The sequence below is a fragment of the Neobacillus sp. MER 74 genome (genome assembly GCF_023714155.1).
Window position 1 is genome coordinate 1 of sequence record NZ_JAMAUV010000001.1, and the last position, 57,671, is coordinate 57,671.

Annotated in this window: 54 protein-coding genes and 6 pseudogenes (1 of these 60 running past the window's edge); 13 read left to right on the top strand and 47 right to left on the bottom strand. The window is 38.0% G+C overall.

The features are described 5' to 3' along the window. A partial coding sequence (locus M3610_RS00005; RefSeq protein WP_251455815.1) for an IS110 family transposase occupies positions 1 to 337 on the bottom strand: 337 nt, incomplete at its 3' end. A 291-nt stretch (positions 338 to 628) separates the two neighbouring features. After that, positions 629 to 799 (bottom strand): YuzK family famiily protein, encoded by a 171-nt coding sequence (locus M3610_RS28570; protein ID WP_483870105.1) that lies wholly within the window; start codon positions 797 to 799, stop codon positions 629 to 631. Positions 800 to 1,173: 374 nt separating this feature from the next. On the opposite strand from M3610_RS28570, the gene M3610_RS00010 reads away from it, so the two are divergent. Then, on the top strand, positions 1,174 to 1,749 hold the full coding sequence (locus tag M3610_RS00010) for a MerR family transcriptional regulator (RefSeq protein ID WP_251455817.1): 576 nt from the start codon (positions 1,174 to 1,176) through the stop codon (positions 1,747 to 1,749). Positions 1,750 to 2,337: 588 nt separating this feature from the next. Here M3610_RS00010 and hxlR read toward each other — a convergent pair. Then, positions 2,338 to 2,703, bottom strand: coding sequence for a transcriptional activator HxlR (gene hxlR / locus M3610_RS00015; protein WP_098575191.1), 366 nt, complete (start codon positions 2,701 to 2,703; stop codon positions 2,338 to 2,340). 150 nt (positions 2,704 to 2,853) lie between these two features. Between hxlR and M3610_RS00020 the strand changes: the two genes are divergently transcribed. Further along, on the top strand, positions 2,854 to 3,843 hold the full coding sequence (locus M3610_RS00020) for an NADPH:quinone oxidoreductase family protein (protein WP_251455819.1): 990 nt from the start codon (positions 2,854 to 2,856) through the stop codon (positions 3,841 to 3,843). 54 nt (positions 3,844 to 3,897) lie between these two features. Here the strand turns inward: M3610_RS00020 and M3610_RS00025 are convergent. The 3 genes and pseudogenes from M3610_RS00025 to M3610_RS00035 all read right to left on the bottom strand — a co-directional run. Further along, positions 3,898 to 4,050, bottom strand: a pseudogene (locus M3610_RS00025) (ribose-5-phosphate isomerase A); the annotation flags it as partial. Positions 4,051 to 4,061: 11 nt separating this feature from the next. After that, on the bottom strand, positions 4,062 to 4,265 hold the full coding sequence (locus M3610_RS00030; RefSeq protein WP_251455824.1) for a DUF3231 family protein: 204 nt from the start codon (positions 4,263 to 4,265) through the stop codon (positions 4,062 to 4,064). A 241-nt stretch (positions 4,266 to 4,506) separates the two neighbouring features. Beyond that, positions 4,507 to 4,683, bottom strand: a pseudogene (locus M3610_RS00035) (phosphogluconate dehydrogenase (NAD(+)-dependent, decarboxylating)); the annotation flags it as partial. A gap of 45 nt (positions 4,684 to 4,728) precedes the next feature. On the opposite strand from M3610_RS00035, the gene ligD reads away from it, so the two are divergent. Next, complete coding sequence (ligD, locus tag M3610_RS28465) at positions 4,729 to 4,929, top strand: non-homologous end-joining DNA ligase LigD (RefSeq protein ID WP_375376187.1); 201 nt, start codon at positions 4,729 to 4,731, stop codon at positions 4,927 to 4,929. A gap of 370 nt (positions 4,930 to 5,299) precedes the next feature. On the opposite strand, the gene M3610_RS00040 is transcribed toward ligD, so the two are convergent. The 12 genes and pseudogenes from M3610_RS00040 to M3610_RS00095 form a co-directional block, all read right to left on the bottom strand. Continuing rightward, on the bottom strand, positions 5,300 to 6,709 hold the full coding sequence (locus tag M3610_RS00040) for an NAD-dependent succinate-semialdehyde dehydrogenase (RefSeq protein WP_251456709.1): 1,410 nt from the start codon (positions 6,707 to 6,709) through the stop codon (positions 5,300 to 5,302). A gap of 130 nt (positions 6,710 to 6,839) precedes the next feature. Continuing rightward, the gene (locus M3610_RS00045; protein ID WP_251455826.1) at positions 6,840 to 7,709 is read right to left on the bottom strand and encodes an alpha/beta fold hydrolase; all 870 of its coding nucleotides are present in this window, start codon (positions 7,707 to 7,709) and stop codon (positions 6,840 to 6,842) included. Positions 7,710 to 7,724: 15 nt separating this feature from the next. Then, on the bottom strand, positions 7,725 to 8,117 hold the full coding sequence (locus M3610_RS00050) for a hypothetical protein (protein ID WP_251455828.1): 393 nt from the start codon (positions 8,115 to 8,117) through the stop codon (positions 7,725 to 7,727). A gap of 209 nt (positions 8,118 to 8,326) precedes the next feature. After that, positions 8,327 to 10,192, bottom strand: coding sequence for a sigma-54-dependent Fis family transcriptional regulator (locus tag M3610_RS00055; RefSeq protein WP_251455830.1), 1,866 nt, complete (start codon positions 10,190 to 10,192; stop codon positions 8,327 to 8,329). Between the two features lie 1,419 nt (positions 10,193 to 11,611). After that, positions 11,612 to 12,511, bottom strand: a complete 900-nt coding sequence (locus M3610_RS00060; protein WP_251455832.1) for an aldo/keto reductase — start codon at positions 12,509 to 12,511, stop codon at positions 11,612 to 11,614. Between the two features lie 175 nt (positions 12,512 to 12,686). Beyond that, positions 12,687 to 13,403: an SDR family oxidoreductase gene (locus M3610_RS00065; RefSeq protein ID WP_251455834.1), complete on the bottom strand. Its 717-nt coding sequence runs from the start codon at positions 13,401 to 13,403 to the stop codon at positions 12,687 to 12,689. 92 nt (positions 13,404 to 13,495) lie between these two features. Then, positions 13,496 to 14,008, bottom strand: a complete 513-nt coding sequence (locus tag M3610_RS00070) for a type 1 glutamine amidotransferase domain-containing protein (protein ID WP_251455836.1) — start codon at positions 14,006 to 14,008, stop codon at positions 13,496 to 13,498. A 145-nt stretch (positions 14,009 to 14,153) separates the two neighbouring features. Further along, positions 14,154 to 14,453: pseudogene (locus M3610_RS00075) on the bottom strand (iron-sulfur cluster assembly accessory protein). Between the two features lie 140 nt (positions 14,454 to 14,593). Next, positions 14,594 to 15,616, bottom strand: coding sequence for an LLM class flavin-dependent oxidoreductase (locus M3610_RS00080; protein ID WP_251455838.1), 1,023 nt, complete (start codon positions 15,614 to 15,616; stop codon positions 14,594 to 14,596). A 37-nt stretch (positions 15,617 to 15,653) separates the two neighbouring features. Continuing rightward, positions 15,654 to 16,619, bottom strand: a complete 966-nt coding sequence (locus M3610_RS00085) for a TIGR03571 family LLM class oxidoreductase (RefSeq protein WP_251455840.1) — start codon at positions 16,617 to 16,619, stop codon at positions 15,654 to 15,656. A gap of 11 nt (positions 16,620 to 16,630) precedes the next feature. Next, positions 16,631 to 16,972, bottom strand: coding sequence for an ArsR/SmtB family transcription factor (locus M3610_RS00090; protein WP_396953628.1), 342 nt, complete (start codon positions 16,970 to 16,972; stop codon positions 16,631 to 16,633). 240 nt (positions 16,973 to 17,212) lie between these two features. Continuing rightward, on the bottom strand, positions 17,213 to 17,497 hold the full coding sequence (locus M3610_RS00095) for a putative quinol monooxygenase (protein ID WP_098575183.1): 285 nt from the start codon (positions 17,495 to 17,497) through the stop codon (positions 17,213 to 17,215). Between the two features lie 271 nt (positions 17,498 to 17,768). On the opposite strand from M3610_RS00095, the gene M3610_RS00100 reads away from it, so the two are divergent. Beyond that, positions 17,769 to 18,866, top strand: a complete 1,098-nt coding sequence (locus tag M3610_RS00100; protein ID WP_251455844.1) for a zinc-binding alcohol dehydrogenase family protein — start codon at positions 17,769 to 17,771, stop codon at positions 18,864 to 18,866. Between the two features lie 463 nt (positions 18,867 to 19,329). On the opposite strand, the gene M3610_RS27930 is transcribed toward M3610_RS00100, so the two are convergent. Beyond that, positions 19,330 to 19,461: a hypothetical protein gene (locus M3610_RS27930; protein WP_285850866.1), complete on the bottom strand. Its 132-nt coding sequence runs from the start codon at positions 19,459 to 19,461 to the stop codon at positions 19,330 to 19,332. Positions 19,462 to 19,515: 54 nt separating this feature from the next. On the opposite strand from M3610_RS27930, the gene M3610_RS00105 reads away from it, so the two are divergent. After that, the gene (locus M3610_RS00105) at positions 19,516 to 19,761 is read left to right on the top strand and encodes a VanW family protein (RefSeq protein WP_285850867.1); all 246 of its coding nucleotides are present in this window, start codon (positions 19,516 to 19,518) and stop codon (positions 19,759 to 19,761) included. 62 nt (positions 19,762 to 19,823) lie between these two features. Here M3610_RS00105 and M3610_RS00110 read toward each other — a convergent pair whose 3' ends face one another. Continuing rightward, positions 19,824 to 20,399 carry a helix-turn-helix domain-containing protein gene (locus tag M3610_RS00110; RefSeq protein ID WP_251455848.1) on the bottom strand — a complete coding sequence of 192 codons (576 nt, stop codon included), beginning with the start codon at positions 20,397 to 20,399 and terminating at the stop codon, positions 19,824 to 19,826. Positions 20,400 to 20,490: 91 nt separating this feature from the next. Between M3610_RS00110 and M3610_RS00115 the strand changes: the two genes are divergently transcribed. Beyond that, on the top strand, positions 20,491 to 21,720 hold the full coding sequence (locus M3610_RS00115) for a benzoate/H(+) symporter BenE family transporter (RefSeq protein WP_251455856.1): 1,230 nt from the start codon (positions 20,491 to 20,493) through the stop codon (positions 21,718 to 21,720). A 95-nt stretch (positions 21,721 to 21,815) separates the two neighbouring features. Here the strand turns inward: M3610_RS00115 and M3610_RS00120 are convergent. Both M3610_RS00120 and M3610_RS28470 read right to left on the bottom strand, forming a co-directional pair. Continuing rightward, positions 21,816 to 22,683: pseudogene (locus tag M3610_RS00120) on the bottom strand (LLM class flavin-dependent oxidoreductase). 187 nt (positions 22,684 to 22,870) lie between these two features. After that, positions 22,871 to 23,217: pseudogene (locus M3610_RS28470) on the bottom strand (ArsR/SmtB family transcription factor). A gap of 154 nt (positions 23,218 to 23,371) precedes the next feature. Here M3610_RS28470 and M3610_RS00130 point away from each other — a divergent pair. Together M3610_RS00130 and M3610_RS00135 are read left to right on the top strand one after the other, a co-directional pair. Continuing rightward, complete coding sequence (locus M3610_RS00130) at positions 23,372 to 23,482, top strand: IS3 family transposase (protein ID WP_396953629.1); 111 nt, start codon at positions 23,372 to 23,374, stop codon at positions 23,480 to 23,482. A gap of 820 nt (positions 23,483 to 24,302) precedes the next feature. Then, the gene (locus tag M3610_RS00135) at positions 24,303 to 26,330 is read left to right on the top strand and encodes a sigma-54-dependent Fis family transcriptional regulator (RefSeq protein ID WP_251455872.1); all 2,028 of its coding nucleotides are present in this window, start codon (positions 24,303 to 24,305) and stop codon (positions 26,328 to 26,330) included. Positions 26,331 to 26,589: 259 nt separating this feature from the next. On the opposite strand, the gene M3610_RS00140 is transcribed toward M3610_RS00135, so the two are convergent. From M3610_RS00140 to M3610_RS00165, 6 genes and pseudogenes are all read right to left on the bottom strand, one after another. Then, positions 26,590 to 27,615, bottom strand: coding sequence for an NAD(P)-dependent alcohol dehydrogenase (locus M3610_RS00140; RefSeq protein ID WP_251455874.1), 1,026 nt, complete (start codon positions 27,613 to 27,615; stop codon positions 26,590 to 26,592). A gap of 23 nt (positions 27,616 to 27,638) precedes the next feature. Next, entirely contained in the window at positions 27,639 to 28,325 is a 687-nt protein-coding gene (locus M3610_RS00145) for an iron-sulfur cluster assembly protein (RefSeq protein WP_251455876.1), read from the bottom strand. 31 nt (positions 28,326 to 28,356) lie between these two features. Beyond that, positions 28,357 to 29,373 carry an amidohydrolase family protein gene (locus M3610_RS00150; protein WP_251455878.1) on the bottom strand — a complete coding sequence of 339 codons (1,017 nt, stop codon included), beginning with the start codon at positions 29,371 to 29,373 and terminating at the stop codon, positions 28,357 to 28,359. Between the two features lie 58 nt (positions 29,374 to 29,431). Then, positions 29,432 to 29,980, bottom strand: coding sequence for a DJ-1/PfpI family protein (locus tag M3610_RS00155; protein WP_251455880.1), 549 nt, complete (start codon positions 29,978 to 29,980; stop codon positions 29,432 to 29,434). Positions 29,981 to 30,534: 554 nt separating this feature from the next. Beyond that, positions 30,535 to 30,880: pseudogene (locus M3610_RS00160) on the bottom strand (LLM class oxidoreductase); the annotation flags it as partial. A 22-nt stretch (positions 30,881 to 30,902) separates the two neighbouring features. Beyond that, positions 30,903 to 31,184 (bottom strand): DUF3219 family protein, encoded by a 282-nt coding sequence (locus M3610_RS00165; RefSeq protein WP_251455883.1) that lies wholly within the window; start codon positions 31,182 to 31,184, stop codon positions 30,903 to 30,905. Positions 31,185 to 31,607: 423 nt separating this feature from the next. Between M3610_RS00165 and M3610_RS00170 the strand changes: the two genes are divergently transcribed. The 4 genes from M3610_RS00170 to M3610_RS00185 all read left to right on the top strand — a co-directional run bounded on the left by M3610_RS00170 (position 31,608) and on the right by M3610_RS00185 (position 34,239). Next, positions 31,608 to 31,766 carry a hypothetical protein gene (locus M3610_RS00170; RefSeq protein WP_251456766.1) on the top strand — a complete coding sequence of 53 codons (159 nt, stop codon included), beginning with the start codon at positions 31,608 to 31,610 and terminating at the stop codon, positions 31,764 to 31,766. Between the two features lie 448 nt (positions 31,767 to 32,214). Further along, entirely contained in the window at positions 32,215 to 32,847 is a 633-nt protein-coding gene (gene hxlA / locus M3610_RS00175; protein WP_098575177.1) for a 3-hexulose-6-phosphate synthase, read from the top strand. Positions 32,848 to 32,855: 8 nt separating this feature from the next. Continuing rightward, a complete protein-coding gene (hxlB, locus tag M3610_RS00180) occupies positions 32,856 to 33,413 on the top strand; it encodes a 6-phospho-3-hexuloisomerase (RefSeq protein ID WP_251455885.1) in 558 nt (185 codons plus the stop codon). Between the two features lie 106 nt (positions 33,414 to 33,519). Next, the gene (locus M3610_RS00185) at positions 33,520 to 34,239 is read left to right on the top strand and encodes a 3-ketoacyl-ACP reductase (RefSeq protein ID WP_098575175.1); all 720 of its coding nucleotides are present in this window, start codon (positions 33,520 to 33,522) and stop codon (positions 34,237 to 34,239) included. Positions 34,240 to 34,495: 256 nt separating this feature from the next. Here the strand turns inward: M3610_RS00185 and M3610_RS00190 are convergent, their stop codons facing one another. The 11 genes from M3610_RS00190 to M3610_RS00240 form a co-directional block, all read right to left on the bottom strand. Continuing rightward, positions 34,496 to 35,416, bottom strand: coding sequence for a patatin-like phospholipase family protein (locus tag M3610_RS00190; RefSeq protein WP_251455887.1), 921 nt, complete (start codon positions 35,414 to 35,416; stop codon positions 34,496 to 34,498). 167 nt (positions 35,417 to 35,583) lie between these two features. Further along, positions 35,584 to 36,552, bottom strand: coding sequence for an electron transfer flavoprotein subunit alpha/FixB family protein (locus M3610_RS00195; RefSeq protein ID WP_251455889.1), 969 nt, complete (start codon positions 36,550 to 36,552; stop codon positions 35,584 to 35,586). Between the two features lie 21 nt (positions 36,553 to 36,573). Continuing rightward, positions 36,574 to 37,338 carry an electron transfer flavoprotein subunit beta/FixA family protein gene (locus M3610_RS00200; RefSeq protein WP_251455891.1) on the bottom strand — a complete coding sequence of 255 codons (765 nt, stop codon included), beginning with the start codon at positions 37,336 to 37,338 and terminating at the stop codon, positions 36,574 to 36,576. A 45-nt stretch (positions 37,339 to 37,383) separates the two neighbouring features. Beyond that, positions 37,384 to 38,934, bottom strand: coding sequence for an acyl-CoA carboxylase subunit beta (locus M3610_RS00205; RefSeq protein ID WP_251455893.1), 1,551 nt, complete (start codon positions 38,932 to 38,934; stop codon positions 37,384 to 37,386). Then, positions 38,918 to 39,979 (bottom strand): methylmalonyl Co-A mutase-associated GTPase MeaB, encoded by a 1,062-nt coding sequence (meaB, locus tag M3610_RS00210; protein ID WP_251455895.1) that lies wholly within the window; start codon positions 39,977 to 39,979, stop codon positions 38,918 to 38,920. Before meaB ends, M3610_RS00205 begins: the two co-directional genes overlap by 17 nt. Further along, positions 39,980 to 42,136, bottom strand: a complete 2,157-nt coding sequence (gene scpA / locus M3610_RS00215) for a methylmalonyl-CoA mutase (RefSeq protein ID WP_251455897.1) — start codon at positions 42,134 to 42,136, stop codon at positions 39,980 to 39,982. It abuts the gene before it with no gap. Next, positions 42,124 to 44,265 (bottom strand): methylmalonyl-CoA mutase family protein, encoded by a 2,142-nt coding sequence (locus tag M3610_RS00220; protein ID WP_251455899.1) that lies wholly within the window; start codon positions 44,263 to 44,265, stop codon positions 42,124 to 42,126. The genes scpA and M3610_RS00220 overlap by 13 nt, the downstream gene beginning before the upstream one ends. Positions 44,266 to 44,310: 45 nt before the next feature. Continuing rightward, a complete protein-coding gene (gene accB / locus M3610_RS00225; protein ID WP_251455901.1) occupies positions 44,311 to 44,853 on the bottom strand; it encodes an acetyl-CoA carboxylase biotin carboxyl carrier protein in 543 nt (180 codons plus the stop codon). Between the two features lie 37 nt (positions 44,854 to 44,890). Next, positions 44,891 to 46,243, bottom strand: coding sequence for an acetyl-CoA carboxylase biotin carboxylase subunit (gene accC, locus M3610_RS00230; RefSeq protein WP_251455903.1), 1,353 nt, complete (start codon positions 46,241 to 46,243; stop codon positions 44,891 to 44,893). Then, a complete protein-coding gene (locus M3610_RS00235; RefSeq protein WP_251455905.1) occupies positions 46,236 to 46,700 on the bottom strand; it encodes an acetyl-CoA carboxylase biotin carboxyl carrier protein in 465 nt (154 codons plus the stop codon). Before M3610_RS00235 ends, accC begins: the two co-directional genes overlap by 8 nt. A gap of 243 nt (positions 46,701 to 46,943) precedes the next feature. After that, positions 46,944 to 48,092, bottom strand: a complete 1,149-nt coding sequence (locus tag M3610_RS00240; protein WP_251456711.1) for an acyl-CoA dehydrogenase family protein — start codon at positions 48,090 to 48,092, stop codon at positions 46,944 to 46,946. A 165-nt stretch (positions 48,093 to 48,257) separates the two neighbouring features. On the opposite strand from M3610_RS00240, the gene M3610_RS00245 reads away from it, so the two are divergent. After that, positions 48,258 to 49,145 (top strand): LysR family transcriptional regulator, encoded by an 888-nt coding sequence (locus M3610_RS00245; protein ID WP_251455907.1) that lies wholly within the window; start codon positions 48,258 to 48,260, stop codon positions 49,143 to 49,145. A gap of 124 nt (positions 49,146 to 49,269) precedes the next feature. Here M3610_RS00245 and M3610_RS00250 read toward each other — a convergent pair whose 3' ends face one another. The 8 genes from M3610_RS00250 to M3610_RS00285 form a co-directional block, all read right to left on the bottom strand. Next, complete coding sequence (locus M3610_RS00250; RefSeq protein ID WP_251455909.1) at positions 49,270 to 53,424, bottom strand: S8 family serine peptidase; 4,155 nt, start codon at positions 53,422 to 53,424, stop codon at positions 49,270 to 49,272. A 438-nt stretch (positions 53,425 to 53,862) separates the two neighbouring features. Next, the gene (locus M3610_RS00255) at positions 53,863 to 54,039 is read right to left on the bottom strand and encodes a hypothetical protein (protein WP_251455911.1); all 177 of its coding nucleotides are present in this window, start codon (positions 54,037 to 54,039) and stop codon (positions 53,863 to 53,865) included. Positions 54,040 to 54,144: 105 nt separating this feature from the next. Then, a complete protein-coding gene (gene sda / locus M3610_RS00260; RefSeq protein WP_251455913.1) occupies positions 54,145 to 54,321 on the bottom strand; it encodes a sporulation histidine kinase inhibitor Sda in 177 nt (58 codons plus the stop codon). Positions 54,322 to 54,517: 196 nt separating this feature from the next. Beyond that, a complete protein-coding gene (locus M3610_RS00265) occupies positions 54,518 to 55,177 on the bottom strand; it encodes a hypothetical protein (RefSeq protein WP_251455915.1) in 660 nt (219 codons plus the stop codon). Continuing rightward, positions 55,158 to 55,598 carry a poly-beta-hydroxybutyrate-responsive repressor gene (phaQ, locus tag M3610_RS00270; RefSeq protein ID WP_251455916.1) on the bottom strand — a complete coding sequence of 147 codons (441 nt, stop codon included), beginning with the start codon at positions 55,596 to 55,598 and terminating at the stop codon, positions 55,158 to 55,160. The genes M3610_RS00265 and phaQ overlap by 20 nt, the downstream gene beginning before the upstream one ends. Positions 55,599 to 55,793: 195 nt before the next feature. Continuing rightward, positions 55,794 to 56,867, bottom strand: a complete 1,074-nt coding sequence (locus M3610_RS00275; protein ID WP_251455917.1) for an alpha/beta fold hydrolase — start codon at positions 56,865 to 56,867, stop codon at positions 55,794 to 55,796. A gap of 20 nt (positions 56,868 to 56,887) precedes the next feature. Then, positions 56,888 to 57,466 (bottom strand): polyhydroxyalkanoate biosynthesis repressor PhaR, encoded by a 579-nt coding sequence (locus tag M3610_RS00280; protein WP_251455918.1) that lies wholly within the window; start codon positions 57,464 to 57,466, stop codon positions 56,888 to 56,890. A gap of 60 nt (positions 57,467 to 57,526) precedes the next feature. After that, positions 57,527 to 57,671 carry the 3' portion of a hypothetical protein gene (locus M3610_RS00285; RefSeq protein WP_251455919.1) on the bottom strand. It continues 449 nt past the right edge of the window, so 145 of the gene's 594 nt are visible here — the last part of the coding sequence; the start codon falls outside the window, past its right edge — the gene reads right to left on this strand; it ends in the stop codon at positions 57,527 to 57,529.

Here is a 57,671-nt window from a genome sequence, read left to right on the forward strand (position 1 = left end):
CTCCCGCTCGATATAATTGAGCGAGTCGAACGGAATCTCTACGATCCGTTTTAATACGCTCACCAGGTTTTTTAGGAATTAAAGATGGCGCTATAACCATACAGTGAATATTTAGAGTAAGGAATAATCTATACAATGCATATCCGGTAGGACCTGCTTCGTAACACACTCGTAAGTTCTCGCCGTTTCCTAACTTTTTCATTAATTTCTTAACTGCTTCTGGAGTATTCGAAATCATGCCCCAATATCTAGGCTCATCTCGACCTTCATCTGCAATCGCAACAGCTATTTTTTCTTTTGATACGTCTAAACCAACATATTTTATGGTATCCTTCATAATAACTAGCTCCTTCCGTAATGTAGCTCTGATTTGGTTATGTTTTTTCCAGTAAACATTCTAACCAAATTAATCTACGATGTTACGAGTAAGGAGCTAGTTTCGTTCATGATAACTCGTCGCTTTGCTCCTGCGGGGTCTCCCCTGCCCCGTACTCCCGCAGGAGTCTTCGTGCCTGGAACGAAGAGAAACAGAGTGTTAATATCAACATTAATCTTTAACACAGCCTATTATTTAAAAGTAAAAAAAGGGAAACCAGTGTGGTTTATTCACATTGGTTTCCCTTTTCATTCATACCTTTAAGCGATTATTATAATGAGTAAGTCTGTCTAAATCCGCAGTCATTCTACGACACCTAATATAGTCCTTTTTACGGCGTTTTTCGACTCTCATTCTCACTGTATGATTTCTACTGTAGTCTTCATAACCTACTCCATGGGCACTACGCATCGCTTTTTCCATTTCGCTCGTATAACTTAATTGTAAATGATTAATAACAAAATCATTCCTTTCAGTTTTTTTCACTTGGCGAATTGTTCTTTAATGTAGGTTTCATCTTATCATTGAATGCTGGGTCACACAAAGTCGAAAAAACGGTGTATTTTGCTGTATTAAGGAATGTCATCCAAACTCGATAATATATCTCAGACATTCTAACTTTTTTAGCCATATCCTTCCATATAGTGCTTAACCTATAATTCCCATTACTGATTATCAGTGACTGAGTTGACCATCAAATAAAGAAAACATCTATATAGTTCAGAAGATTGATTTTCTAACAAATAAAAGGAAATTCTCAATGAATTATAGAAATGTTAAATTGGAGGTGCAGTGTTATGACGATCATATATACACCTAGTGACGTACAGGAATTGCTTGGAATTGATGCAATTACATTACGGAAGTATGCTACCCACTTGGAAGGTCATGGGTATCTCGTTCAGCGTAATAGTAGAGGACATAGAACATATTTTGATAAGGATGTTCTCACCCTCCGCAAAATAATCGAATTCACTAAACAAGAGGGTATGACGATGGACCGTTCTGTCGAAGCAGTACTGGCATTGGCCTATGAAGAAAATAATCTGGTTACTGAAGAAAATAATTCGGTAACCTTTAAGGAAGAAGTGCCCATACAGACAATTAATGATGGCGATGCTGAGCAGAATACTAATACTAATGAGCTATTGAATCGTATAGAACATTTGGAGGAAATAAACGTAGAATTAATCAAACTTTTGAAGGAGAAGGCAGTACGGGAAGCTAAGCAAGAAGAGAAAATTAATCAAATATGGAAGTATGTAGACCGGATGGAGCACCAGGAGAAGGAACGCGGGCTAATGATTGATGAAGAAACAAGAAAGCAAATCGCAGCCGCAGAGCAAAAGAAATGGTGGCAGTGGTGGAAATGAGAAGAGCCGTGCTAAAGATAAGCATGGCTTCTTTTTACAAGCATATGTCAGCAATGAAAAATTTTTTCATCTCGGGCATTAGTCGCCTCCACTTGTTACCGGTGTTGTTGATTTCTGGTTTGCACTAGCCGGCTCCGGCATTTTGACCTTCCCACCTGGCTCATACACAGTCACTACACTTATAAAAATAACAACAATCCCCCAAATTAATCCTTTACTACCTAATACCTTTTTCCTTGATTCAAGAGCTAATGGTATGATGATAATACCGAACGGCTGATACTCTCATTTGCATACAATCCTTTGTAAAAATCATTTAATCCTATCAATAGCGAAATGAAAAATTTGAACACGCACTTCTTCATTACATAGTGAAAAAAACTATACTGTAAAATTTATTTAGTTTCCCCTACCTTATTTTATTAGGAAAAAATTATCTTTTCTTTTCCATACTAAAAAGAAGAATTACTATTATACTTTTTCTAAAGTGAACAAGGCACTACAAAATACTAAAAATAATTATTAAATTATCATGAAATTAGGTTGACCTCCCTTGGCCGGAGTCAACCTTAGATTACCAGTTAAAATTTATCTAATCGACTCTTGACTTACTAAAGGTTTCAACCCAGCTGTTTCCATATAATCTTTTCCCCAGTTATACATAGCATCGAGAATCGGCATCAAGCTTCTCCCTTGCTCAGTAAGGGAGTATTCTACTTTTGGAGGAACCACGGGATAGACTTCGCGTTTTACAATCAAGTCTTCTTCCAGTTCTCGCAATTGATTAACTAGCATTCTCTGTGTGATCCCTGGCATAAGAGCTTTCAGTTCACCAAATCGCTTCGTTCCCTCTTTGCCTAGATGCCATAATATAAGCATCTTCCATTTACCACCGATAACGGAAAGAGTTAATTCTTTTTCACAATTAAACATCTTATCCTGCATTCGTGACATTTCACTTCACCTCCATATTTATTATAACTCACAGTATACTTTTTTCACTATATAAAATAAAAGTATGTACTTGTAATATACTTCCATACATTATATATTAGCAGTGAATACAGAATTCTATTCTGCTGCTCAAGAAAGGAGTTAAAAAAAATGGAACAATTTAAAGCATTGATGATTGATAAAAATGAAAACGATTTTTCTGTTCAAGTCAAAAATATTACCTTAAATGAGTTACCTCAAGGTGATGTTTTAATCAAAGTTGTTTATTCTGCTATAAACTATAAAGATGGTTTAGCAAGTATTCCGAATGGGAAAATCATTACAACCTATCCCTTTATTCCAGGTATTGATTTAGCAGGGGTAGTCGTATCCTCTCAAGACCCACGTTTCCGTGAAGGGGACGAAGTCATTGCAACAAGCTATGAAATTGGTGTTTCCCATTATGGTGGTTATAGTGAATTTGCCCGAATTCCTGGTGATTGGATTGTCCAATTACCCAAAAATTTAACGTTGAAAGAATCAATGATTTTGGGGACAGCAGGTATTACTGCAGCCCTCTCCATTCAAAGGTTAGAAGATAACGGTTTAACACCAGAAAAAGGCAAAGTTCTTGTTACAGGAGCAACTGGCGGCGTAGGTAGTTTAGCTGTTTCCATGCTTTCAAAAAGAGGATACGAAGTAGTCGCTAGTACTGGTAAAAATTCTGAGCATACTTTTTTACATAAGATCGGTGCAAAAGAGATTATTTCTCGTGAAGATGTCTTTAACGGTAAAATCAAGCCCCTTGATAAACAAATATGGGCTGCGGCGGTTGATCCAGTAGGGGGGGAGACACTTGCATCCATCTTAAGTAAAATCCAATACAATGGTTCTGTTGCGGTCAGTGGTTTAACTGGTGGAGGAAGCATTCCTACCTCCGTGTTTCCGTTTATTTTACGTGGCATAAACCTTCTCGGTATTGATTCTGTTTATTGTCCAATGGATGTTCGGCAAGAACTATGGAATCGCATGACAACCGATTTAAAACCTTCTACTCTTTCTGAAATTATACAGAAAGAAATTACACTTAAAGAATTACCTCAAAACTTGCCTACTATTTTAAAAGGACAAGCAAGAGGTAGAATCATTGTAAAGATATAAAAAAAAATAAGAGAAGAGAGGGACTCAAATTCTCTCTCTTATGTTCTTACCTACTTAACATGACCACATTTTTACTTGATCTAAAGTGATCACCAAGTCAGTCATTCCAACAAACAACCCATTTTCAACGACTCCCGGTATCATGTTAAGCATTCGTTCTAACATTTCAGGCTGAACGTGCTCAGGAATTTGGCAGTCAAAAATATAGTTCCCATGATCTAATTCTTTGCCAAACTTTCGTGATCATTGGCAGAGGGAGGTTGTTCCATCCATCCCTTTTCTATTAATAGATTTATACTTATACCATCTTCAGCAATTAAGGCAACTTCGTTAATCATTCGTGCGTAATCTGCCATTAAGTCTCTTCTTTGTCCCATTGAATGGTTATTTCGGAAACTAGTGAGATCTCTCAATATGAGCACTTAAAATGTCTTCTATTGTAATTCCAAGTAATTTCTCCAGGAACCCTATTGTTCCTATTATATTTTCCTCCGTTTACCATACTGTGTATTTATCATTTTTGCATCCAATACATTCATGGACTTCACATCCTTCTCTACCATCATATTCATTATTTTCATTACCATTTCACAAATAATGAGCTATTTTTCTTCACCTATTTTTATTGACTCTTTTTCTATTAAATGTGACAGATGTAATTTGTTAATTTTTTTCAACAACATGTCCACCAAATTCGGTACTTAATGCAGCTACCACTTTACCTGTAAAAGTATCGCTGTCTAATGAACGGTAACGCATCAAAAGAGACATTGCGATAACAGGAGTGGCTGCTTGTAAATCTAAAGCTGTTTCAACTGTCCATTTCCCTTCACCAGAAGACATGATAGCAATCAGGCAGAAGGAACTTCTTGAATCACTCAGTTAATGTCGGTACCAAGAACATCAGGTTCTTCAGGAAAGCAAATATTTATACCTATTCAGCCAGAGCATACATTCGAACAAACAAGAAAAATAAATACCTTTGTTGCACATTATTTTGCAGAGCAAATGCCGCAAAAGGTAACTCTTGAACGAGTCGTTTCCAAAAGGGGGAACAAGCTTTATTTTGATTACATGCAGCTATAGAGTGGACGGACGATGCCGGTGGGGTTACTCGGCTAGAGCCAACTCGGAAGCAAATGGGGCCAAACGCTTACCTGGTCAGAGGTAGAAGCGGGTATTAAGCCTACGGATTTTACCATTTTAAATACGAAGACAAGGATTCAAGAAAAGGGGGATTTGTTTAAGCCAGTACCAACAGAAAAACACAATCAGTCTCTAAAAATGATATTCTTAGATTTATTGAAAAAAACAAACTTTAGCTGGTCAAAAACAGTGTTAAGTCATAAAAGAGACCCCCAACCAAATCGGTTGAGAGCCTTTAAAACTCCACAATTAACGTTTTGAGAACTAAGGCGCACAGCGGGCACATTTAAGATCATTTTTTTCGCTCAGATTATATGCCTATTGAAATGTATTTTACTTCCAAAAATTCCTCAATACCGTAATGGCCGCCTTCACGTCCTAAGCCGCTTTCTTTTAATCCACCAAATGGTGCCTGTGAAACAGATGGAATACTGTCATTCACACCAACGATTCCAAATTCCAAGCCCTCACTTACACGAATCGAACATCCAAGATTTTCAGTATATACATATGCAGCTAATCCATAAGGAGAGTTATTTGCACGCTCAATCACTTCTTCTTCCGTTTTAAAGGTCGTAATCGGTGCAAGCGGTCCAAATGTTTCTTCTTTCATACAATCCATTTCATCTGTTACCCCACTTAACAACGTTGGTTCAAAATAATAGCCGTTCTTTGCAACAAGCTGATTGCCCCCTACTAATACTTCAGCGCCTTTATCGACTGCATCAGAGATATGGCTTTTCACTTTTTCTATTGCATTGTAGTTAATGAGCGGACCGATGTCAGTACCTTCTTCAAAGCCGCTACCGACTTTTAATAACGCAGCTGCTGCAGCGAACTCTTGTATAAATGATGCAGCGATGCCTTCTTGCACATAAATACGATTTGTACATATACATGTTTGACCTGCATTTCGGAATTTTGATTGAATAACGCCCTCGACCGCTTTTTTGATATTGGCATCAGACATAACAATGAACGGAGCATGACCGCCCAATTCAAGCGAAACCTTTTTCACGGTATCTGCTGCACGCCTCATCAAATATTTCCCCACTTCCGTAGATCCGGTAAAGGTAATCTTCTTTACACGTGGATCATCTAGCCAAACATTTCCGATTTCTTTCGGATCTCCTGTAACCACATTGATAACCCCTTTGGGGATACCTGCTTCGTGTGCGAAGTTCGCTAATAGCAAAGCGGTTAACGGAGTAGATTCTGCTGGTTTAACAACAACCGTACAACCAGCCGCTAATGCCGGGGCTACTTTTCTTGTAATCATAGCCGCAGGAAAGTTCCAAGGCGTAATCGCTGCGACAACGCCAACTGGCTGTTTTTGAATAAGCAGGCGTTTATGTGAATGAGAAGCTGGAATCGTTTCCCCATATACACGCTTAGCTTCCTCAGCATACCATGATAAAAAACTATTGGCATACTGCACTTCACTTAGTGCTTCTTTTAATGGTTTTCCTTGTTCCATCGTCATCGTTTTAGCAATTTCTTCTTGATTTTGCTCGATGAGAGTAAACCAATTTTTTAAGTATTCACTGCGTTCATATGCTGTTGTTTTCGACCACGTAGAAAATGCTGCATGTGCCGCATTTACTGCAATTTTTGCTTCGTCACTCCCACCATTTGGAACTGACGCAATGATTTCTTTTGTGGCGGGATTTTCCACTTCTAATACGTTACGGGTGTTAAACCACTCGCCGTTTATGTACATGTTGTAATGTTTCATCCTTCTTTCGTCTCCTTTTTACTTAAATACTTGTCATCTGTTATAAAAGGATAAAAAATAACAGAAGAGACGACTTAGCGCCTCCCCTGTATGATATCAAACAAAACTTGACGGTCTATTTTATTACTAATGCTTTTTCTTTCATTAAGATATCTTGAAGAACTTCTTCTAAGTATTTAACAAATACCTCATAATTTTCACTCATTGGAAAATGCCCGATTCCCTTCATTTCCACAAATTTTGCTCCAGAGATTTGATCGGCAGTACGTTTTGAATCCGCAGGAGTAGATAGGTAATCATATTCACCTGTCATTAAATATACAGGGCATTTTTCAGCATCGATTAGGTGTAGTTTTCCACGAAGGTCATGATCAACACTATAGAAATAAAGATCCCCCTTAAAAACACCTGGTGCTCCTTGGCTATAATACCACCATGTTAGACGACGATCTTTTTCAGGGCTTTGTGGCGCCATAAGACCCCAGGTCCCAGATGCACAAACCTCTCCGCCATGCGTATGAGGATGGTTCCACCAATCCACGAAATAGCCTGGAGTATAATCGGCTCCTTCGACAGGAATGGTTGCTCTAAAGTAATCCGGGTATTCAAGAGCGAGTTGCAGGGCTACATTTCCACCAAACGAACTTCCCATGAATACAGGATTTTCAAGTTCAAGCTCCTCACAAAAACTTCTAACAAATTGAAGAAACCACTGGGTAGTAAGTTTATATTCTTCCTTCCACCACTCAACAGCATGTGGAGGATCTGATTTTCCATGACGTGGTAAATCATAAGCAATAACCCTGAAATTTTTGGTTATGTTTCCATCCTCTAAAAGTCCGCGCCACTGGCGGTTATCAGAACCTGCCGTATGTTGACAAACAAGAGGGATACCTCGGCCATTTTCCTCAAAGTAAACCTTGTATTCAACATCTTGTACATTTACGTAAACATAACGACCTTTAACCGTAGATAATTTACTCATTTTTCATCCTCCTTTTTATGCTACTGTAAGTTGAACTTCTCTTGTTACATCTAGAAGGCGAGTCATTGCCCGTAGGTTTGCCATTAACTCCTTGATATCGCCATCTATCTGTAAGTTACCTTGGAACATGGCAGCGAATAATTCGTGATACATTGGAGGTGGAGTCGGCTGAGTAAACTTCACCCAAGCGTCTTCTGTTCCACGGATTGCAAATTTCCAAGGTTCGAGTGGAGTTGGATTTGAAATAATATTCTTAATTTTTCCTTCTAAAACTTCAATCACGTAACTCTTTGGGCCAATCTGCCAAAGGAATTTTGTAGTGAAGTACTTTCCAATAACATTAAGTTCCTGGTCATTGTTTACCGTTTTCTGGAACTGACCCATCCATTCTTTTGTTCCAACATGCATATTGCTTGTCCCCCTTATGAAATTGTTAGCCTTATAAGCGGCTACACTATTTATTAATGCAATTACCATGCCAATTAATTATAGTATTCAAAATAGAGGGAAAAAGCAGATTAGAACAGTCCTGTTCATTTTTTAATACAAGATTCCGCCTTCATATCGTGTATATTTGACCGGTCTATGTTCGGACGAGTGAACAGTATATATACCATTTATTCGATACTATATTTTTGGATTTTCCGATACAAAGCACTGCGAGATATACCCATTTCCTTTGCAGCCTCAGTACGATTGCCATTCGTTTTGTGGAGAATGTATGTGATATATTCACGCTCACTAGTTTTTTCAGCTGATTGGTCTGCTCTTAAAAACTCATGTGCATGAAATGAATCGAACGTATCTTCATCGTGTAGATAAACAATTCGTTCAATTACATTTCTGAGTTCCCTTAAATTCCCCGGCCATGTATGTTGTTGAAATAAACTAATTGCTTTTGCAGTGAGGGAGATTTTTTTTCGTTGCGCTTTTTCGCAAGCTTTGAACAACATGGTATTAAAAATACTTTCTAAATCTTCGATTCGTTCTCTTAAAGAAGGGATCTTTATATTAAACACGTTTAAGCGATAGTAAAGATCTTCTCGGAATTCCCCTTTTTCAACTAGTTCTTTCATATTTTTATTTGTAGCAGCTAAAAAACGTACATTAACTGGAATTGGTGTAGTACTGCCAACCCTTATGACTTGTTTCTCTTCCAAAGTTCTAAGAAGAGTAGCTTGTAAATCTAATGGCAAATCTGCTATTTCATCTAAGAATATTGTGCCTTTGTTAGACGCTTCAATTTTCCCTTGATTCCCTTTGAGTTTAGCACCTGTAAAGGCCCCGCCTTCATAACCAAATAACTCTGTACTAATTAGTTCTCGCGGCAATGCTGCACAATTAATTGCGGTATAAGGATAGTCCCTTCTTTTGCTTTGATTGTGAATAAAACGAGCCATATAATCTTTCCCTACTCCACTTTCCCCTTGTATAAGAATGCTTGCATCACTTTTTGAAACCTTTACAGCCATTTGTATGGTCTTCTCAAAAGCTTCATTTTTAGTATTAAAGGCAAAATAATCGGGGTTTACTATAGTATTGGGTAAAGTTAACTTTGTTTTGGGATGTATAAATATGACGGTAGCTAACTGTTTGTCTTTACTCAATATTACTTCTGAATCGATAGCAAATTTCTTCCCATCCACTTCAATTTCATTCAATACCGAACCATTATCAAAATTACTAAATATTTTCTTTTCTTTTGATTTCAAATCAAATTTGTTTTTTTCAAACAACATTAAAAAGTCTTGAGCCGGCTTATTTTTGAATAACTCAATACCATTTTTATCAAACGAAATAATACCTGTTTTTTCGTTCAACTTATTAACGTAGTCGGTTAATACACTTGATAAAACCTGTTCTTTGATTTTTGTTTTATTAAACTGGTATCTTTCCGTAACGGCACGAGCACCGGCACCTGCCAGTGTATATAACTCTTTCAAATCATTTTTGGGACCTATGCGGCAAACGTCAAATGTTCCTATATAAACTCCATCAACAAAAATAGGACATGCAGAACAATCCCAGCCCCGAAGAGCTAAACAGTAATGCTCATTCCCTGAAGTAGCCATAGCAGTCCGTGTTCTAAGCGCAATTGATAATCCTGTAGAACCAACATTTTCTTCTGTCCATCGTGCCCCAGGACATATTCCGGACCGGTCAGCTAATTTTTGTGATTTATGATCGGCCATCACTTCTAATAAATATCCATCTGCATCCGCAAGCAAAAGAAGGTATCCTCCCCCTTTTAAACGTTTACAAAATTCCTCCATAACTGGTACTGCGGCGTTAATCAGGTCGAAATTTTTTTGTTGTCTGCTTACAAAATCACTTTGTTTAAGATGTGAAAAAATTTCTTCCTTTTCATAGGAAACGCCCAATTGCTTACACCTATTCCACGAATCTAAAATTTCTTCTCTTACGTTGATATTAGTAGTTCCCTCAAGAACAAACTGTGTCCAATTCTCATCTGCCATTGTCATATATATTCCTCTCCGCAAAACTGAATTTTTTATATCCTGTTACAGTCAATGTATATATTTACCAGATCCAATAGCCTTGATAAGGTTCAAAAAAAAAGTTTCTTGTTTTGATGTGAACCGAATATTAACGAATATGGATAAAGCCCTTTTCTAGTATCGGGAAGGGTTTTTTTTACATTTTAAAGATCTCTCATTAAAGCTTTCTATAAATTTTCATCATAAAAATGCCATTTTATCAGCTATTTCATCCAGAACCATTCCGCTTTAAGATAAAGGCATAATCAAGTTTATTCTTTGATGTTGAAGGACGACCCTCGAGTCTTCCTTTCATCATACCAAAATTAATAGAATCCACTTCCTTTGAACAAATCGTATCAAAAAGGATTTTTAAAGTAAATTTTACAGTATTAATTGTTAGATTATTTTGTCTATATTGTCACACCATACATCAAGTGGTCTAGGGATTTCCCAAATAAACAAGACCCCCAACCAAATGGGTTAAGAGCCTTTGAAACCTAAAACCTATAACAGTAAGTAATAATTAGGAAAATTCTCCCCCTCTTGAAAGTAGTTGCAGTTAATAGAGGAGATTGGAGTAGATTTATGATATTTATTCTCAAAGCACACTCGATTAGCAACATTATATTTTCGAGGGATTACCTGAGTTCTTATATTAAGTCTTCTAAGGATCTCCTTAGTGTCCTTGGATACATATTTCTTATTTCTTGGTTTTCCATCCCGTCTTTTTAAGGTGGAATCTTAAACAATTGGAATTTTTGGATTGAAGCATCAGAATACGCTACAAACATTCCATCCCACCTAAATATGATTTAATACTAGCTTAATTGTACTAAACCAGAAGTTTACTGGAACACGATTGAAGAAACTAGAAAAACGAAGAAATATCAAGGAAATCTCATTAAATAATTGGATTTGCGGGTAAATTCACTTTTTTAAAGATTAAAGAGAACAGTCATTTGACTGCTCTCTTTCACTTTCCTAAATATATTTCAAGGAAGATTCAACCTCTGGGAAGGTCAACTATAATGAAGCTTAAATCATTTCATTCAAAACTCGTTTTTAAAAAGCAAACGATGATTACGATAGGGATTCCTAGACCGCCTATAGGTGGGTCTTGCCTTTTCCCCCTCTTGAGCCACTTTCTTTGTGTAGTAGGCAATGTGCTTCATTTGCTTATTCATTCTCATTGCTTCTTAAAAAGTAATAGAAGTAAGCTAATCACACCATTCCGCTACTTAGTGAAGGGAGGGCTCATAGTTAAAAAGCAATTGGCTCCATGTGCTCGCTTTCCGCGGGCGAGCCGGGAGCCTCCTCAGCGCTGCATCTGGAGTAAATCTTCCCAATACCTCTGTTGATATACACATTCAATCCCTTCTCTCTTGTCTATCCTCAAAATTTCTATAAAATGTCCAAAGGCATTTTTCTAGTCGGTTGCGGAAATACTTCATCAAGTCTATTTAAATCCTCTTTTGTTAATTCAATAATAGCAGCTTCCGCATTTGCTAGTACATGTTCTTCTTGAACAGCTTTTGGAATAGCCAGACAATTGTTAGAACGGATTGTCCAAGCGAGAGCGATTTGTAAGGGTTGTACAGTGTATTTTTCTGCAATCTCTAAAATGGTTGGATCCGTTAACAGTTGTCTTCTTAAAGAACCTCCTTGAGCTAGCGGGCTATATGCCATAATAGGCATGTGATGTTCTCGCTGCCATGGTAAGAGATCATACTCTATACCCCTTGAACCAAGATGATATAATACTTGATTAATCATACAATTTTTTCCGTTAGTGGTGTTCCATAACTCTTTCATATCATCGGAATCAAAATTGGAGACTCCCCACCTTACTATTTTTCCTTCCTTGCGTAGCTTTTCCATTCCTTCAATGGTTTCTGCTAATGGCACACGTCCTCGCCAGTGTAAAAGGTACAAATCAAGAAGTTCGGTTCCCAGCCTTTTTAGACTGTTTTCACACGCTTTGGCAATCATATCTAATCCTGCATGATGAGGATACACCTTTGATACTAAAAAGACGTCATCTCTTCGTCCTTTAATTGCTTCACCTACTAAGCGTTCAGAATCGCCATCACCATACATTTCCGCCGTATCTATTAGTTTCATGCCTAATTCTATTCCGAGTTGTAAAGCTTTGATTTCCCTTTCTCTCATTTGAGGATTTTCTCCCATGTACCAAGTTCCTTGTCCTATTCTTGGCATAGAAGTTCCATCAGGCAATGTAACTACACGACTTTCAAGGGAATTTTTTATTTTTGTTAATTTATTTTCGTCCTGTACACTCATTAAAAATCAACACTTCCTTTTGTATCTTTTTCATGTACCTAATAACAAAAAAGGCGGCAATACTCTTTTGCAGTATTGCCGCCAGTAAATTACTTAATTCTTAACTTATTTCTATTTTAGTTAGAACCGCTGCTTGGCAGGGTGATAAGCTTCAATTCAACATCCATTTAGGCCATTATACTAAGTGGGCTCCACCATCAATAAGAACAGCCGTACCAGTAGTAAAACCATTTTTAGCAAGGTATACATAGGTTTCAGCTATGTCTTCCGGCTTTGCAATCCGTCCAACAGGGAGCTGTTGTGCAATGCCGTTGAACAGTGCTTGCCTCTGATCATCTGGCATTCCTGCATAGATTGGAGTGTCTACAATTCCAGGTGAAACCACGTTTACCCTAATAGGGGCTAGGTCTACGGAAAGTCCTCGAACCAATCCTTCAATGGCTGAATTGATTGCCGCTAACGTAGTAGCGCCTTGAGGAGGACGAACGCCATATACACCAGAGGTTAAGGTGATTGAGCTCTCATTGTTTAAATATGGAAGTGCTGAGCGGACGGTAATATATTGCCCCCAGAACTTACTATCAAACGCCTCTTTAGCACTTGCCACAGGCAATTCGCTAAAGTGCCCCATTGCGCCTTCTCCTGCTGTTACCACAAGGTGGTCAAATTTTCCAACCTTGCTGAAAAATTCTGCTACTTTTTCTTCGCTTCGAAAATCGATTTCATTTCCTTCTACATTGCCACCAAGAACTTGTTTTGCTTCATTTAATTTGGAAACAGAACGGCTGGCAATGATCACTTGAGCTGATTGATCGAGAAACGCTTTGGCAGTTGCTAAACCAATACCAGAAGTACCCCCTAAAACAACTACTCGTTTACCATTTAATGACATAGTAAAACCCCTTTCTTATTAAAACCTTTTTTGTATTGAAATTTATTGTGAAATATTAATTTCTAAAACGATACTATTGAGTACTTACGCTATTATTCAGCTAATAATTTTAAGGATTCACGATTAAAGGCAGGAATGTCATCCGGAAAACGGCTTGTTACAATATTATTGCTTACCACAACTTCTTCATCTTTGTAGTTAGCACCTGCATTTTTGAGATCATTCCTTATTGATTTGAAACCTGTTATGTCGACGCCTTTTAATAGGTCTGTATCAATTAATACTTGTGGGCCATGGCAAATGGCAAAAACAGGTTTACCATCTTGTATAAATGCTTTTGCAAATTCACCAAAACGGTCGTCTTCACGTAATAAATCGGGAGAGAAGCCGCCAGGGATGAGTAAAGCATCAAAGTCTTGAGGATTAACTTCCCCAATTCCTTTATCTATTTTTACTACTTCACCTTTTTTACCAGTAATATCTTTTCCAGCCTGTATGTCGATTGTGATCACTTGATGACCAGCATCTTTAAATGCTTGTGCTGGTTCTGTGAATTCTACATCTTCAAATAAGTCTGTTATTAGTGTAGCGATTTTTTTGCTCATTATGATGAGCCCCCTTATAATTGTAAAAGCATCGTTGGTATTATTCTCATTTAACACAATAAATACAGTAATCTACTGTGTTTATTATATGATACTGCTAGATATATGAAGGTATAAAAACATTTAGTATCGCTCTGTCACGTGTTTAATGATGGTGATGCCCTTTGGAAGAATTCGTGATGTCAAATCCTGCTTGCGGCACATAGAAATACTTGATTTAAACCCCATCTAAAAACGGTTCCCTTTTATCAAGTAAAACATCAATGCCTTTGTTTGTTTTCAAAATTTCATCATGGTCCGTGGGCGTATCAAGTTTTACTTCATAATGGGCATGGTCCCCATGGTCCAATGTAACGTAGACACGAACCATTTTCCCTTCAGCCTCTTCACTTTCCAACATTTGTTTCAGCACTTTAGCAGCATTTCGGTTAATTTTGCAGTTCATATCATTGTCTCCTATTCTAACAACTTTTATCTTTTTAATTAAGGAATCCTGTAAACAACCTCATAACCTGATTTCACGGTTTCATCCATATTCAATTCCCTAGAAAAATCAAAAAGGTTTCCTTGCTGATGTCCTCCTTTTTACCTTTCGCTTTTTGTAATTTCTGCCAGAAGCTCGTATGAATGCAGGCGAGCTTTGTGGTCGTAAACTTGGGCAATGGCCATGATTTCATCTGCCTGGCTCTCCTCCAAAAATGTATGCAGCTTGTCCTTTACCGTCTGCTGACTGCCAACAATCGATGAGCCTAATTGCTGCTCGAGAGCCTTTAATTGGTAGCTGCTGGCCACTTCGGATATGTCATCTACCGGTGGTTGAAGCGGTGTAAGGTTGCCACTCATCAGATTCAAAAATTGCTGCTGTATTGTTGTAAAAAGGCGCTTTGCCTCTTTATCCGTTTCTGCTGTAATGATATTCAATGCCACCATCGCATACGGCTTATCGAGAACATTCGAAGGCTTAAACGCCTTGCGATAGATCTGTAGAGCACCCAGAGTGTTAAGTGGCGAGAAATGGGCGGCAAACGCGAATGGCAAACCCAGTTCTCCGGCCAGCTGCGCACTGAAGCCGCTTGAACCCAGCAGCCAGACTGGAATATTCAAACCTTCACCTGGAATCGCTTTTATAGGGTTCCCTTGTGCCAGTGATGGATCAAAGTAACCGCGGAGTTCCGCTAATTGCTCAGGAAAGTCATCTCCGGTACTTCCCAAGTCGCGTCTCAATGCACGAGCGGTCCCCTGATCTGTACCGGGTGCCCGCCCCAGACCAAGGTCAATTCGCCCAGGATATAATGATTCAAGAGTGCCAAACTGCTCAGCGATGACGAGCGGTGCGTGATTCGGCAGCATGATTCCTCCTGAACCAATCCTGATTTTTGATGTACCTGCTGCCACATGGGACATCACCACAGAAGTGGCGGAACTGGCGATAAACGGCATATTATGATGTTCTGCGAGCCAAAAACGGTTGTAACCAAGTTTTTCAGCAAGCTGTGCGAGTTCCAATGTATGGCGGAAAGAGTCAGCAGGAGTACTTCCGGCTGTTATCGGTGAAAGATCAAGCACCGAGAATGGAATTTCGTTTAGTTTATTTGCATGTTTAGACATAAGTTCATCTTCTTCCCTATCTAATTTTTTTAAAAAACTAATCTAATACTGGAATTTTATGCGTCGGAAAGTAAGGCAACACAAACTCTCCAAGCTCCTGGATGACTTCCTCGGGAGGGCGCTTTGAAAAATACAATACAAATGCCAGGTGATTGACACCAATGGATTGAAATTGATATAGAATTTCTAATAACTGTTTGCGCCCTACACGAAATCCTAACGGAATCGGAACAGGAAACGAATCGATATTTTCCGATAAATCGATAAATAAAGTCTGAGTGAAAGGTTTAAACACTCCTGGAGCGTGAATTTCCGACAACTCGCGATATTCGTTAATCAATTGAGTTTGTTGTGGGAAAATCCTCGGGTACTGGATCCAGCCGTCCCCATTCTGGGCGATCCATTCAATCGATTGATTGCTGAATCCTGTCACCATGGTCGGAATCGAAGAAAAAGGTTTGGGGATCATTCTCATATCCGTTCCATCGATGATGCCTAAATCGCTGTTGATTGTCGGATTGTCCTCCTTTAACAGCCGTTCAAGGAATGCATAATTCTTTTTAAACAGCCCTCCACTTTCCAGCTTGGATATTCCCAAAGCTGTGAAATCTTTATCCCGGTCTCCTGAAGCCACTCCCATGATCAGGCGTTCAGGAAACAACCGGTCAATAGATGATGCTTCCTTTGCCACTCGGACAGGATGGCGCAGCGGGAGGACCACACTCGCCGTCCCAAGTGCAATATCCTTGGTATGGGCCGCAAGATAGGTCAAATAAATCCATACATCATACATTTGACCATTATCATCAATATTCAAATTCTGAATCGTAACGTCCCGAAGCCACAATGCCGCGAAACCATGGTCTTCAATTTTGCGGGCAAGCGACAGCTGATTTTCCATAATCGGATATTTGGACATCCTTGCCGTCGGAATCGCGAAACCAAGCGTCATTTTATCCTGTTGGTACAACCTGTTAAATGCTCGATGCTGTAATAAACTCACTTCAATTCTCCTTATATTTTTGTACCAATGTATTTTTCGAACTTTTTAATCGTCTCATCATTACGGCGATAATACGTCCATTGTCCGATTCGCTTCATTTCAACCAGTCTGCTTTGCAGCAGAATCGATAAATACTGTGAAGTAGTGGATTGCGAAATCCCGGCCTTGCTTCGGATATCCCCTACGCAAACCCCGCCTTCAAATCCTTCATCAGCAATAATATGGGCTTGCGGTGAAAAATGACTGTCGGGATCTTTTAACATTTGAAGAATGCTCACCCTCGTCTGGTTCGACAATGCCTTAAAAATTTCAACGGCTTGTTCATCATTTAAGCGTTCCAATTCCTGCTTCAATGTCATTTGCCTCTTTCTATATCGATTATCACTATCCCAATGGAAGCTGGATAGATGATCTGAAAGTATAACGCCAAATCGGTAATTCGCGATATTAATATATTAGCCATCTGGTCCGTCCAAATCAAAAGATTTGTTTCGAAGGAGATACGGCGAAAAACTCCCATCTTAAAAAAGACGACTAAAAAACCTGCATATAACAGGTTTTTCCGACGGTTCCGCCACTCCATCTTTGTAAACTTATTCCATTATCTTTAGCTTATACACTTCTCTAGTTGATACAAGGTCTGCAATATTGTTCCTGTATTCCTGATAATGAGCCGACTGAATATGGTGTTCCAGCGCTTCCTCATCCTTCCACACTTCATATAAAACAAAAGTTTGGTCTTCAGATTGGTGCAAGTCATACTTTATACAACCCGCCTCTTCCCTTGATGCAGCTTGGACCTTTTTGAGTTCTGATAATAGTTGCCCCTGCAGGCCTTCTTTTGGTTTTAATACAGCAGTAATTACAATATGCTCCATTTTCATCCCCCTTAATAATGAATAGTTTGTCCGTGTTACGATATTTATAAAGTTTTACTAGGTCGTCTTTTAAAGGTATATTTTTTACACGATGCTGGGTTCATATTGAATCAGAGTTAATTTTTGGTGTATTTTTCTTACATTTGGATAGCCGAAAGCCTACGAACCCGAATAATGGACACTTAAAAAAAGTCCCTTATTCGGGTTATTGTGTTCGCTGGACAAAAACCCGTTTATAATCATTTAGAGGAATAACCGGAGGAAATTTAAAATGAGTAAAATTATATTTAACGAGATTCAGATAAAATTATTAGAGAGTAATCCGAATGTGGACCATGTGTCCGAACGTTCTATTTCTTATACACCCGACTTTAAGATAAGAGCTGTAAAAGAGAATTTTAATGGAAAGGGCCCCGCACAAATTTTTATTGAGCAGGGGTTTGACCTTCAAGTTATTGGTTCGGCCATATCGGTCAATCCTGTTGATACAAAGGTACGAGCTCCTAAGGAAAGAGTTGAGGAAGTTCCTAAAATTCTAGGTTGGGATGTAGCAGGAGTCGTCGAAGAGACAGGACCGGACTGTTCATTGTTTCGTCCGGGAGATGAAATTTTTTATGCTGGCAGTATTGCACGACAAGGAGGAAACAGTGAATACCATCTGGTCGATGAACGAATCGTTGGGCGCAAACCTGTTTCCTTAAGATTTGTGGAAGCCGCAGCTCTTCCCCTAACCTCCATTACAGCTTGGGAAGCGTTATTTACCCGAATGTCTATTTCCCAAGATCCGGGCCCTAACAAAGGAAAGGCTCTGCTGATCATTGGTGCAGCCGGGGGTGTAGGTTCCATTGCCACTCAGCTTGCAAAACAAGCGGGGCTTACTGTAATCGGGACTGCTTCCCGGTCGGAAACTGTTAGCTGGGTTAAATCAATGGGCGCGGACTATACCATTAATCACCATGACCCGCTCCTTCCACAACTTCAAGCAATTGGATTTACAAACGTTCCGTACATTTTTTGCCTTAATGCTTTGGAAAAACACTGGGCCGGTATTACCGAAGCTATTTCTCCGCAAGGAGTTGTGTGCGCAATTGATGATCCAGCCTCTCCGCTGGACCTCAAATTGCTTAAGCAAAAAAGCGTCACCTTCGTGTGGGAGTTTATGTTTACTCGCCCTGTTTACGAAACAGATGATATGATTGAGCAGCATCTATTGCTTAATCGTATTGCTGATGCTGTGGACCATCAAAAATTAAAGACAACACTGGCCGAAGTCCTTGGACCGATCTCAGCAGAAAATCTCCGTCTAGCCCTCAAACTTTTGGAGAGCAATAGGACGATTGGTAAAATTGTACTAGAAGGTTTTGTTTAAAAACCTGTTTGCAGAGAGTATAAAAAACAATGAGGTTTCCCGATAAATAGGTGATTCGATAATTGCAATTGGATATAAATATAAAGCCGACTGATCACAGCCGGCTTTAATTACACAAAGAAACTTTCTTTTACTTATGATATGGTCCAGATGGTACTTCTTTAAAGATACTTCCTATACTGATTGATTCCAACGTTCTATCCCAATCTGAAACACAAAAATAAGATCTTTTTTAGGATATACATTAAACCTAAACTTTGAACTTAGAGTACTCTAGTTTAGGATACTATGTTTAAGGGGTCTCTGCTTGGGTGTTGATGGCTGACCATCCTAGAGGCCGCATTATTTAGAATAGCGCATTTCACACCGGATGAACAATACTCGCATTTAAACTCCCAATATAAGCTCTATGTAACCCCACTACGTATTTTTTAAGCATTAACACAAGGAGCACTTCCCGGTCTTACGCTATGTAAGAATCCGCTAAATTTTGAGGATCCTCAGGTGAACGGATAGAATATTTTACAAACTGTTCCTGCGATTCCTTAATTTCCTGCTTAATTCGTACTACTTCAAAAATTGACATAGATTCCATTTCTCCAAACTCCCTTTCCTTCTTGTTTTTCGTTTTTCCATTTTTTCTTTTGCTTTGCGAAGCGAGTCGGGAATAAATGTGATTCAACGCTCCTCACACAGCAGGGAAGGTTCATACGTTCCTCCTGGACGGGATGCCCAAGTGAGCTGGAATGGGCCAGATTTAATTTTTAAAAATAATTACAACCAGCCTATCCTCATTCAGGCGAAAACATTAGAGGACAAATTGATTGTTAATGATTATTCTTCTGATGTCATTACTTATAGGCCTAAAAATGTTCCATCTCTTCCAAAGGATTGAAATTACATGCCCAAGTGAGGTTGCTTACTTGGGTTTTTATGGAAAATTTAATCTTTGAAGTGTTAAGAAGGATATCTCACCACTACATGTAACACGGCCTCTTCATCACCGATATTCTTATAAAGATGTTTGCTCGCAGCTTCAAACTTAATGGAATCAAACTGTTTGAGTTGGTATACCCTCTCCTCGACTTTAAAGCTGATATTTCCCCTCATTACCGTCACAAATTCCATTGCTCCTTTATGATGCGGCTCCGGCGAGTACATGGCTTGCAGTCCAAGAAATGCTCGATATATTTCCATTGTTGGTCCATCTGTATTCCGAAAAACTGTCTCTACTCTCCATGTTTGGTCTGGCCCATAAATCATATAGCCCTCTCCACATCTCGAAAGATCGACATGGTCGTCCATTACTAAAATTCTTGTTAAAGGGATCGATAACCCTTCTGTAATTTTCCATACAACTCCTAATGTAGGATTCGTTTCTCCCCTTTCAATCTTTCCTAACGTGAGCTTGCTAACACCTGTTTTTTCGGCAAGCTCCTCGAGGCTCAATTTTTGTTCGCTTCTAATGTTCCGAAGCAGCCCGCCCATTTGTTGAATTAATTTTCTTGTTTGTTCATCTTCTAATCCCATCATTAGGTCCTCCATATTTTCGTATATTATTATATACATTTTATCAGTTTTAATATATTATACTATACTGTAGCTTATTTTAGGAGTGAGTACTTTGTGGAAGAAGAATATTGTTGAATTTCCCCGATTATTATCGATTGGAAATATTTCAAATGGTTTTGTGGCCTGGCTATTCGGCGCAACTGGACCATTACTGATTGTTTTACAAGCTGCTTCGAAAGGCCACCTATCTGATTCAGCGATTACATCCTGGATCTTTGCTATTTATGGAATTGGGGGATTGCTATCGATTGGTCTCTCCTTTTATTACCGCCAGCCGATTGGATATGCTTTTTCAATTCCTGGTGCAATTCTTGTCGGAGCATCCTTATCTCATTACACATTTAGCCAGGTAGTTGGTGCCTATCTCGTTACAGGCATCGTCATTTTTCTTTTAGGAATATCTGGAATGATCCATAAATTAATGAAGGTCCTACCTATGCCAGTCATGATGGGAATGGTTTCCGGCGTCCTTCTTCCCTTTGGTACAGATATGTTTCGTTCTGTTCTCGACAATCCCTTGTTAAATGGAATTCCTTTTCTAGTATTTCTTGTTATTTCTTTTTTCGGCAAGCTGTCAAAAAAATTCCCTCCCATTGTTGGGGCTATTCTCACATCTATTGTTTTATTAAAAGTATTACCAGGAATTCAAGTTCATGGTGTATCATTTTCTTTGGCGGTACCGCACGTGGTCTTTCCTTCCTTTAATTTATCTGTGATGGGAGAACTGGTTATTCCGTTAGTGCTTACGGTCATCGCAATACAAAATGCTCAAGGAATTGCTGTTCTGGAGAGTGCGAATTATCTCCCGCCCATTAATTCTATGACGAGTTGGAGCGGGATTGGATCGATTCTTAATGGATTTATGGGCGGCCATTCTGCTTGTATTGCCGGTCCAATGACTGCCTTATTAGCAAGTAAGGAATCTGGATTGAAAGAAAATCGTTATGCCGCTGCAATCGTATTAGGAATTTTGTCATGTTTATTAGCTGTTTTTGCACCAATGGCAGCAGCCGTTCCCCATTTGATTCCCTCCTCATTAATTAAAATGCTGGGGGGGCTGGCCATGATTAATGTCCTGATTGACTCTTTGAAGACGAGCTTTTCAGGGCGTTTTAAAACAGGTGCTTTATTTTCATTTTTGATTACGATTTCTGGAATTTCTCTCTTTCATATCGGGGCACCTTTTTGGGGATTGGTTGGAGGAACCTTAGCTTCCTTCTTCTTAGATCGAACAGATTTAAAAACTTCTGCTTCACAGGATCAAACAACTCAATCGGTTTAATAGTCACAAAAAATGGCTTGGAGTTTCCTCCAAGCCATTTACCATTATTCCCCTTTTGTAATATCTGCCAAAATTTCATGAGAACGAAGGCGGGCTTAGTGATCATACACCTGGGCAATCGCCATAATTTCATCAGCCCCGCTTTCCTCTATAAAGTTCTGAAGCTTTTCTTTCACTGTTTTAGGGCTGCCCACAATAGATAAACCTAATGAATTTTGAAGAGCCTCTATTTCATAGTTGCTTGCCATTTCATGAATGTTATCAACTGGTGGTTGGAAGGGCACATCCTTACCACGCATTAAATTCAAAAACTGCTGTTGGAGAGTAGTTTCAAGAAGCTGTGCTTCTTTATCCGTTTCTGCTGCAATCACGTTTAACCCGACCATTGCATACGGCTTGTCCAGTACTTTAGAAGGTTTAAATGAACGTCGATATAAGTTTAGAGCAGGCAGCGTGTTATGTGGTGAGAAATGGCCGGCAAATGCGAATGCAGACCAAGTCCTCCGGCCAGCTGGGCACTAAATCCGCTTGAACCTAACAACCAAATTGGAATATTCAAACCTTCAACTGGAACAGCCTTAACATATTTGTTTCCTTGTACTAAGTCAGGATCAAAGTAACCGCGGAGTTCAGCTAACTGTTCTGGAAAGTCATCTCCAGTACTTCTCAAATCACGTCTTAATGCACGGGCAGTAAGCTGATCTGTACCTGGCGCACGGCCAAGACCAAGGTCAATTCGGCCAGGATATAAGTATTCAAGGGTCCCAAACTGTTCAGCAATCACGAGTGGCGCATGATTCGGCAGCATGATCCCGCCTGAACCTACCCGGATTTTTGATGTACTTGCAGCGACATGTCCTATCAATACAAAAGTGGCAGAGCTGGCGATAAACGGCATATTATGATGTTCAGCGAGCCAATAGCGTTATACCCAAGTTTTTCAGCAAGCTGTGCTAACTCCATTGTATTGCGAAATGAATCAGCTGGTGTGCTTCCGGCCACAATCGGTGAAAGATCTAGTACCGAAAACGGAATTTCATTTAGTTTTTTTATATGGTTAGATATACGTTCATCTTCTTCCTTAATGTTTGATTTATAGAGGATAAATACCTGGGTTAATTAATAGACTTTCTTTCTCCTTTTTTAAGGGCTATATATTCATACCGATGTATTTTTCGAACTGTTTGATGGTTTTCTTATTACGCCGATAATACGTCCATTGTCCAATTCGTTTCATTTCGACTAGCCCACTCTGCAGTAGAATCGATAAATACTGGGAAGTTGTGGACTGTGAGATCCGGGTTTTGCTGCGGATATCACTTACACAAACACCACCTTCAAATCCTTCACTTTTACAATATGGGCTTGTGTTGAAAAATTATTATCAGGGTCTTTTAGCGTTTGAAGTATTTTTATTCTAGTCTGGTTGGACAATGCCTTAAAAATTTCAACGGCCTGTTCGTCATTTAATCGTTCTAATTCCTGATTCAATATCATAAATGATGTCATGATCAAAAGTTTCAATCTTTTTTTACTCTCTAAGCCAATACACTGTCTATTTATCTCCCAAACTTGATAATAATAAAAGGGTTTAGCAAAAGTCTTTTTCTCCTTTGTTTCTTCGTCCTCCGTCTTTTTCCAAAGCCAATATATGAAAGAATTAGACGATTATATTTACTATTACAATCACAAACGAATGAAGGCAAAATTAAAAGACCTGAGTCCATTAGAATACCGAACTCAAGTCTTAAAAGTTGCATAAAAATATTTGTCTAACTTTATTAGGTAAAATCAAATTTACGTTGTCTTTCATTTTTTAAGCGATAGGTAACCTAACCAGGCATTCTTCACTAATTCCTATCCCATTATCAATAATTTTTATAAGTATATTTTCCTTTTCAAGACTCCCAACAGCATCGTTTGAAAGGAGAGTCTCGATGCAGAGCTTTTCAATTAAGAAAAGCGATTTTTATTCAATAGGATTTCGAAGAAAGACTTCGAAGAAAAAGAGCGTACTTTCTCCTTGCGTCAGCATGGAGGCAGTCGGCCTTTTTAGGGGTCCGATGCCCCTAAAAAGCCGCCAACACACTTTTAGTCATTAGGAGCAATGCATAGCGAGCGACACGATTCCTGGCGTAGCCGGGAATTTTCCATGCTCTTAGGTACACTAAAACATCCGATTAACATCTTCCCATTCGTCCAAACAAAGCTACTCCGGTCTGTTGTTGTTTTAGAGGATCCTTCATTAACGCTATCGCGGCAACAACTGCCATAAATGCCTTTTGTGCTGATTCTCAATCCTGAGCAAATTTCTTACTGTCGGGTATGTTCCTATCCTTATTTTTATTTCTTCTCCCACTGCTGAATTTGATGGATGCTGCTGAAGTCGCTGTATAAATTCAAATTTTTTTGAATTTTGTTGAATTTTAGCTTATAATTATTGTCGACTGATTTCATTAAAAATTTACATTGTCCTAATAAACGAATATTTCTAAACCATCCTCTTTTCTTATTTAACGCACTTTATGACAAAAAACGTAAGCGTATACACTATCCCTAATTTTTAAAAGAGGTGATATAGAATGAAAAGTCAATTTATTTCATTAAATGTTAACGAATCTCCAACCGATGAAAAAGTGAGGCTTTCAAAAGTTTGGGGAAATTTTGTTTCCGGAAAAGAATTGGATGTAAAAGTGAGACCTCTAACCCAGCAATCATGGATTCGTTCCTTAGAACATGGTATCAATCCGATAAGAGGAATAGCCCCATTTACTTTAACAGAGGAAAAGATTTTAGAATATAAATCGTCTATGCCTCTTTATTCCATTATAAAACCTATATTTTCAGAATTAAAAGAAGTAGCTATCGACTCAGGTCATCTAGTGGTTTTTTGCAATAATAATGGAGAAATTATTGATTTAGAAGGAGATTCGTTGCTTAAAAGGGCAGCGGAAAGAATGAATTTTACAGTTGGAACTTCATGGTTAGAAAATAATATTGGAACTAATGGTATTGGCACTGCTCTTGCTACAGGTTCTCCTATGCAAGTTTTTGCTAGTGAGCATTTTTGTGAACCCGTACATAATTGGACATGTTCAGCCGCTCCTATTAGAGATCCTGCAACAAATGAAATTATTGGAGTAATTAATTTAACAGGGGAATGGAGGCTGATACATCCTCACTCGTTGTCTACTGCTATTTCAATAGCACAGACTATTGAAGGGAAACTTCTTAATATACTTGAATTTGAACGGTATAAGTTATTGGACCATTATATTGAATCAAGTATTAGAAACCCAAATAGAGTAACAGCAATACTTGATCGTGCAGGTCAAGTAATAAAGGCTAACCATCTTTTTTATGCAAATGGATGGGTCGAGGACAATAGCAACTGTATAACTGATCTAGAAAATCTAAATTTAATAAAGGAGCAAAAATGGCAGTCGAAAAAAAATGAGGGTTGGTGGTTCGAATTAGTTCCTTTTTATTATAGGAATAAACGAATCGGATCCGTTGTACAGGCTATTTCACCAAAGGTTTCCGTGAAGATTGCTGAAAATAATGTAAAATATTCTTTCTTAAATCTTATTGGCGAATCTAAAGATTTTCAATCTGTGATTTCAGAAGCTCGTACTATTGCAGACCTAAATTTACCGGTACTTATTGAAGGAGAAAGCGGAACCGGAAAAGAATTATTCGCACAATCTATTCACGCTGCTAGTTCTCGTTCTTCAGAACCCTTTATTGCAGTTAACTGTGGGGCAATTCAAAAAGACCTTGCAGAGAGTGAATTATTTGGTTATGAAGAGGGAACCTTTACAGGAGGACAAAAGGGAGGAAGATCGGGGAAATTCCAACAGGCCGAAGGCGGAACTATATTTCTAGATGAAATAGGGGAAATGCCGTTAAATTTGCAAACCATTTTACTAAGAGTTCTTGAAGAAGGAGAAATTGTTCGCCTTGGTGGAAAGAAGCCTATAAAATTAAATGTAAGAGTTATTGCAGCTACCAACCGTGATTTAAAAAAAGCTTCAAAAGAGGGAACATTTCGTCTTGATCTTTATTATCGACTGAACATTCTTTCGCTACAGATCCCACCATTGCGTGGTAGATCGGAAGATATTCCTCTGCTACTTGACCATTTGTTAAAAAACGTTTGTAGGCAGATGGGACGCCCCCAACTTAAGATCGAAAATGAAGCATTACAATTCCTTGAACAGTACGAATGGCCTGGGAATGTTCGAGAACTGCGAAATTTCGTGTATAAAATGGTTGTGAAAGTACGAGATAATAATCCAATAACTATTTCTGATCTTCCAAAAGAAATTATTGATCATAAAGACAATAAACAGCATGACAATAATACTTCAAATCATAACAATACTAAATATGGGCAATCTCTCTTAACCCCACAAAATGATTCAAAAACTAATATCCAACTTTTAAAAGATCAGGAACTAAAGACAATATTAAAGGTACTTGATGACGTAAATGGTAATGTTAAAGAGGCTGCTAAAAGACTAGGAATACATCGAAGTACAATATACCGAAAGCTCTCGAGTCTTAATGAACTTAAAAATCAAGGGAATGTTACTACGTTTACTACATAAAGTACTTACACGAAAAATGTTGTGAATTATATAAATTTATAAAATAAAAAAATCACAAAGTCATTTCAGAGAAGTGATATTATTCCTTTTGTGTAGACAGTTTAGACCTATGGCTATCCTAGGATTACAGCTGTCATCAGATAAAATTCCTATTCTTTATTTTTTAGAACTTGACTGCAGACTTTTCGGTGAATAACTACCTTTTTAGAATTAAGGACAGACGTAATTTCAAACGTCTGTCCTCATGAAATGTTCAGTTTTATGGTACTAAGATAGCTCGTCCATTTATTTTACCTTCATGGAGTAATTGTAGAACTTCGTTCACTTGATCAAAAGGAAACTTAGTAGAGTGAAGTTTTACTTTACCTCGACCAAACAGTACCATAAGTTCGTACAATTCGTTATAGTTACCAACTAAGCTACCAACAATGCTATATTCATTATTTATAATATTTAAAGATGGGACCTTTACAGTTCCGCCATAACCAACCACAAAATAATGCCCACCCTTTCGAAGCATCTTCATACTATCAGCATGGGTTTGGTCCGATCCCACAAAGTCTATAATGATATCGGGTCCTTTGTCGTCTGTTAATGTTTTTATGTTTGGAATCATGTTATGGTCTGCTTTTACTGCGTTGGATGCTCCTAATTCCAACGTCGCATTTAAACGAGCTTCATCTCTATCAACAGTGATAATGTCAGCGTTTCCAAGTTCGCGCATGATTTGTACACCAATATGTCCAAGTCCGCCCATCCCGATCATCACAACTTTAGTTCCAGGCATAGCTAATGGTGCTGCTTTACGAACCGCACGATAAGCTGTAATGCCTGCATCTGCAAATGGAGCTACATCCGCAGGATCCACAATATCAGGTAATTTAATTAGTGCACGTTCAGAAGTTTTTAGGTATTCTGCATATCCTCCATCAACGGTAAGTCCGGAAAATTTTAATTTTTCACAATGCATATCTTCTCCAGCTCTACAACTCAAACATTTTCCACAACTAGATACAGGATGAAGAATTACTGGATCTCCAACTTTAAAATCAGTAACAGCGGAACCCACTTCATGAACCCATCCAGCATTTTCATGTCCAATAATATGAGGCAATTCAGTTTCTAAGGTTTCTGCCCATACGCCTTCTATTAAATGTAAATCGGTATGACAAACCCCAGCGCCAGCAACTTTAATAATGACATCCGTCGGGTCGGTTATCACTGGATTAGGGACCTCTTCAATAACTAATGGTTTGTTATATTCATATAATCGTGCTGCTTTCATTCATTTCCATCTCCTTTTTCTGATTATTTTGTTTGATAACGTGTATCCAGTAGGCCACGACAATAGATACCATTAAACTCCATTGACATACGTGTTCTTCTAGCTTCTAATAGATAGTCTTTAAGTTCTAACGGTTCGATTCTTTCTCCTGTATGCTTTTTAAAAGCTAAATCATTAGGATGACTACTTAATCCTAAATCTCTATTAAGGGTTAAATAACGATTTAAAACTGCTCTATCTTGAATAGCAAAATTGGATTCTAGTTCATTTATAGTAAGGCTTAATAATTCCTTATCCATTCCAAAGTTAATCAAGTCACGAAGTAGCTTCTCTTGTCTTGCAATATACGATTTGATTTGGAACTTTTTCCGCACTTCATTTAAATCTCCAGATGCCATATCACTAAAAACTTCACTGAATGATTTTCCTTCAGCCACTCCTTTATTTATTGCCTCTGAAGCAGAATGATCTTTAAGATTAAAATTGAAGTTTTTTACCCAGGGAATTTCCATTACTCGATCCCTGATGTCTTCGGCCATTATAAAAGCGAAATTTGGAGAACACCAATAAGTGGGAAGACGCATTGAAACACTGACATTATCACCTTCAATATTTACTTCATCTATGAAATTCATTTCTACAACAGACTTGTCAAGCTCAGGGTCGTATACTAAATTAAGTTTCTCCATAACTATTTCGTGATGTCGCAATTGGAATTCTCCTTTCCTAAACTGATTTCTATTATAGAACAGCTAATTTTTCCTTACGTAATAGTGCTTTCTGTGTTTCAATATCAATGTTATAGAGGGCAGCCGCGTTTTGGCCTAAAATTTTCTTCTTTACATTTAGATCCAACTTAGCTCCTGTCTCTTGAGCAATATCATCAGGTAATTCAAAGGCCATAAATTTCTCAATTAGCCAACCTGGTTCCCAAATCGCATAATCACTACCAAATAGAATTCTGTCTTCACCTACCCAGTAAAGTAACTCGCTTATGATTTCTGCAAAATATCGAGGTCTATCGTGAATGAACGGCATAACCACAGCCAATCCGGCATACACATTTTTTTCCTGAGTAGCGATCCAACAAAAATCTTCTAATCTAGGAAGGCCGCAATGCTCTACTATAAAATTTAATTCAGGATAACAACTAGCTGCATCGTCTACGTCAGCAACATCAAAAGCATCTCTATTTAAAGGAGTGACTGTTGGTCCTTTATGAACATGAATATTTTTAATTCCTAGTTCGATACATTTCTCAAGATATCTCTTAGTCCGAGGTTCTGATAATTTATAACCTTTTGATTGCCCATACCAGTCAGCGGTATAAAGTTTAATACCTTGCCAACCATACTTTTCTATATTTTCTTCTAATTTTTCTAGGCCAAGTTCACCGTGTCGAGGATCAAGCGTACCGTTACAGATAAAACGATTTTTATACTGTTTAGCTAAGCGGTCATTGGCTTCAAAATCTCCGAATCCATTTTTATAAAATTCATTAAGCCAAACGGGTTGAAAAATAGCCATGTCTGCGTAGCCTTTTACTATAACATCATTAACTAAATCAACAGGATTCATTTTTCTAAACTTTTCATAAGGCCATAAAAGATCTTTAGGAGTATGATCTTTATGGTAGTCATAAAAACAACTAATAAATTCTTCACCATGTCGATTTAATTGGTTTTCTGGACTTCCATCCCATAGGCCTATATGTGCATCAATAACAAAAATTTCTTCTCCGTTAGCAGTTTTAAACATTTCAATTCCTCCCGGTTTTAATTTTTCAAAAATTAAATTCTAAGAAAATTCACTACAGTTATTTTAGTAGTTTTATAAATTCCTTTATAAATTTGGGATGATCAATCCATGCGCGTGATGTAACAAAGTTTCCATCTACAACCACTTTTTCATCAACAAACGTTGCTCCCGCAGCCTTTAAGTCTGGCTCTAAAGACCAAAATGCTGCACATCGTTTTCCTTTTAGATAGCCTAACGGAATAAGAGCAATTGCTGCATGACATTCGAAGGCTAATGGTTTATTAGACTCTACAAAATGTTTCACAATTTCATTAAAAGATTTATCATTTCGAATATATTCAGGAGCTCTTCCACCAGGAATGACAGCGCCTTCATATTCACTCGGATTAACTTCGCTAAAAGCGAGATTCGCTTCTACACGGTATCCAAGTTTTTCTGTAAAAGTATCAATTCCTGGTTCAAAATCATGAATAACAGTTTGAATGACCTTTTTTGTTGGTGCAGCAATATGAACCGTATAGCCTTCCTCTTGTAACCGATGTAAGGGGTACATAACTTCTTGAGACTCTGCCATGTCCCCAGTAATAATTAAAATTTTCCTATCCAACTTAAAAACCTCCTTCCTGTTTCATTAACCTCATGTATATTACTTGCAATTAACGTGCCAATTTAAAATTGAAGATCTTTACTATTGAAATACCCATAGATACCGACACTGTCACAGATAAAGATTTCGAAGGTTCTTTCCATTTTTGTAGATAATTGAGACAACGAAATGCATAAAGGAACATCATTATTATGTTGTTTTTATAAAATTAATTTCGTGCATGTTTATGAAATAAAACTTTAAAAAGTAGTAAATCGTACTTTTTCCAAATTCGCAATATTCAACTTTTGTCTTAAAATGCGACATTAATTACTTTATTTTGCGACAAATTTTAGTTATTAATCTAGTGAAAATGGTTTAAATGCTAGATAAATATTTGCATAAAACTTGCTAATATAATTTACGAAAGTGTTTTAACTAAAACCTATGAAATCAACAAGACGAAATAACGCTTACTTAGAAATTCCTCAAATAATTAGAAATAATAAAAAAATGATGATTTAGGTATGATTAGGTTACTGGTTCACTATCGGTCACTAGGGAGTATTTAGCCTTAACATCCATAGATCAGGACTAATTTGCGGTAACGGAGAAGCCTCTAATACGGTCCCTTCATTATCTATGTATTTAATTAATTCATTTACTAAATCAGGCATTTTATAGACATGTTGCAAATAGTTATCCGATAATGCATTTGATACTTCAGCAGGACCACCCGGTGCCCTTCCAATCCCTACATCAATTCGATTAGGAAATAGAGTGGATAACATGTGATAGGTTTCTGCTACTTTATACGGCTTATAGTATGGCAATGCGTGCGAGATTCATTGATTCCTGTAATGCTTCATTTGCCGTTTGATTAGTTGAGATGGGAGACTGATCTAAAATGCTTAATTTCATAAGATGAAAATCCCCTTTTCTATTATTCCGCTTCTTTCAATGTCAGTTTATATTCACCAATTTGCCCTTTTTCGTATAGATTCGTAATTGATGTTGAATATTCTTGAATCGTTCCGCGGAACTCAAGATGTCTCTCGAGTACGATTACATCAAATCTTCCTTTGTATAATAACGTTGCTATGTCATGGTAGTCGTCACTTGTAACATAAAAAGTTAACGATATCTGAGTTTTACCTTCTATCTTTTTTTCATCATATTGTGTGATTTTAATTTTAGTATCATTTAGTTGGATTTCTGTAACCATTTCATCATCGTCCCTTTCTAAAAGATAACATCTTCCTTATACATTTAACGTACTCTAACTTAGTTAGAAATGACGCCGTATGATATGATTTTTCTAGAATATCGTGACGAACGTAAACTTTCTACGTTCGTCACAACCATGTAAAAAGTTAATCAACCGGTAATACACCCGTTCGTAATATAAGGTTAGCCAGAATTTTCTGGTTGACCTTTTTGTTTATGGTCTTATTATTACGGTAGTCGGGGTAGAACGTCGCACCCGTGGAACTCGATTCCGTCAGCTAAACTGTTCACCCCCTACTTGTATAAACATGTTTCAGGCTGGTTGGGACCATGATCCCGTTTAACAAGCGAACCTATGACATTACAAGCAGCTATAGGGGATACCGACTAATATGTATTTCTAGGAGGAGGAGAAATCAATATGAATCCAGTGATTGGTCTGGATATATCAAAAGGAGAAAGCCAAGTTCAAGCATTTTTAGATAAAGGTAAACCATATCGTAAGAGTTTTAGTATTAAACATGCCAATTTGGTGGATCTTTCCGTTTATACCAAAATACCCAGTAGAATACTAAGTTAGATTAAAGGTAAATGATGATATATTCCTATTAAGTACTCTTTTGCTTTAATAAGTGGTTTGTATTCTTCCTCCATCAAATAGTCGAGAATAAATCGATCGTTTTCTTTTTTTATATCCCTAAGAGTAAAGAAATAAGGTGAATCTTCTTGTAGATCTTTTAAATCTTCAATTCGTTCCGCCAACACTTTGTTTTAAAGTTAAATAGTAAGACTATATAAGCGGTTTGTTTCATAGTATACTTTTTAACACTATGTAAAAAAAAAGTGCGTACTTTTATTGTTGTTATATACGTTGTATACTTGCAGTTGTCAAGCGGGAGAGCATGATATCCCTTATTGCTGGCAGGTACAGATAATGCCTATAAGGATAATATTACAGTAAAAGTATTATTACCCTTTGGGAACATTATCACTGTACAACAATAAAAAAATTATAGGAGAGAATATAGATGGAATTACAATTAGCATTAGATTTAGTCAATATCCCAGAAGCAATTCAGTTGGTAAAAGAAGTGGAGGAACATATTGATATCGTAGAAATCGGAACACCTGTTGTTATCAATGAAGGTCTCCATGCAGTAAAGGCAATAAAAGAAGCATTCCCTAATTTAAAAGTTTTAGCAGACCTAAAAATCATGGATGCAGCTGGTTATGAAGTAATGAAAGCTTCTGAAGCAGGTGCAGATATCGTCACAATTCTTGGTACTGCTGAAGATATGTCTATTAAAGGTGCCGCTGAAGAAGCGAAAAAACAAGGTAAAAAAATCCTTGTTGATATGATTGCTGTAAAAGATCTTGCTGGACGTGCAAAAGAAGTGGACGCTATGGGTGTTGATTATATTTGTGTGCACACTGGCTACGATCTACAAGCTGTTGGAAAGAACTCATTTGAAGATTTACAAACTATTAAAAGTGTTGTAAAAAATGCTAAAACTGCAATCGCAGGTGGTATTAAATTAGACACACTTCCAGAAGTCATCAAAGTACAACCAGACCTTGTCATTGTAGGTGGCGGGATAACTGGACAAGCTGATAAAAAAGCTGCTGCTGCCAAAATGCAACAAATGATTAATCAAGGGTAATTCAGATCATGCATACAACTCAATACCTAGCTGAAATCATAAAAGAGTTAAATCGCTCCGTAGATTTAATTTCGGATGATGAAGCTGAAAAATTAGTAAATGGGATTCTTGAATCAAAAAAAATCTTTGTTGCAGGCGCAGGTAGATCTGGATTTATGGCCAAATCATTCGCCATGCGAATGATGCACATGGGGATAGATGCCTATGTGATTGGCGAAACAGTAACCCCTAACTTTGAAAAAGATGACATCTTAATCATTGGATCAGGTTCAGGAGAAACAAAAGGTTTAGTTTCCATGGCTGAGAAAGCAAAAAGCATCGGTGGGACGATTGCAGCTGTAACCATTTTCCCTGAGTCCACTATTGGACAATTAGCGGATATCACAATTAAGTTGCCTGGCTCACCTAAAGATCAGTCGGAGAGTGATTTTAAGACGATTCAACCAATGGGCTCATTATTTGAGCAAACACTTTTACTATTTTACGACGCTGTGATTCTTCGGTTCATGGAGAAAAAAGGTTTGGATACCAATAAAATGTACGGTAGACACGCCAACTTAGAATAAATATATTATTCCTCGAGGGAAAGACCTAAAGCTGTTTCCATGCAAAATTGCGGTCTTTCTGTTAGAATGAACTACTTCAATTTGTAATAATTTTAGGAGTGATAAAATGATTTCTTTAAATGGAAAAACTGCAATAGTTACTGGCGCAGGTAGAGGCATTGGACGTGCTACTGCTATCGCCTTAGCAAAAGAAGGCGTTCATTTAGGCCTAATCGGCTTAAATATGGCTAATCTAGAAAAGGTAGCTGCTGAACTAGCACAATTTGATGTAAAGGTTTCTGCAGCAACTGCAGATGTGACCGATCTTGAATCCGTTACCCATGCTGTTGAACATATCAAATCAGACTTAGGCCCAATTGATATCCTAATCAACAATGCTGGTGTTGCTAAATTTGGTGGGTTCCTTGATCTAACACCAGAAGAATGGGAAAAAATCATCCAAGTCAATTTAATGGGTGTGTATAATGTAACAAGAGCAGTATTACCAGGAATGATTGAAAGAAAATCAGGAGATATCATCAATATCTCTTCATCTGCTGGCCAAAAAGGTGCTCCAGTTACAAGTGCTTACAGTGCTTCTAAATTCGCTGTTTTAGGGCTAACAGAATCACTTATGCTAGAAGTAAGAAAACATAATGTCCGTGTTACTGCTTTAACACCAAGTACGGTCGTTACAGATTTAGCCATTGATACAAATCTTGTTAAAGGCAATGAAGAAAACGTGATGCACCCAGAAGACCTTGCAGAATTAGTCGTGGCTAGTTTAAAATTTAATCCAAGAGTATTCGTTAAAACAGCTGGATTATGGTCAACAAATCCATCATAAAACGAAGCAGATCCAGTGGGGTCTGCTTCTTTAGTTCGTACAAAATACTCTTATATGTATCTATGATACAAGGACATTACTTTCTATAAATCAACAATTAACTGGTTAACTTCATTCTGTGCTAAGCGTACAAGTATTTAATCGTATAAAGTAATAATTTGCCCATCCATGATTTTAATTAAAATATAATTTTTCCTATTAGTTCTTCCCTTTTATATTTATATCGCAAAACTTTTCATTTACATGGCCTTTTCAGCTATTTATTCTTTAATCTATTAAATCGATTAATTTTATATTGTTCAAAATCCCATTTCGATAAAAATTCTTTTGTAGAAAAATAGCCCGACCTATAGAGAAAATCGACTTCATCCCTATCCAAGTCAAAATCAGTAGCATTGATGTCACCTGTTGGAATTTGAATGGTCCGTTCAATTGCATCCTTGTTCAAATATCGTAAGTCATGGGCCTGAATCATTGTTTTAATTATGTTTTTAAAAAGGTGGAGGGGGGTTGGAATAACAGCATCTATGTTCACTTTATCTTTAACAAAACGAAAGCCGAACGTTGGAAACCGAGGATTGGCCGTATCAAATAACCATATTGGGAAGTTACTAAGTAAACCGCCATCTAAAATATAAGATTTTTTGCTGTCTTTTGATTTCCAGATAACAGGACGGTAAAAAAATGGCAACGATGCACTCATCATAACGGCGGATGAAATTTTTAAATCAGCAGGAGTCATCCCATAGCGGTCCAGATCATCTGGTAAAATAAGCATTTGCCCATTCGAAACATCAGAAGCAATGATTTTTAATTTATCTTTTGGAAGATCCGCAAACGTCTTAATCCCTTTATTTGTAAGAAGCGAATCCAGCCATGTTTCCAAATAATCATTTTTATAAATACCAAGATGAAACATTAGTTCTAATAAGGAGCCAAAAATAGGAATTCGATTCAAGTACGTCCTGCCTCGAAGCTTTGAAAAATCTAGTTTACTTAATTGATCTCTAATTTCATAGCTTTTATAATCGCTGGCCAAAAGTGCAGCGATGATAGCTCCAGCTGATGTTCCAGCCAATCTCTGCCATTCAACTTTTTCCTCTTCCATCGCATGAATCGCTCCAATAAAAGCAATTCCCCTAGCCCCACCACCTTCAAAAACAGCATCTGCCTTCAATATTTTCCACCTCGCTGTTTATTCATTCATTATATATCCTACCTATTTCATTGATAAGTAAGAATCAAACGAAAATTAATTACTCTATAATAGTATCTTTATAGTATACTGCCTGTGATTATACGTCGAAAGTCATATTTCCCATTTCTTTCTACCTCATCTAATATTTAAGAATTTACTAGAACTTTTTTAAACTCTTCCGCAAGAAGTGGAACTACCTCAAACAAATCACCAACAATACCGTAATCTGCGATTTGAAAGATTGGTGCTTCAGGGTCTTTGTTTATTGCTACAACGACTTTCGAGTTAGACATCCCCGCCAAATGCTGAATGGCACCAGAAATCCCGCAGGCAATATATAAATCTGGAGTTACGACTTTTCCCGTCTGTCCAATTTGTAAAGAATAATCACAGTATTCAGCATCACATGCGCCTCTGGATGCTCCGACTGCCCCTCCAAGAACTTTCGCAAGTTCCAATAGCGGTTTAAAACCTTCTACTGATTTGACCCCTCGTCCACCTGAGATAATTATCTTTGCTTCAGATAGGTCTACACCGCCAGCGGTTTTACGCACTACATCCTGTACAATTGTACGTAGATCTTTGATTTCAACAGGATAACGGACAATTTCAACTGTTACTTTGTTTTCTTTCACTGGGATATTATTCGGTCGAACCGTTGCAAATGGAATGCCAGAAACTACTTTCTTTTTTTCAAACGCTTTCCCCGAGTAAATGGGACGAGTAAAGATGACTTCACCATCTTCCATCTGAACATCAATAACATCGGAGACAAGACCAAGTCTAAGTCGTGCTGCAAGGCGTGGTGCCAGATCCTTCCCTATCGCAGTGTGTGGAAGTAAAATGGCTTCTGGTTGTACTTCATCAAAGACCTGCTGCAAAGCTTGCGTATACGCATCTGTTGTGTATACATCCAATTCTTCGTTGCCAAGGATATACACCTTATTTGCTCCATATATTCCTAAAAGGTGTGCGTAATGAGTAGCCTCACTGCCAATAGCAACAGCGATAATTTCTCCTCCTTCAGCAATGCGCTGTGCTGCTGTTAACACTTCTTGAGATACTCCTCTTAATTTTTTTTCTTTTGTCTCTGTCAATACAAGTACTTTTCTCATATATTCTCATCCTCCTAGAGTTTAGATTACTTTCGCTTCATTACGTAAAAGTGCAGCCAGTTCAGAAGCTTGATCCTTTAGATCTCCGTTTAGGATACGTCCTGCTTCCTTTTTCTGTGGAAAAAATGTCTGTGTGACAACCGTTTTTCTTTCAACATCTTCTACCAAATGTAAATCATCTAACTCTAAACACTCAATTGGCTTTTTCTTGGCTTTCATAATGCCAGGAAGGGAAGGATAACGCGGTTCATTTAATCCTTGTTGCGCTGTGATTAGGACTGGAAGAGATACTTGGATCTCCTCTTTATCCCCTTCGACATCACGTTCAATCGTGGCTTTATTTCCTTCGATGTCCAGCTTTGTAATAGTAGTTACCTGTGGAATTCCTAGTTCTTCTGCTAGCCGTGGACCTACTTGCCCACTGCTATAATCAACTCCCACATTGCCAGCTAAAATAATGTCAAATTCTCTATATTTTATAACCGCAGCCAGGATTTTAGCTGTACTATATTCATCAAAATCAAGATCTTCGCTATCAACAAGAACCGCTTTGTCTGCACCCATTGCTAGTGCTGTCCGGAGAGCATTCTCTGAACGTTCGGGTCCAAATGTGATAACCGTTACTTCACCACCGTGCTCCTCCCGCAGTTTAATCGCTTCTTCAATGGCATATTCATCGTATGGGTTGATGATAAAATTTACCCCATCTTCATTAATGATCCCATTTTGCAGAACAATTTTTTCTTCCGTATCGAATGTTTGTTTTATTAAAACGATGATATTCATTTTTATAACCCCTTTACAAGTTCATTTTTTTGGATTGCAGGGTACTTACAACGGAATATTACCATGCTTTTTTTGCGGTCTCGATTCTTTCTTGGTTTTAAGCATTTCAAGAGATTGTTTAAGAACTTTTCTCGTATCCCTTGGATCAATCACGTCATCAACCATTCCGTGAGACGCAGCAACATAAGGATTCGCAAACATGTTCCGATATTCTTCAATTTTTTCTGACCGAGTCATTTCCGGGTTACTGCTTTGGTTAATTTCTTTCGCGAAAATAATATTTGCTGCTCCTTCAGGCCCCATAACGGCAATTTCAGCATTGGGCCATGCATAGACAATGTCAGCGCCGATTGCTTTCGAATTCATCGCCACATAGGCGCCGCCAAATGCTTTTCTCAGTATGACAGTTATTTTTGGTACGGTTGCTTCAGAATAGGCGTAAAGAATTTTTGCCCCGTGTCGAATGATTCCTCCGTGCTCTTGGTTGACACCAGGGAAAAACCCCGTCACATCTTCAAAAGTTATGATTGGAATATTAAATGAATCACAGAATCGAATGAATCTGGAAGTCTTATCCGAAGAATTTATATCCAGCCCTCCAGCCATTACTTTAGGCTGATTAGCAATCACTCCCACACTATTTCCATCAATGCGTCCAAAACCAACCACAATATTTTTCGCATAATCCTTTTGTACTTCCATAAAATCTCCGTAATCTAGAACTTGTTCTAAAACCTTACGAATGTCATATACTTTTGTTCCATTAAGAGGTACTAGTTCAAGTAATTCTTCGCGCCATTCACTTTCTTCACTAATTGGAATTGCCTGAGGAGTTTCCGAATTATTTTGAGGGAGAAAGGTAATCAATTTCCTTACCTCATCCAAGATCTCCGTTTCAGAATCCCCTGTAAAATGCGCACATCCACTGATGGAGGAATGCACCTTAGCACCACCAAGATTCTCCGCAGAAATGTTCTCACCAGTTACAGTTTCAATCACCTTAGGACCTGTAATAAACATTTGACTGGTTTTTTCGACCATAAACACAAAATCAGTAATCGCTGGAGAATAGACTGCCCCGCCGGCACAAGGGCCCAAAATGACAGATATTTGTGGGATTACCCCTGAATAGATGGCATTCCGATAAAATATTTGACCGTATCCGTCTAAGGAAACAACGCCTTCCTGAATCCTAGCCCCGCCAGAATCATTAAGACCAATAATTGGTGCTCCATTTTTAGCTGCCAAATCCATGATTTTGCAAATTTTAGTCGCATGCATCTCCCCTAAAGCTCCACCAAAAACGGTAAAATCTTGAGCAAATAAGTAAACTAGGCGGCCATGAATTTTTCCGTAGCCCGTTACAACCCCTTCTCCTGGAGCTTCTATTTGATCCATTCCGAAGTGGGTGGTACGATGCTGAATAAAGGGATTTAACTCCACAAAGGAATCCTCATCCAGCAATAAATCAATCCTCTCTCTTGCAGTTAGTTTCCCTCGGCTATGCTGTGTATTGATACGGTCGTCACCGCCGCCGAGCTCAACCTTACTCTTCCGGTCCGATAAATCATAAATTTTCTCATAAACAGTGCTCATTGGTTATCTCCACTTCCTTTCTAGATGACCCTGAAGGTGACATTGTGTTTTCAAAAATTTCTACTAATTTTTTCGCTGCTTTTGGAGCGGTTAATGAACCCTTATCTACTGAATGTTCTATCTCTGGAATAATTTGTTGAATATCAGCGTTCGAATAAAAGCTAGATTTCAGATGTTCATGGACGATACTATACATCCAATTCAACTTTTGTTTTTTTCTACGTTCACGAAAAATTCCGGACGAAATTGAATTTTGACGAAAGTCCTTGATCACGGACCAAATTTCTTCAATCCCATCCCCCTCCAAAGCAGAACAAGTATACGCCTTACTAGTCCACCCGAAAGTCGATGGCTTAAGAAAGTGTAATATTCGGTTAAACTCAGCCTTAGCAGCAGCTGCTTTCTTTTTGTTATCACCATCAGCCTTATTAATCACAATGGCATCCGCTAATTCCATTACACCCTTTTTAATTCCTTGCAATTCATCGCCGGCCCCAGTCAGGGTTACTAGTAAGAAAAAATCTACCATTGAACGGACGGTTACTTCACTTTGACCCACTCCAACTGTTTCTATCAGGATCACGTCGTAACAGGCGGCCTCACATAAAAGCATCGTTTCTCGTGTTTTTCGAGCAATTCCTCCGAGGGTACCTCCTGTTGCAGATGGACGGATATACGCATCGGGATTTCTTGATAAGGAATCCATTCGTGTTTTATCCCCTAAAATGCTGCCTCTCGTTATGGTGCTGCTTGGATCAATAGCTAGAACAGCAACTCGATGACCTCGCTCACACAGCCATTGACCAAGTGCTTCTATTAAAGTACTTTTTCCAGCTCCGGGAACACCTGTAATGCCAATTCGAATAGAGCGGCCCGTCTTAGGAAGTATTCTGGACAAAACGTTTTCTGCCATTTCCTTATGCACGGGCAAATGGCTCTCAATTAATGTAATGGCCTGAGCAAGTATCGTCCGATTTCCTTCCAAAATCCCTCTTACATAGTCATCTTCTGAAAGTTTTTTCCTTCCTTTACCTTGTAGTTTCATTTAGATCGCTTCCTCTAGACGACGATTAATTTCTTCTAATACTTTTTGTGCAGCCACGGGAATTACTGTCCCAGGACCAAAGATCGCGGCCGCTCCATTTTCTTTTAAAAATTCATAATCCTGAGCTGGTATCACACCTCCAGCTATAATCACAATGTCTTCACGGCCTAATTTTTTTAATTCAGACATTAATTTAGGAAGCAATGTCTTATGGCCCCCAGCTAAAGAGCTCATCCCTATGACGTGGACATCATCTTCTACCGCCTGAAGAGCCGTTTCTTCTGGTGTTTGGAATAGAGGGCCAATGTCCACATCAAATCCTAAATCTGCAAAAGCCGTGGAGATTACCTTCGCTCCGCGATCATGACCATCTTGACCAAGCTTAGCAACCATGATTCGCGGCCGTCGTCCTTCCCGAGCTTCAAAAGCATCCGCTTGTTTCCTTACAATTTCTATTTCATGTTCTTCACCGTATTCGGCACTGTATACTCCAACGATCGAGCGGACCACAGCCTTATGACGTCCAACCACCTTTTCATAGGCATTTGATATTTCGCCAAGGCTTGCTCTTGCTCTAGCAGCCTCGATGGAAAGGGCTAACAAATTGCCTTCGCCAGTCTCTGCTGAATGGGTAATGGCATGAAGGGTTTTTTGCACGAGTGACTCATCACGATTTGCACGCAGCTTCTGCAGTCTCTTGATTTGTGCTTCTCGAACAGCGGTATTATCCACTTCCAGTACATCGATTGGATCTTCTGTCTCCAATCGATATTTATTCACACCTATAATCGTTTCTTTTCCAGAGTCAATATACGCTTGACGCCTGGCTGCAGCTTCTTCAATCCGCATTTTGGGTAAACCGCTTTCAATGGCTTTTGCCATTCCACCCAATGACTCCACTTCTTGAATATGCTCCCAGGCTTTGTGTGCCAATTCATGTGTTAATGATTCTACATAGTATGAACCACCCCATGGGTCAACCACATTACAAATACCTGTTTCTTCTTTAAGATATAGCTGCGTATTACGAGCAATCCTTGCCGAGAAATCAGTCGGTAAAGCAATCGCTTCATCCAAAGCATTCGTATGCAAGGATTGAGTATGTCCCATAGTTGCTGCCATTGCTTCGATACAGGTTCTAGTCACATTATTATACGGATCTTGTGCTGTCAGGCTCCAACCTGAGGTTTGGGAGTGTGTACGGAGGGCCATCGATTTATCGTTTTTTGGATCAAACGATTTCATAAGTTTTGCCCACAATAAACGTGCCGCTCGCATTTTTGCAACTTCCATAAAGTAATTCATTCCAATTGCCCAAAAGAATGATAACCTTGGGGCAAAAGAATCGATATCGATTCCTGCTTTCAATCCTGTTCGAACATATTCCAACCCATTTGCCAAGGTATATCCCAGTTCTATATCTGCAGTCGCCCCCGCTTCTTGCATATGGTAACCAGATATACTAATACTGTTAAATTTCGGCATATTCTTGGAAGTGTAGGAAAAGATGTCCGCAATAATTCTCATTGATGCTTCCGGTGGGTAAATATAGGTATTCCTAACCATGTATTCTTTTAAGATATCGTTTTGAATGGTCCCCGATAATTGTGATTGGTGGACCCCCTGTTCTTCAGCTGCCACGATATAAAAGGCTAAAATCGGAAGGACTGCACCATTCATTGTCATGGATACTGACATTTTATCCAATGGAATCCCATCAAAAAGTAGTTTCATATCCAAGATGGAATCGACCGCTACCCCTGCTTTTCCGACGTCACCTTCTACCCGTGGATGATCGGAATCATAACCGCGATGTGTCGCCAAATCAAAGGCAATTGACAAACCCTTTTGTCCAGCAGCTAAGTTCCGGCGGTAGAAAGCATTACTTTCCTCTGCGGTGGAAAATCCGGCATATTGACGGATCGTCCATGGCTGGCTTACATACATGGCGGGATATGGTCCTCTTAAAAACGGAGCCATTCCTGACACAAAACTCAAATGTTCCACATCGTTGAGGTCGGAATCGGTGTAAAGCGGTTTCATTTGAATGTTCTCTAACGTATCCCATACTGCATCAAATTCTTTCCTTTCAGGAAGAATGGTGGTTGAAAAAGTATCCTGGAAGGACATTTTCGTAAAATCCGTTACTTTATACATTTTCTAACTCCCCCCAATTCTTGAAGTTCAAGCAGCATTTGATAGATGTTCACTTCTGGGTGAATAAAATCATTTACTCCCGCCTGGATGTACAAGCCTTTATCCACTTGCGACGGATTTCCTGACAATACAATCGGTACCTCCTCCTTATACCTCCTAATATTTCGTGCTAAAGAAGAAACAGCCTCCGAATAATGATCTTCACGAGTACAAATGACAACAATGTTTGCTTGAGAAAAGCGGTAAGCCGTAACTGCTTCGGTTATGGTAGGAAGTCCTTCATGTTGAATCACTGTAAATCCCCCAATTTCAAAAAAATCAGTTATGAAATCGATACGATGCTTATCATTTGGAAGTACTCCAATATTCGTTACAAATACCTTTGGAAGTCCTCCCGTCCTCTTTTTGTATGCATCTGAATTCCTGCGAAGTTCTTCAAAAGGTTCTGCCGCGCGGTGAATGTGCAGTGTTTGAATGGAAGGCGTAATAAAAACGGGCAGCTTTATTGCTGCAACCAAATCTTCAATGGATGCACCTGTTTTTGCAGCGATGATTGCATTTTCGATTGCATGATTGGATATGAAGTCTTGTATTGCCTCTTTAACAAAAAGGGAGTTGACGAGCGAATTTTGGTGATCATCGTAAGAATCAACCTGATCCAGTGCTGACGTTTGGTTTTGGAACTTGTTTTGTTCATTCGAAACTCTACTGCCGATTGAGGGCTCGCTCAATTTAGGATAGATATTGACTCCAACGAACTTTTGTGTCCTTCGTTTAATGTTCTCCGTTTTTTCATCAGCGGTTCTCGCTACAATTTTTTGAGGAAAACCCTCTTGCAGTGCACTATACATTCCACCCAACTCTTCCACTTTTTGAAAAAGCTCCCACGCTTTTTCTGCCAGAGAAAAAGTTAATGTTTCAATATACCAGGATCCTCCGGCTGGATCCACTACCTTCCCCAAATGAGCTTCCTTTTCTAGTATCAATTGTGTATTCCGTGCGATACGACGAGAAAATTCATCAGCCGGACGAATGGCCTCATCAAATGGAGATACACAAAGACTATTAACCCCGCCCATAATTCCAGCAAAAGCTTCCACCGTACCTCTTAAAATATTGACGAAAGGATCATTTATTGTCTTTGTCCATGCGGAAGTTCGTGCATGAATGTGCATCTTTTGTGAAGTTTCATTTCCGCCTAACTCCTTTACAATACGCGCCCACAACATACGTGCAGCACGAAATTTCGCCATTTCCATAAAAAAGTTTGAACCAATTGAAAAGGAAAAACTCATTCGCTGCGCAACTTCATCAATCGAATTGTGTTGATTTACTAGATTTCGAAGATATTCAACTCCAGTGGCAACGGCAAACGCCAATTCCTGAAATGCATTCCCACCCGCTTCATGGTATGGACGAGCACCGATCATTATAGTTTGTAATTTTGGCGCATGCAGTTTAGACCACTTAGTTAAATCGGACATTAATTCATATGCCTGATTGATAGAGTAAGGAAGCGTTCCTTTTAGGGTGAGTTTGCCCAATGGGTCCATTCCAATACAGCCTCTTATTTTCTTGGTATCTACCTTTTGTGTTTTTAAATAGGCCATCAAAGTTGCAAAAAATGGATAACCAGTACTACCAGATTCGATATATATTGGAATTTCCTCCAAATTAATATCTTGGAATGCTATTTGAAAATCTTGTAGATTTGATAGGGAAACACCCAGGGGATGTATTTTTCTCTGATTCGAATTAGGTTCATACCATTTGTCTTCGTTTATGACCATATGTAACATGGTTTGCCCTTTTTCCAGATCATTTCTTGCTGCATGATTAAACTCTTCTGGTGTTGAATAATTCAATTCCTGACAAACATCCCAGGGTACTTCCCTATAGCCTTCTTCATTGGTACCTCTCATATATGGAAAATCACCTGGCAGTGAGGATAAATGAGGATAGTTTTCGACATCCTCTTTCCTATACATAGGTTGAAGTAGAATTTCTTCATAGGTTTTTGTTACTAGCTTTTCTTCAATCGAAGCCCCTTTTAATGATTTCTCCACGACTTCTCGCCACTGTTGAAATGATGGTGTCGGAAATTCTTGAAACAAAGATTTTTCTGTCATCCTTTCAATTAACCCCTTTCTTTTTTTCTGACCCCTTCATTTCAGTTATGACGTCTGTTTTACTAAAAATAGGGGTTGACCATATTCAACCAGTTGACCATTTTCAACTAACACTTCGGCTATTTCTCCCGTCATTTCCGCTTCAATTTCATTGAACAATTTCATGGCTTCAAGGATACAGACAACGGTTGATTTATCAACCTCGTCACCAATTTTTACAAACGGGGCGGCATCCTCCGCTGGCGCCTTGTAAAACGTCCCTACCATAGGAGAAACAATCTTTGCTAGGTTTCCAGTTTCCTGAACTTCTGGTGTCCTTTCCTCTTTTTTGACAATTTCCATCGTGACTGCCGCTTGATTAGTGCCATCAGAAATCTCTTTCGTTGTTGCTTCTTCTACAAGAGATGATGCCTCAGAGATTGAAGGTACAGCCAGTTTAATAGATTTGTTTTCTTGAATAAGAGCGGGACTTATCATTCCATTTCGCCGAAGAAAAATGCTGGAATCCCCCTTCATTATTTCTAAGCACTCTATTGTCGATTCATCAATTAATCTAATCATTTCTCTTATTTCATGAATTTTAAACATGTCTCTTTCTCCCCTTTAAAAATAGTAACAAGTGGAATTACTCCTCTAACTGTACTGGATTTGTTTCAAGAAATTTCGTATTAAACTGACCTTTAACAAAACTTTCATGTTCAAGTAATTTTTGATGGAAAGGAATAGTCGTTTTTATTCCGCTAATGACAAATTCATCAAGCGCCCTTTTCATCCTCCTGATGGCTTCTTCACGGTCTTTTCCCCAAACAATTACTTTTGCTGCCATCGAATCATAAAAAGGAGATATCTCACATCCAGGATAGACTGCACTATCAACCCGCACACCATACCCCCCTGGAGGCAGGTACATTTCCACTTTCCCTGGGGAAGGCATAAAATTCTTAGCGGGGTTCTCTGCATTGATCCGACATTCAATTGCCCAGCCGTTTATTTTTATATCACTTTGGTTGAACGACAGCGGGTATCCTGCTGCCACTGAAATTTGTTCCTTGATTAAGTCAATCCCAGTAATCATTTCTGTCACGGGATGTTCTACCTGTATGCGCGTATTCATTTCCATGAAATAAAATTGACCATTTTTATCTAAAAGGAACTCAACTGTGCCTGCACCATGGTAACCAACAGCTTTTGCTGCCGATATTGCTGCCTTACCCATCTGTTCACGAATCTCTTGTTCAAGGGCTGGTGACGGGGCTTCTTCCACAAGTTTCTGATGGCGCCGTTGGATGGAACAGTCTCGTTCCCCTAAATAGACGATATTTCCATGCATATCTCCCATGATTTGAATTTCAACATGACGAGGTTCTTCCACGTATTTCTCGAGGTATACACCAGCATTTCCGAATGCCGTTTCAGCCTCTTTCTGTGCTTGAATGATGGCTTTTCGTAAAACTTCTTCATCCTCCGCTACTCTCATTCCCTTCCCGCCTCCGCCAGCAGTAGCTTTTACAATTACAGGGAAGCCAATTTCCTTCGCTATCGTTACAGCTTCTTCAAGATCTTTAATTAAACCATCGGTTCCAGGAACCGTAGGCACCCCAACACTCTTCATCGTTTCTCTTGCGACCGCTTTATCCCCCATTTTTCTGATCGCTTCTGCTTCAGGGCCAATAAACGAAATGTCACAATCCGCGCAGATTTCAGCAAAAGTAGCGTTTTCTGCTAAAAATCCATAACCAGGGTGGATGGCATCCGAATTTGTTAATAGAGCAATGCTAATGACGTTTGTCATATTCAAATAACTTTCTGTTGATGGGGTTGGGCCTAAACAATATGCCTCGTCTGCCATTTGTACATGAAGGGCTTCACGGTCTGCTTCAGAATAAACAGCTACAGTTGATACCCCCAATTCTTTACACGCTCTAATCACACGTACAGCAATTTCTCCTCGGTTAGCTATAAGAACCTTTTTAAACATGTACAAGTTCCTTTCCAGCAATTATTTTAAAGATTGGATGTCCATAATCGATGAGTTGTCCCTCTTCCACGAGAACTTCAGAAATAACGCCGTTATGAATTGATGTGATATCGTAATTTAAATTGAGTGCCTTCACGGAACAACGGCCAATTAATGAACCATTTTCAACTTTGTCTCCTGGTTTTGCTAAGGATTGAAACGTACCAACATGGTTTGATTGGAGCACACGTGGTTGCGAAGTCAAATCGGCCTTAGATTTGACTTCACCGGAATTTTCAGTTATTTGTACGTCAACTGAACAACCTAATTGAGTAGATGGCTCCTTTAAATGAACAACCTGAGAAGGTTTCCCCTTCTTTATTAAAATTTTAAGTCCCTCATTTTTCACTTCCAAACTATCAAGAGACGATTGATCTACTAACCTCACCATTTCTCTTATTTCAAGCATTTTAACCATTTCTCACACCCCTGCTTATTTTTTCAATTAATACTTTAATAGAGTTATGCCATTTTTATTATTTTAACTTTTCAGTTTTTTAATGTAAAATACATAAAAGTTACTTATCATTAATTAATAGTTAAAGTTTATATATACATCTTCATCAACGAGAAGAGTCTATTTTTCACATTTAAGAGAAATAAAAAGAGCCAATGAAAAACAGGAATTAATCCGAAATTCATATGACTCTACTATCTATTTTTAAGAACCTAAAAGATTTTTTGCAATGATGTTCTTCATGATTTGATTGGTTCCCGCATAAATCGCTGCAACTGGAATGTCTCGGTATCTGCGGGCAATCGGATATTCTTCCATAAAACCATATCCACCGTATAGCTGCATGCACTCTGATGCCGTTCTTTTGGCCATTTCGGTGATCCACCATTTCGCCATTGATACCTGAGTAACAACATCATCTCCATTCATATGCTTGATAATAAGATCGTCAACGAAACTACGACCCAATTTAATCTCAGTTGCCATCTCGGCAATTTTAAATTGAGAATTTTGAAATTGACTAATGGAATTACCAAAAGCTTTTCGATTTTTCACATAGTCGATTGTCATTCTTAGCATTTCTTCAGCGCTAACCTGAGCTGATATCGCTATAATCAACCTTTCCTGTTGGAGTTTGTTCATCATATAATAAAAGCCCTTACCTTCTTCACCTAGAAGATTGGCTGCTGGAACACGTGCATCTTGAAAAATTAATTCAGCAGTATCTTGACCATGCAAACCAACTTTATCCAATTTTTTCCCTCTAAAAAAGCCGGGTGTATCTCGTTCAACCACAAGCAAGCTAATCCCTTTATAGGCAGGAACCGCATTGGAATCAGTTTTACATGCCACCACGATAAGATCGGAATGAATTCCATTCGTGATAAATGTTTTTTCTCCATTTAGGATATAGGAATCTCCATCTTTTATGGCCTTCGTTTTAATATTGGCAAGATCTGAACCAGCCCCAGGTTCGGTCATGGCAATTGCCGACACCTTTTCACCACTCACACAACCTGGAAGCCACCGTTGCTTTTGTTCCTCGGACCCATACTCAATTATGTATGGTACAACGATATCATTATGTAATCCTATACCTATTAAACTAGTACCTACACGTTCTGATTCTTCAGTAAAAATGACCGAATACGTAAAGTCTGCGTTCAAACCACCATACTTTTCATCCACATTCGGGCATAAAAATCCTTGATTACCAACCTTTAGCCAAAACTCACGAGGAATAATTCCATCTTTTTCCCATTGATCATAATAAGGAACTGCTTCTTTTTCCAAAAATTTTCGAACCGATTCTCTAAAAATTTTATGTTCATTTTGTATATATTTAGCTTCCATCGTTACTGCTCTTACATCATAACCCATTAATTTTAACTCCTTTCAAATTTTATTATTCACTGAGAGTTCATAATATTAATTTTATTTTAACTTTTGCCAATAATAGTGTAAAATACAAGATAGTTACCTATCATTAAATATTAGTTAAATCTCGGAGGGGATTTTATGCATTTTGAGCAATTACAATACATAGCAGAAATTGGAAAACAAGGTTCGATCACAACTGCAGCAGAAAAGCTTCATGTTTCACCTCCGGCCATCAGCAAATCCATCTCGAACTTAGAAAAAGAACTAGGCATTCAAATTTTTAAACGCTCAAAAACAGGTATGATTCCGACACAACAAGGGAAAGCCGTTATCAAGAAAGCATACGAAGTCCTCTCTAAAATTATTGAGTTAAGAGAAGAAGCAAAATTACAAGAAACATTAGCTAAAACTGAGCTAAAGATTTCTTGTATACCAGGATTGACTTATTCGGCCTTTAACTCTTTATTGAAACTTCAAATCGAATTTCCTGAGGTTATAGTAGAAATCCAGGAAGAGGATTTAAAAAAAATATTTAAAGATGTTAAAACTGGAAAATGTGATATCGGAATAATCGCCTCAAATAAAGGAGAATTAGAAGATGAACTTGACTTAGTTTATAAAGAACTGGCAATAGGAAGCCCTTGCATTTTAGTTGGGAAGAACTCTCCATTTGCATTCCATGAATTTGTAACTCCAGACGATCTAAAAAATGAATGTTTGGCCACCTACAAAGGCGATTTAATGAAGTTCTTGCTGAAATCCTATTTTTCCAAGAACCGAGTGGTTATTAGCAGCAACAATGTCGAAATTATCCGGAAAGCGATTATTGAAGGAATGGGTATCGGGATTGCCTTTGAAGAAATATTTAAAAATGATGCGGATGTTCTAAACGGTGATATCCTTATTATTCCCTTAAGAAATAGCGATCTACTAATTAAATCTATTTATTCCATTCATGCAAATGACAAACCTCTTACCCCCCCTGCCCAATTATTTTTGAAATTTGTTCAGGATTATTGGGGCTGATGTGATGTCGTTCCCTTTGTCTCTTTTGTAAATTCTTGAATAATACTGCAAAAATAAAATAACCTTTGCCCTTTAGAATTTAGAGCAAAGGTTATTTTATTTATTTAGGATCCAAATGACCTAATTATTGAATCTTTAATTCTTTCTTGATATCTTCAACTGTTTTGGATTTGTATTTGCTTACTACTTTAGGGGCATTTGTCACCCAAGGGTTTTGAATCCCAAAGTTTCTTTCTACAAAGCTAAAGTCTTTAGCGTCAACAGTGCCATCGAAGTTGATATCTGAATTGCGGTTATTTGTGCCCCATGCGGTTTGAATTGCTAGAGCATCGTAAATATCGATTACATTATCTTTGTTAACATCCCCGCCAATTGCCGTATCAACCGTTTCAGTACCTAATGTTTTAAGATATCCATAATCAATGCCATCCATTGTTTTGTAGGTGTGATTACCTTCATCATTAAACTTATTGAATGTCGTGAAGTGTCCTGGAATATCTTGAATGAGTGTCATTTCATCGCGAGTAAGCGGTATTCCAGTTGCGTAGAATTGTCCGCCTTTATTCACTGTTATTGGATACGTCTTTCCTTGTTTGTCTTGAATGGTTACTTTAATTCCATGAGTTGTGTAATCTCTCTTGGAATCGAATTGTCCATTTGCTGGATTCAAGAAACCTTCAGCATGGTGGTATCCTTTAACAGTAATGAAGTTTGGCAAAATCGTAATAGGTGTGACATACGTAAATGGTTTTGTTGTTACAGCTTGACTTGTAATTGTTGAAGTTACACTAGCGAAACTAGATTGACCTGCCGGATCTTTAATATCAGCAATTTTAATTGTGACATCAACCATCGGAATATCGCCTGATACATTTTGATCAAAAGCAACATTTACCTCGGATTTAACAGTTGTACCAGTTCCAGGGGTAGTTGTAACTCTTGTTAAATGTCCGCCTAAAGCTTGTGCTGCAGGATTTAAATCAATCCGAACCACGTTAGTGTCAGTTGTATTTACGTCGAAGTTAAATAAAGCTTCACTTACATCTTGTACGTTATTTGCATGAAGTGTAACTTTAACTTCATCTCCAGAATGTGCTATAGCTTGATTTAAACGTGTTTTTACATCCACTGAACCGAAGACATATGGAGTTGTGTCTTTCACAAAATAGTATTGTTTCTTACCATATGCATTACCTGCTTGGTCGCCGCCCATAAAGTATACATTTAAAGGTTGTTTATTCGGATTCATTAGAATGGCATCGCTGACGTTTCCATTGTCATCTAATTTAAGCTGTCCATTTAATCCAAACGGATTATCATAAGAATACCTGATTTGGTTTTGGCCTTGATTCGCAGGAATACCCGCTTCTTTCATCACTTCAATGTTTTTATCATGAATAGAAGCAGTAAGTCCAATTGTTTGCTGTCCCTCTTTGTATTCAACGAACGGGTTGCCTTCTTTTTCGCCTTCTACTTTAAAGTCGAATTTATCAGGCATTGTGTTATCAATGAAGATGTCTTGTGAATCGATAAATGTTGCACCGTCAAGACCATAACCAATTAATTTAAGTTTGTAGTGACCTTCTGGTACAAGGGCTGCTTTGCTGCTTACCTGCGTCTCTTCTTCATTTACAAACGGGTAAATGTATCCGCCAAATGAAGTGATCGTATATTCCTTATCTTCCTCACGACCAAAACCATTATATGAATTTGTTATTCCTAAGCCCTTACCATTTACATCTGTTAACACAACGTCAATCCAGTCGATATGAGACTTTAAGGTGAATTTGGTGAAGAAGTAAGGGACAAATAATGGATTCGTTAAGTTATTTCGATCACTAGTCCCTGAGCGTTGAATATGTGTTACATTTTTGAATCCTTCATCTATATATTTAACCCCAAATGGAAGGCGGTATGATTCGGCAGGATCATCTTGGTTGGTATAAACCACATACCCTTCATAGATACCTTTTTCAGCTGATGCTGGAATGAAAAGGTCTACTTTTCTTGAAATATTGCTGTTTGCAGGTACTCTAACGGTTTTGTCCGTAGTAACAGTTACGCCGTTTTTCTCTGCATCCTTAGAACCTCTTAAATTAGTTTGGAAAGAAACACTTACATCGAACGTTTTAGCTTTAGAACTATTGTTCTCAAACTTTAGAGTACGAGAATCTTTAACGTCTTTGCCTATGAAAAATTCTTTGCCGAAACTAAGTGCACCGGTTGTTTCTTTAACATCTACTAATTGATTATTAATACCCGTTGGTGTTTCGTCTTTTACTTTGATTTCCATTGCAGAATGAACAGCTTCATATGGATTCACACGCCCTGCACCTTGTTCAAATACGCTGTAGCCACCTTTTAGTGGGTCCGCTGTATTCATTAAGGTTACTTTTACATCTTCAGGTTGTGCATCTGGTTTTGCTTGTAACATTAATGCCGCAACGCCTGTTGTGAATGGAGTGGCCATTGATGTTCCTGACATACGGTCATAGGCATGTTCGAAATCAGATGGATTGTCTGGATTGTGAATAAATCCAGGAACCGTCGACAATACACTAACACCTGGCGCCACAACTTCCGGTTTAATATCGTAATTGATATAAGAAGGTCCACGAGAACTGAAACTAGCTAATTCATCACCTTTGGATGTTTCTTGACCCAAATCGCTGAAAGTAAATGTTGTTTTGCCGCTTGCAATTTGTTGTTTGATGGCAAGACCATCAGCCATTGTCATATTGAAGGCAGGAATGTAATCTCCGCCTTCTGCTAAATAGAATGGCATGTAGCCTTCGACGTTATTATACACAAGGACTGCCGCAGCTCCTTTTTGCTTAGCGATAGCAACCTTTTCATTTACGCCGTTTGTTCCACGTTGTACTAGAGCTACTTTGTTTGTTACGTCAATGTTTTTATAATCGGATGCTTGACCGATTCCTGGAACATTTACGATACTGAACGTTTTACCAATAAATGTTGAAAGGTCGTCATTATAACCTCGTGCTAATAATTTCATATCGGAGGTCAAACTGTCATTATGACCTTTCATTGTCGGAATCGTAGTTGGAACATCACTTGCACCAATCGTCAATGCAAATGGCGAAGTACCAGGAGAACCTAAAGTGTACATTTCGTTTCCTTCGTTACCTGCAGCAACAACTGCTGTTACCCCACTTAACACTGCGTTATCGATGGCAATACTTGTAGGATAAAGCGGATGGTTAATGGCAGCACCTAATGATAGATTGATAACATCCATTCCTTGTTCTACGGCTTTGTCAATTCCGCCGATAACACTTTCAGATGTCCCGCCTTGTGGGCCAAGAACACGATATACATATAGGTCGACATCTGGAGCAACACCAGTAGTAGCGAACTCGCTATCCGCTGTACCTTGACCTGCGATCGTACCAGATACGTGTGTTCCATGTTCTGTTACATAGTCTGAACCGTTATTAGCTGGATTCGGTTTGCCAGCTTTAACCCAATCAGCATAAGTTGTTTCCATTGGATCAGCATCATTGTCGATGAAATCAAACCCGCCTTTAAATACATCCTTTAAGTCTGGGTGATTGTAGTCGATACCTGTATCAAGTACAGCTACTTTTACACCTTTACCAGTGAACCCTTCTTTGTGAAGCTTATCTACGTTTAGGTAAGAACGTTCGGCTGCCATTCCTTGCCCATTTGACTCGAAAGTAGCTTCAATCGGTTCTTCTAGTTTTATAATTTCATTGCTATAAATAGCTTTAACTGCTGCTGATTTCACTAAGTCTTTTAATTTGTTTGCCGGAACTTGTAATGATACCCCGTTGAAGGCGCTTTTATATTCGCGGTTTACTTTATAAGTTCCTTTTGTTTTAGAAGTTAAATCTTTCTTAAAGGTTGCATGATCAGCTTCTGCATTGTTCTTTGCTGTATCAGCTGATAAAGTTTTTCCTTTTGCCGCCGCTTCAAGAACAGCCACTTTTTGAGGCTTATTCTTAAACTCTACGATTACTGATACAACTTCTTCGCTATCAAGATTTACATTTTGCGATAATTGAAGTCCTCTTGCACCGGACGATTGTGAGTTCTTAAGAGCTTCACGTTGTTCCGGAGTTAGGCTATTCAAAATGTTTTCAGTGTTTATGTTTGTGGTCGCATTATATCGCGGACCTTCTTGTCCAATGACATCAAATGGACTTTCAGCAAATACATTAAATGCTTGTCCTTGAGATAATAGCATACCAACAGATAGAGCTCCTGCAAGTATTTTTCTAGATTGTTTTTTACTCATAAGGCTTTTCTTCTCCTCATTCAAATGTTTTTTTGCAATAAATTTAATTTCTAATATTCAAAAAATAAATTGCATCACTCCTCTCACAGCATCTCTATTAAATTTGCAATGCCTACAATATTATTAATTTTATTTTATCTTCCAATAATTTTAATGTATAATACACGATAGTTAAGTATCATTAAATATTAGTTAAACTTCAATTGAATTTGATGAATCACCTTCTTAATCTAGTAATAAACCAATATTTTAGCTACAAAAAAATCTCGATCGATGCGGAAATCGTCGAACGATATGTGGGTTTTTTTACAGTAATTTGACTGATTTTAAATCCAAGTTTTTGGGGTATATTTAAGTTTTTTTGTTGATATCCTTAAAAATGAAAAGTGCCCATCCAAGTATATGGATAGGCTTTTTACATCTAATATTGATTCTTTTCTATTCTTGATCCGGAGATTTGACATCATTTGTTTTTGATTCTATAAAATGAACAAGTTCTTCAATAATATCGTTTAGTCTCATAATGCTGGTATCTTTTCTTAAAATGCTTGACGTTTTATATAGTAAAGTCATTTCTTGTTCACTCATAAATATAGTCTTTTCTTGGTCACTCATAAAAATGCCTCCACTTTTATTAGATATCAAAAAGTCAATTGTATCTTCTTAAGGTGCAAGTAATCTATGACTGAAAAACATTCCACATATCTACGAGAAAGGTTTCTAATCTGAATTAATATACTGATCTAAAATTTTTCTATAATCATTTATGGGTGATGATTCATTATTAAATCGTGTATCTAACTCATTAGCCAATAGCAGAACAAAGTCTTTGCAAAGATTTAACTTAATAGCAGAATCAAAGGCTTCTAGCAATTGTTCAGTGCTAAGGTTATGCATACTTGTCTCACTCCACTTTACTCAATTACCTACTTTCAAGTAATAATATGAAGATGGAATACTATGTTTTAAAATCGTTTTTATTAAAAAAAGCAGCCTGCCTTGGAGGTAAAGCTGCTTTTTTGTGCGATTTAGGTTATCTATTAACAAAGAAAGGCACATCTGAATAAAATGTGGTTTCTTTTAGATATGTACACTATTTACTAGAAGTAACTAGTCCACGTACACTATCTTCTAATCTACGAGCAATATCTTCATGCGTTTCTCTAGCTTGTTTTAAATAGTTATCTGTAACAGATTCCCAAGCATTCAATGCTTCATTTGTAGATTCAATGAATGCCTCGCTGCTTTGTTCAAAACGCTTCTCTGTATTTTCAATTAAATCAAATGCTGAGTTAATTGGAGTTAAATAAAGCTCCTCTAATTTACTAGCTGCTTTATTTACTTGACTTTTTAAAGATTCAGTCATCACTTCAGTAGATTCATTTCCTTGAATAACATTGTATTGGAATATCCCTTTACGCAAGTCGCTATTTATTGTTGAAACTTGTTCAAAAAGACCCTTTAAAGTATTGCGGTACACACCATTGAACTTGGTTGTTTCTTTTATAGCCTTTAAGTAAAGTTCTTGCTGTTGTTCTCTAAGTTCTCTTGTACGAGAAACTGCAGCTTCAAATTGGCCCCAAAAAATATTAATAAATGAATCGGTAACATAGCTTGTTTCGTTCTGCTTCTCTACTTTTAGAACTTCCACTTTTGGTACTTCCACTTTTGAAACTTCCACTTTTTTAACCTCTCCTTTTTTAACTTCCTTTTTTAGGACTTCCTCTTTTTGATCAATTACCTTTTGGCTCATCTTCGTTCCTCCTCAATTGTTTTGTTAATTTCTCTATTTTATCCTCCCTATGAAATGGGGGAAGGTAGAGCTCAAGAAAACTAAAATACATTTTGAAAAATTTATCGAGCATGGATTGGTATTGCTCAAGTTGTATTGCATGGCCCTCTAAATACCCTTTACCAGTATCAGTTATTGAATAACATCGTTTGGCAGGGCCACTACCATTTGTTTGCCATTCTGACTGCACAAGATTATCTTTCTCTAGTTGTCTCAATAAACGATACAAGTTTCCTTGGTCAAGAGTGTGAAAACCTAGAGTTTGAAGTTTTTGAATTAGTTCATAGCCATGAAGCGACATCCTGCTAAGTAGCAATAATATAAATGGAAGGATAAATTGCTTAGATGGAGTAACATTTTTTTCATTATTGTTATTTTTCATGACTACACCTCAATAAAATTACTATAGGTGTATTTTACACATATGGGTCACATTTCGTCAATAGCCCAAAAACAAAAAAATATATAAAGTTTATAATATTTAAAAACTTTATAACAGTCTGTAAGACATGGACCTTCTTTAAAATGAATTAAGATACACAGTGGGAAGCATTTGTTTTCCCACTGTGTATTTTTATTAGACTTGTTTAGTTCGCATGGCAAGCCACTTATCCATAAAGTCTGGGCACTTGTTTGACAGGAACATTCCAATATGACCAGTCACAAATTTCTCATAGGTTTTATCCTTGCTGGAAACCAAATCCATGATTGGCAGACTGGCTTCTTCCGGGACAACATTGTCATTTGCTGCTGTCATAACAAGTAAATTCGCTTGAATATTTTGAAAATTCACTCTTTTTTCGCGGACGAATAACTCACCTCTAATAAGCTTATTATCTATGATTAAATCATTATATAATTGTCTGAGAACTTCGCCAGACATTGGAACATGATCCTTCGTCCACATATCCATACGGGCCCATTTATCAGCAAATTTATCGTTATAGCCATGATTTAGGAGCGTAGCATATGAGCTAAAGTGAATAGGTGAAGATATGAAACGGCAAAGATAATGCAAATATCTCGGTGGAATCAGTCCATTTACATCAACAAAACGATCCACACTTATTTCATTATTTAGTATACTTTCAGCCAGTTTTTCTGGAAGAATCTGTGTTACGGCTCTAAAATCAATGGGAGGCGTTGAAAGGATTAAATTTTTTATCGGTTCCTCCGAAATGGCTGCATAGATAGAAGCCATTACCCCACCGAGACAAGCACCCCAAATGGTAATATCTTCTGCGTTGGAATGACGAAGCGCCCTTTTTACTGCTTTTTGAAGATGGTCGACAATATAATCATCGAGGGTGATTCCTTTGTCTTCATATCCAAGTACTCCCCAATCCAGCAAGTACACTTCATAACCGCGATTAACAAATTGTTCGATAGCACTTATTCCAGGAGCCAAGTCAAAAATATATGGCTTATTAACTAAGGAATAAACGATGAATATTGGAGTTTCATGCTTTTTCTCTACAGCTGGATAATGCCATAATGTTGATTTATTTTTCTTCCAAACCACCTGTCTTGAGGTATGGTTAACCTTTGGTTTCGGATCATTCAATCTATTTATAAAACGATTCCATCGTTTCTGTTCTTTTGTGATATCAAGGGATGGAATATAGTCTATTAATGGGGATATCATTGCCATATTCATTTCTCCAGTTCAGCTTATTTTTTATTACCAGCTTTAGCCGGTTCAAGTTGTTTGGATTTTTGCTTCTTTATTTCTGTAAGATTATTTTCCTCAGAAGTAATGAAAGACTTCAATAATTCTTTCATTGTATTCATTTCTTCTTTTAGTTCCATATATTCTTTTTTAAATTCACTTAACACTGCTTTTTCTTTTTTTAATTCAGATAATTCAGATTTTAAATGTGTTGTCACTTTCATAACTTCTTTAGATATTTCTACAATAGTTACAATCTCTTGATTCGTTTTATCGGCAGAATCGGATAAATTCCAAAGCTGTTCTTCTAGCCCATCCAGTTTTTCTTCTGTTTGAATGGAAATTTTCGCCACATTAGCCAGGTCGTTTTTTGTTGGGATGTTTAACTGTGATGCCAACAATTCTTGGTTCTTACTTAAACGTTCCTGTAAAAGGGTTTGTGAAAGAGAACCCCTTTTTAATAAGCGAACAAATTCTTTATTGTCCGTCACCTGATATATAAGATCATTCATCTGTTTTTCCAATTGACTAGTGATTTTACTTAATGAATCAAAAGGGTCATATGGTCTATTATTTGACATCCTTTTTGCCAGCCTTTCTCTTATTATTTGCTGTGTTAAACTTTTTCACCCAATTATTAATTAAATTTCATCACGAACAGCTGATACTTTGCTTAGTGGATCAATGAATCTATTAATTGGAAATAATACGTTTTTCATATACTTGGAAAGTGATAGAATAACTTTTTCTTGACTATTGTGAATGACCTTCGTCTTCCTTTTTATA

Excerpts from the sequence above, each read along its gene's own strand:
- M3610_RS00200 (WP_251455891.1), bottom strand. The coding sequence starts at position 37,338 with ATGAATATCATCGTTTTAATAAAACAAACATTCGATACGGAAGAAAAA.
- M3610_RS00040 (WP_251456709.1), bottom strand. The coding sequence starts at position 6,709 with ATGTACATAAACGGCGAGTGGTTTAACACCCGTAACGTATTAGAAGTG.
- M3610_RS00100 (WP_251455844.1), top strand. The coding sequence starts at position 17,769 with ATGAGTAAAATTATATTTAACGAGATTCAGATAAAATTATTAGAGAGT.
- M3610_RS00185 (WP_098575175.1), top strand. The coding sequence starts at position 33,520 with ATGATTTCTTTAAATGGAAAAACTGCAATAGTTACTGGCGCAGGTAGA.
- M3610_RS00250 (WP_251455909.1), bottom strand. The coding sequence starts at position 53,424 with ATGAGTAAAAAACAATCTAGAAAAATACTTGCAGGAGCTCTATCTGTT.
- M3610_RS00070 (WP_251455836.1), bottom strand. The coding sequence starts at position 14,008 with ATGAGCAAAAAAATCGCTACACTAATAACAGACTTATTTGAAGATGTA.
- M3610_RS00275 (WP_251455917.1), bottom strand. The coding sequence starts at position 56,867 with ATGGCAATGATATCCCCATTAATAGACTATATTCCATCCCTTGATATC.
- hxlB (WP_251455885.1), top strand. The coding sequence starts at position 32,856 with ATGCATACAACTCAATACCTAGCTGAAATCATAAAAGAGTTAAATCGC.
- M3610_RS00080 (WP_251455838.1), bottom strand. The coding sequence starts at position 15,616 with ATGTCTAAACATGCAAATAAACTAAACGAAATTCCATTCTCGGTGCTT.
- M3610_RS00020 (WP_251455819.1), top strand. The coding sequence starts at position 2,854 with ATGGAACAATTTAAAGCATTGATGATTGATAAAAATGAAAACGATTTT.
- M3610_RS00055 (WP_251455830.1), bottom strand. The coding sequence starts at position 10,192 with ATGACAATGGCAGATGAGAATTGGACACAGTTTGTTCTTGAGGGAACT.
- accB (WP_251455901.1), bottom strand. The coding sequence starts at position 44,853 with ATGTTTAAAATTCATGAAATAAGAGAAATGATTAGATTAATTGATGAA.
- phaQ (WP_251455916.1), bottom strand. The coding sequence starts at position 55,598 with ATGAAAAATAACAATAATGAAAAAAATGTTACTCCATCTAAGCAATTT.
- M3610_RS28570 (WP_483870105.1), bottom strand. The coding sequence starts at position 799 with ATGGAAAAAGCGATGCGTAGTGCCCATGGAGTAGGTTATGAAGACTAC.
- meaB (WP_251455895.1), bottom strand. The coding sequence starts at position 39,979 with ATGAAACTACAAGGTAAAGGAAGGAAAAAACTTTCAGAAGATGACTAT.
- M3610_RS00130 (WP_396953629.1), top strand. The coding sequence starts at position 23,372 with ATGAAAGAATTAGACGATTATATTTACTATTACAATCACAAACGAATG.
- M3610_RS00095 (WP_098575183.1), bottom strand. The coding sequence starts at position 17,497 with ATGGAGCATATTGTAATTACTGCTGTATTAAAACCAAAAGAAGGCCTG.
- M3610_RS00220 (WP_251455899.1), bottom strand. The coding sequence starts at position 44,265 with ATGACAGAAAAATCTTTGTTTCAAGAATTTCCGACACCATCATTTCAA.
- hxlA (WP_098575177.1), top strand. The coding sequence starts at position 32,215 with ATGGAATTACAATTAGCATTAGATTTAGTCAATATCCCAGAAGCAATT.
- sda (WP_251455913.1), bottom strand. The coding sequence starts at position 54,321 with ATGCATAACCTTAGCACTGAACAATTGCTAGAAGCCTTTGATTCTGCT.
- M3610_RS00060 (WP_251455832.1), bottom strand. The coding sequence starts at position 12,511 with ATGAGTGTACAGGACGAAAATAAATTAACAAAAATAAAAAATTCCCTT.
- M3610_RS00245 (WP_251455907.1), top strand. The coding sequence starts at position 48,258 with ATGCATTTTGAGCAATTACAATACATAGCAGAAATTGGAAAACAAGGT.
- M3610_RS00140 (WP_251455874.1), bottom strand. The coding sequence starts at position 27,615 with ATGAAAGCAGCACGATTATATGAATATAACAAACCATTAGTTATTGAA.
- M3610_RS00150 (WP_251455878.1), bottom strand. The coding sequence starts at position 29,373 with ATGTTTAAAACTGCTAACGGAGAAGAAATTTTTGTTATTGATGCACAT.
- M3610_RS00255 (WP_251455911.1), bottom strand. The coding sequence starts at position 54,039 with ATGAGTGACCAAGAAAAGACTATATTTATGAGTGAACAAGAAATGACT.
- M3610_RS00265 (WP_251455915.1), bottom strand. The coding sequence starts at position 55,177 with ATGAGCCAAAAGGTAATTGATCAAAAAGAGGAAGTCCTAAAAAAGGAA.
- M3610_RS00135 (WP_251455872.1), top strand. The coding sequence starts at position 24,303 with ATGAAAAGTCAATTTATTTCATTAAATGTTAACGAATCTCCAACCGAT.
- ligD (WP_375376187.1), top strand. The coding sequence starts at position 4,729 with ATGTCGGTACCAAGAACATCAGGTTCTTCAGGAAAGCAAATATTTATA.
- M3610_RS00110 (WP_251455848.1), bottom strand. The coding sequence starts at position 20,399 with ATGATGGGATTAGAAGATGAACAAACAAGAAAATTAATTCAACAAATG.
- M3610_RS00205 (WP_251455893.1), bottom strand. The coding sequence starts at position 38,934 with ATGAGCACTGTTTATGAGAAAATTTATGATTTATCGGACCGGAAGAGT.
- accC (WP_251455903.1), bottom strand. The coding sequence starts at position 46,243 with ATGTTTAAAAAGGTTCTTATAGCTAACCGAGGAGAAATTGCTGTACGT.
- M3610_RS27930 (WP_285850866.1), bottom strand. The coding sequence starts at position 19,461 with ATGGAATCTATGTCAATTTTTGAAGTAGTACGAATTAAGCAGGAAATT.
- M3610_RS00195 (WP_251455889.1), bottom strand. The coding sequence starts at position 36,552 with ATGAGAAAAGTACTTGTATTGACAGAGACAAAAGAAAAAAAATTAAGA.
- M3610_RS00235 (WP_251455905.1), bottom strand. The coding sequence starts at position 46,700 with ATGGTTAAAATGCTTGAAATAAGAGAAATGGTGAGGTTAGTAGATCAA.
- M3610_RS00240 (WP_251456711.1), bottom strand. The coding sequence starts at position 48,092 with ATGGAAGCTAAATATATACAAAATGAACATAAAATTTTTAGAGAATCG.
- M3610_RS00065 (WP_251455834.1), bottom strand. The coding sequence starts at position 13,403 with ATGTCATTAAATGGTAAACGAGTAGTTGTTTTAGGGGGTACTTCTGGT.
- M3610_RS00280 (WP_251455918.1), bottom strand. The coding sequence starts at position 57,466 with ATGTCAAATAATAGACCATATGACCCTTTTGATTCATTAAGTAAAATC.
- M3610_RS00050 (WP_251455828.1), bottom strand. The coding sequence starts at position 8,117 with ATGCATGTTGGAACAAAAGAATGGATGGGTCAGTTCCAGAAAACGGTA.
- M3610_RS00170 (WP_251456766.1), top strand. The coding sequence starts at position 31,608 with ATGAATCCAGTGATTGGTCTGGATATATCAAAAGGAGAAAGCCAAGTT.
- M3610_RS00165 (WP_251455883.1), bottom strand. The coding sequence starts at position 31,184 with ATGGTTACAGAAATCCAACTAAATGATACTAAAATTAAAATCACACAA.
- M3610_RS00010 (WP_251455817.1), top strand. The coding sequence starts at position 1,174 with ATGACGATCATATATACACCTAGTGACGTACAGGAATTGCTTGGAATT.
- scpA (WP_251455897.1), bottom strand. The coding sequence starts at position 42,136 with ATGTATAAAGTAACGGATTTTACGAAAATGTCCTTCCAGGATACTTTT.
- hxlR (WP_098575191.1), bottom strand. The coding sequence starts at position 2,703 with ATGTCACGAATGCAGGATAAGATGTTTAATTGTGAAAAAGAATTAACT.
- M3610_RS00045 (WP_251455826.1), bottom strand. The coding sequence starts at position 7,709 with ATGAGTAAATTATCTACGGTTAAAGGTCGTTATGTTTACGTAAATGTA.